The following is a 55,131-nucleotide window of genomic DNA, read 5'->3' as shown; positions in this document are numbered from 1 at the left end:
GGAATCGTAACGCCCCGGGGGGACTGGAATGGCCGCAGGCAAAGGCAGCAACCAGTGGCGCACGCTCGATAAAGACCTCGGGCGGATCGGCCAGCTTGAGCTTGCAACCCAATATGTCGCGCGGCCGATGGTCGGGATGGGGATTGCGCTCGCCTTCATCGTGATCGCGGCTTTTGTCGCGTCGCTGTTCTTCGGCCAGTCTCCCACCAATTACGTCGTCGTCGCCGCCGCGGCCTTTGGCGCTTACATGGCGCTCAATATCGGCGCCAACGATGTGGCCAACAATATGGGTCCGGCGGTGGGGGCCAATGCGCTGACCATGGGCGGCGCCATCGTCATTGCCGCCCTGTTCGAGAGTTTCGGCGCGCTCTTCGCGGGCGGCGACGTGGTTTCGACCATCTCCAAAGGGATTATCGACCCGCATTCGGTCGAAGACGGCAACGTGTTCATCTGGGCGATGATGGCCGCGCTGATCTCGTCGGCGCTGTGGGTCAACCTTGCCACCTGGATCGGTGCGCCGGTCTCCACCACGCATTCGGTCGTGGGCGGCGTGATGGGGGCGGGTGTGGCCGCCGCCGGGATGAGCGCGGTGAACTGGTCGTCGATGGGGGCGATTGCGGCCAGCTGGGTGATCTCGCCGGTGCTGGGCGGGGTGATCGCCGCCGGCTTTCTGGCCTTCATCAAGCGCCATATCATCTATGTCGACGACAAGATCGCCGCCGCCCGCCGCTGGGTGCCGGTGCTGATCGCGATCATGGCGGGGGCCTTCGCCGCCTATCTGTCGGTCAAGGGCTTCAAGCATATCGTCACCATCGACCTGCCGACCGCGCTGCTCATCGGCGTTGGCGTCGGCGCGGTCACCTATGTGATTTCGGCGCCGCTGATCCGCCGCCAGTCGGAAGGGATGGAGAACCGCAACAAGTCGCTCAAATCGCTCTTCGCGGTGCCGCTGGTGATCTCGGCGGCGCTGCTGTCCTTCGCCCATGGCGCGAATGATGTGGCCAACGCGGTCGGCCCGCTCGCCGCCATCGTCCATGCCGAGAGCCTTGGCGAGTTTGCCGGCCAGGTCTCGATCCCGATCTGGGTGATGATCATCGGCGCTTTCGGCATCTCCTTCGGGCTGATGCTGTTCGGGCCGAAGCTCATCCGCATGGTCGGCAGCCAGATCACCAAGCTCAACCCGATGCGCGCCTATTGCGTGGCGCTCTCCGCCGCCATCACCGTGATCGTGGCGAGCTGGCTGGGCCTGCCGGTTTCGTCCACGCATATCGCCGTGGGCGGCGTCTTCGGCGTGGGGTTCTACCGCGAATGGCACACCACCCGCCGCCGCCGCCTTGCCAATAATTCGCGCCCCGATGGCAAGCGGCTGCCGGCGGAGGAACTGCGCCGCCGCAAGCTGGTGCGCCGCTCGCATTTCATGACCGTGGTTGCCGCCTGGGTGATCACCGTGCCGGCGGCGGCGCTGATGTCGGGGCTGATCTACTGGCTGCTCAGCGCGACCATGATGTGATCAGGCCGCGCCGATGGCGTGGCGCGCATCGGCGCAATCGTCAGCCGGGGTTTCGGTGTCGAGCGTCACATGGCTGATATCGAAGCGCTCCGCCAGCATCGCACGCAGCGCCGCCTTCACCCCGCGCAGCCCGGCGAGATCGTCGGCATCGGTCACCACATGCGCCTCCAGCGAGGTGACATGCTCCGAGATTTGCCACAAATGCAGGTGGTGCACGCCGGTCACCCCGTCGACCGTCTCCATTGCCGCCAGCACCGCCTTCGGGTCGATCTCCGGCGGGCTGCCCAGCATCAGGATACGGATCACCGCGCGGATCTCGGTCAGGGCCATCCACAGGATGTAAAGCGCGATGCCCAGCGTCACCACCGGATCGGCGAACCGCCAGCCGAACAGGAGCACGACGAGGCCCACCGCGATCACCGCGACCGAGCCGAGCGCGTCGGCGAGATTGTGCAGGAAGGCGGCGCGGATGTTGAGGCTTTCCTTCGAGAGCCGCCAGGTGAGCAGCGCCGTCACCAGATCGACCGCCAGCGCCAGCACCGCCACGGCGATCACCAGCCCGCCCACGATCTCGGCGGGGTGCAGGAAGCGGTCGACCGCCTCCCAGATGAGCCATAGCCCGATCACGATCAGCGTGGTGTAGTTGATCAGCGCCGCCACCAGTTCGGCGCGCTTGTAGCCGAAGGTCATGGTGGCGTCGGTCGGGCGGCGGGCGATCTTGCGCGCGGCCCAGGCGATGGCGAGCGAGGCGGCGTCGGACAGGTTGTGTATCCCGTCCGCGATCAGCGCGACGGAACCCGACAGGAGCCCGCCGACGATCTCTGCCACGGTCAGCGCGAGGTTAACCCCCACCGCCGCGCCCACCGCCCGGTCGCCCGCCTCGGGCGACACGTGATGGTGGTGATGGCCGTGGCCGTGATCGTGGTGGTGGTCGTGGGGCATCGCGTATCCTCCGGCCCGATGCTGCGCCGCGCCCGGCCTGGGCGCAACCCCGGCGGTGTCATCGCGGCGAAAATACCCGCGCCGCGCCGGTCAGTCCTGCCGCAGCCGCAGATGCGCCTTGATCTGACCGTGATCGGAGGCAAGCTTGTTATAGGGCGCTTCCGGGTGCGAGCCGTCGGTGATGTGGTCGTTCAGCACCGAGAAATATTCCATATCGGCGATCCTACCCCCGAAATCCGGGTCGAAATGGCGCGAGAGCAGGATCTGGTCGATGCTTTCGTAAACCCCGCCGAAGGCCGAGGTGTAGACCATGTCGCGCAACGATTTGCGCACGAACAGGCTCTCGGCCGAATGCAGGCGCATCCGCTCGACCTTTTCGGTGATGAGAATGTGCTCTTCCTCGCTGTAGCGGTCGGAATAACTCTGGGCATCGTGGCGCAGCATCCAGCCGTAATTGCGGAAGGGAAGCTCGCCCGAAATGATCTCGGACGAGACCGCGTGTTCGCCATCGTTGAAATCGCCGAGCGCCACCACCGGGTGGCCGCGTTCGAGCTCGGCGACGATCTCGCGCCGCAGTACCCAGGCTTCCGCCATCCGCCGCACCGCCGCGCGCAGGCTGCCGAGCGCGCGGCCGACGGGATCGTAGCGCGTCAGATCCTCCTCGGGGGCGTAGTCCGCACCTTCGGGCGTGATGAATTCACCGAGCTTGGATTTCATGTGGCAGTTGAACAGCGTGACCACATGGTCGCCCACCGGGATGCGCACCTTGAGGATCGGGCGCGAGAGCCGGCGCAGGGTGAACTGGCCCGCGTCCAGCGCGCCATCCATCCCGCGCAGCGGCTGGAACGGAATGGTCAGCGGCGCGGGCAGGTCCTGGATGATCTCCGGCTCACCGGCGAAGCCCAGACGCGAGAGCACGGCCACGCCGGGCCGGCGTTCGCCCGGCACGCCGGCATCGGCGGCATTCGGGGCGAAGGCCAGCGCCGCCCCGTCCCAGGGCGCCACGCCGAGCTTGTCGAAGATCACCTTGCGCCGGTAGGCCTTGCCCCGGTCGGGGATCACCGCATCGTTGAGCGCCCGCGCGCGGCGGCTCGCCAGCGCCACCACGTCGGCCAGCGCCTCCTCCTCGAAGATCTCCTGAAACCCGATCACATCGGCATCGAGATCGACGAGCTGGTCGGCCGTCCAGTCGCGTTTCCAGGCGTATTCCTCGGGCGTGTAGGACTGGAACCGGTAATATTCCTTGTCCGGCCCGATCAGGTTCTTCACGTTGAAACTGGCGATCGAAAACTGCATGGCGTGCTCCCTTGTCGCCCCTGTCTACGGCAGACGGGGGCGGGGGAACAGGGCAGGCTTACCGCGCCCGCCCCGTGCTTGCGGGCGTCTCATTGGCATCTGCGCGCGCGGCGTCGAGCCAGCGGTTGATCGCCTCGGCGGCACGGTGGTGGCCGGCGCCGCTGGAATAGGCCTCCGTCACCGGGTGGCGGCCCAGGCTCTGCCCCGCCTCGATCACCAGCACCACCCGGTAGGTGCTGGCGCTGTCGGAGGACCGGCTTTCCTCGATCTCGGCACGGTCGATCTCGTCAAGCGCATGGCGCACCGTCGTGCCGCCGAAGATCGTGCGCCGGCGCAGTTCGACCCAGGCGCCGGGCTTGTGAAACACCGCCTGCACCCGCTGCACGAAGGCCCAGAAGGCAAAAAGCCCCAGCCCGCCGCCGACAATGGCGAAGATCAGCCCGAGCGGCTCGCCCGACAGGGTAACCGACAGCCCGACGCCGACGAAGACAAGGATGAACAGGCTGAGCATGATCCCGATCAGCAGGGGCCGGTCTTCGACGATCAGCAGATCGGGCGTATCGGTGGTGACCTTCATGGCGCGAGCATAGCGCCGCGCCGCAGGGCGGGGAAGGGTGCGCGGGCCGTTCGGGCTATCGCTGCCCCCCTTGTGCCGGGGCACACGATCTGATCCTTTAGCCCCGCATATGTTCACCAGCGCACCGGGGGCGGCGATGGACCATTGGGACGAATTACGCACCGCCTACGCGGTTGCGCAGCACGGCACCGTGTCGGGCGCGGCGGCGGCGCTGGGCGTGCACCATGCGACGGTGATCCGCCATGTCGATGCGCTCGAAGCGCGGCTCGGGGTGAAGCTGTTTCAGCGCCATGCGCGCGGCTACACCCCCACCGAGGCGGGCGAGGAGCTGGCCCGGGTGGCCAGCGCGACCGACGATCAGTTCGCCCAGCTCGCGGCGCGGCTGACGGGGCAGGGCGCCGAGGTGCAGGGAGAACTGGTGGTGACGACGCTGGCAAGCCTTGGCCCGCGCATCGTGCCGGTGCTCGCCAGCTTTCAGGCCATGCACCCCAAGGTACGGCTGCGCCTGCGCACCGGGCGGCGGCTGTTCCGGCTCGAATATGGCGAGGCCCATGTGGCGATCCGGGCGGGTCGGCCGCCGGAGGAGCCCGACAATGTGGTTCAGCCGATCGCCGAGATCCAACACGCGCTCTATGCCGCACCCGATTATATCGCCCGGCGCGGCCATCCGGAGGGCGACTTTGCCGGCCACGATTTCGTTGGCCCCGATGACGACACATCCGCCTCGCCGCTGATGCGCTGGACGCTGGCCAATGTCGCCCGGGAGCGGATCGTGTTCCGTGCCGACGAAGACGGTGCGCTGGAGGATGCGGTACGCGCCGGAATGGCGCTGGGCTTCCTGGCGGTCGACGAGGCGGCGGGGCTTGTGCAGATTGCGCCGCCGCGTCCGGAATGGGCCGCCAGGTTCTGGCTCGTCACCCATGTGGATTTGCACCGCTCGGCCAAGGTGCAGGCCCTGACCCGGCACATCAAGGAGGCCTTTGCATGAGCCGATACGGCGGCGCGGATGCTGTCAGGGGGCACCTCGCCATGCTGGCCTTCTCGGCGCTGGTGGCCGGGTCGTTCAGCTTTGGCGGGCTGATGGCGAACGAAATCTCGTCGGTGGTGTTGCAGGCGATGCGCTTTGCCCTGGCGGCGATGATCGTCGGCGTGGTCGCCATCGCCACCGGCAAGCTGCGCGGCGCCGATCTGCGCGCGCCCTGGCGCTATGTCGTGCTCGGCACCACCTTTGCCTTTTACTTCGTGATGATGTTCGAGGGGCTGAAAACCGCCCCGCCGGTCTCGGCCTCGGCGGTGATGACGCTGATGCCGATCATGACGGCGGGCTTTTCCTTCATCCTGCTTGCCCAGCGGACCACGCTGCGGATCGCCGGCGCGCTCGGTATCGGTGCGGCCGGGGCGCTCTGGGTGATTTTCCGCGGCGATCTCGGCGCGCTTCTCGCCTTCGATGTCGGGCGTGGCGAGTGGCTCTATTTCCTCGGCTGCATCGCCCATGCACTCTACGTGCCGCTGGCGCGCAAGGTGAACCGGGGCGAAGCGGCGGTGACCTCGTCCTTCCTGGTGCTCTCGGCGGGCGCGCTGGCGCTGACGATCTACGGCTGGAACGATATCCGGGCGACCGATTTTGCCGCCTTGCCGCCGATCGTCTGGATTGCGCTCGCCTATCTCTCGCTCGGCGCGATGTCGATCACCTTCGTGCTCCTGAACTTCGCCTCGATGCGCCTCGCGGGGGCCAAGGTGATGGCCTATACCTACCTCACGCCGGGCTGGGTGATCCTGTGGGAGCTGGCCTTTGGCCATGGTCTGCCGGGAGCGACGGTGCTGCTGGGCGTCGGCCTGACGCTGGCGGCGGTGGTGCTGCTGCTGAAGCATGAAGGCTAGGGCTGGCTACGCTTGGTTATCAGGGTTTTGACGTGGGTGTCGGGTGCTGCGGGATTTCCTTATGTGTAAGGGATTAGCGGGGCTTCCGATCTCCACTTATCCGGATAAGTGGAGATGGCCGCCGACCCTGGGGCGCTTGGTTAACAGGTTGTTGCTGCGGGCAGGGGCACTGACGAATTGTGTTTTGCCACAAGGGTTTACCCGCCGCTCAATCTCCACTTATCCGGATAAGTGAAGACCGGGATACCGGCCAGCTTCCCTTAACGGTCCGGTGACGCGGGCACCAGACGCCGGGGATTCCTATTTATCGTCAGGGTGTTATCCGTCTGCGGCATCTCCACTTATCCGGATTTCCAGATTTCCGGTGCCGCGGCGAACAAGACGATAACCCCGTCCCGCCGTGCCACGCGCCGATCCGTTTGCCGGAGCGGCCGGCAAAATAGAAAAGGCCCGGAGGACATGCCCCCGGGCCTTTCGCATCACTGTCCCGAAACGTCAGTGCAGTTTCGCTTCGACATCCTTGATCGCGTCTTCGATGAGCTTGTTGCCATCGGCAGCCGTCATCTGCTTGGCGATAAGGTCGCGCGCTGCGCCCACGGCCACGGTGACGGCGGTGTCGCGCACCTCCTTCACGGCGGCGGCTTCGGCCGATTTGATCTGGTCCTCGGCGGCAGCCAGGCGGCGGGCGATGGTGGCCTTGAGGTCCGCCTTTGCCACTTCCGCGGCTTCCACCGCGTCGCGCTTGGCGTGCTCGACGATCAGGTCGGCCTGGGCGGCCACGTCTTTCTGCTTGCGCTCGTAGGAGGCCAGGATGGTCTGCGCCTCTTCGCGCAATGCGCGAGCCTCTTCCAGCTCGGCCTTGATCTCTTCGGCACGGCGGTCGAGCATCCCGCCGACCATGCCGGGCACCTTGAAGTAGATCAGCACGCCGATAAAGACGATGAAGGCGAGCAACACGATGAAGTTCGTGTTGTGAAGCGAGAAGAACGGCCCCGAGGCGGCCAGCGCCGGGCTGGCGGCGAGGATGAGGGCGAAGGTCAGAAGTTGCTTCATGATCTTACCCTTTCATCCGCGCGGTGACGGCCGCGGTGATCGACTTGGCGTCGGCCTTGGTGCCGAAGGCGCCGAGAATGTCCTTGGTGGCATCCTTGGCGACGGCTTTCACGCTCTCGACAGCGCCGGCGCGGATATCGGCAATCGCCTTTTCCGACTCGGCGGCCTTGGCCGAAATCTCGGCTTCGGCCACCGCGGTGGCCTTGTCGAGTTCGGCCTGAATTTCGGCCTTGGCTTCGGCGGCGATCTTCTGCGCCTCGGCACGGGCTTCGGCGAGCGCCTGATTGTAGGCGTCTTCGGCCTCGACGGCCTTTTGCTTCAGCTCTTCGGCTGCCGCGATATCGTTGGTGATCGTGCCCTGGCGCTCGGCCAGCACGCTGGCGATGCGCGGCAGAGCCACGCGGCTGAGCACGAAGAAGATCACGACGAGGGCGACGACGAGCCAGAAAATCTGGTTCGGGAAGGTCCCGAAATCCAGCTGCGGCATGCCGGCGCCGCCGGCTTCGTGGGCCATGTCGGCCGCACCATGCGCCGCATCGGTGGCGGTTTGTTCAGTTCCGCTTGCCATGGTGTCCTCCTGGAACCCGGATTACAGCGGGCGGGGCGGCATCCGCCCCGGCCCGGTCGTAAGGATAGGGCTCGCGAGGATCAGACGGCGAACATCAGCAGAAGCGCGATCAGGAACGAGAAGATCCCGAGGGCTTCCGCGAAGGCGATGCCGATGAAGAGGGTCGCGGTCTGGCCGCCGGCGGCCGAGGGGTTGCGCAGGGCGCCCGCGAGGAAGTTGCCGGCCACATGGCCCACGCCGATGGCGGCAGCGCCCGAGCCGATGCCCGCGAGGCCGGCACCGATGAATTGACCGAGTTGTGCGATATCGCCTTCCATGATTTCTCTCCTTACGATGGAATTGCGTTGATCTTGAGTAACCGTCCTCAGTGCGCCGGGTGCAGCGCGTCTTTCAGATAGACGACGGTCAGGATGGTGAACACGTAGGCCTGGACACCGGCCACGAGCATTTCCAGCCCGTAGATGGCGGTGATCGACAGAACCGCGATCGGGCTGACGGCGGCGATCGCCGCGAAGCCCGCAAACACTTTCATCACCGCGTGGCCCGCCATGATGTTGCCGCCAAGACGAATGCTGTGGCTGACCGGGCGCACGAAGTAGGAAATGAGCTCGATGATCGCCAGGATCGGGCGCAGCACCAGTGGCGCCGACGAGACCCAGAACAGGCTGAGGAACCCGACGCCGTTCTTGACGAAACCGACGATGGTGACGGTGAGGAACACCGCCAGCGCCAGCACCGCCGTCACGGCGATATGCGAGGTGGTGGCAAACGACATCGGCAGCAGGCCGAGATAGTTCGACACCAGGATGAACATGAACAGCGTGAAGATATAGGGGAAGAACTTCACCGCATCCTTGCCGGCCACGTCTTCCACCATCTTGTAGGTGAAGCCGTAGAGCACTTCCGCCACCGATTGCGAGCGCGAGGGCACCACGGCGCGGCCGCGGGTGCCGAAGATGAAGAGCGCGATGATCGCCAGCACGGCGAGCGCGAGCCAGAGCGTCACGTTGGTGATCGTGTACCAGTGAATCGGGCCTTCGCCGCCAAAGAGGGGCTTCACGATGAACTGGTCAAGCGGGTGGAACACCAGGCCGCCGGTTTCTTCGCCATGCGCTTCAGTCGCCACGTCTTTCTTCCTCGTCCAAGGCCGCTTTCGCCGCCTGTTGCTTCTCGATCTCCTTGGCCGACGCCAGCATGGTTTTCACACCCGCCGCGAGGCCGAGGAAAATGAAGATCACCAGGAACAGGGGCATCGTCCCGAAGACGTAATCCAGCCCGTATCCAATGCCGAAGCCGATCCCGAGACCGGCCACAAGCTCGATGACCATCCGCCAGGCGAGGTTCGCCTGGGCATAATCCTTCTTCATGTGGGAGATCTCTTCCCCGGCATCCTTCGCCTTTGCCAGCCTCTCCTCAAGCGCCCGCAAGCGGTGCTGGGGAAGGTCGTTCAGCGGGTCAGCCACGGCAAAATTGCCCCCTCATGAGCCTGGCTCGTTGCTATGCGGCGGCGGCCCATGAGTCAACGGGGTTTAGCGCCAACATGACCGTCCCCAAGCCATTGAAACTACGTTATTTTCCAAGATTCGAGAGTCCGCTGCAGCCGGGCCGCGGGTGGCTTCCGCCCCTACGCCCATATTCAACCGATCGGTTGACGATTGCCGCGCGTCTGCCTATCGCTCGGGCATGGACACACGTCTCGACCTCGTCTTCGCCGCCCTCGCCGACCCGACCCGGCGCGCGATCCTGACCATGCTTCTGGAGGATGACATGGCCGTCACCGACGTGGCCGAACCGTTCGAGATGTCGCTCGCGGCGGTGTCGAAACACCTCGCCATCCTCACCCGCGCCGGGCTGATCAGCCAGGAAAAGCGCGGCCGGGTGAAATGGTGCAAGCTGGAGCCGGATGCGCTCAAGGATGCGAGCGTCTGGATGCAGGCCTTCGGCCAGTTCGAAGAGCTCGACCTCGACGCCTTCGAGCGCTTCCTCGATGCGGAACTCGGACAGGAACCCGCCCGATGACGCTTGCCGGCCTCCTCGCCCCGTTCTCCGCGGCCGATGGCGGCGCCGTCGCCCTGTTGCTGATCGGCTGGGGCTGGATTGGCTGGCGCATCGAGCACCCCACCGCCGCGCGGCCGTCAGTGAGCCGGATCGTGGCGCAATACCGGCGCGACTGGATGGTACAGATGGTCACCCGCCAGCCGCGCATCTTCGACAGTTCGGTGCTGGCGACGCTGCGCGAGGGCACCAGCTTTTTCGCCTCCGCCACGATGATCGCCATCGGCGGCGGGCTGGCGCTGATGGGCGACCCGACGCGGCTTGCCGGGCTCGCCCGCGATCTCGGCCAGAGCGCCGCGCCGGATTACGTGTGGGAGGTGAAGCTGGTGCTGTCCATGCTCCTCCTCGTCAGCGCGTTTCTCAAATTCGTCTGGTCGCACCGTCTGTTCGGCTATTGCGCCGTGGTCATGGCCTCGGTGCCGAACGAGCCGGAAGATCCGGCGGCGCTGCCCCGCGCGGCCAAGGCCGCCGAGATCAACATCACCGCCGCGCGCAGCTTCAACCGGGGGCTGCGCTCGGTTTATTTCGCGATGGCGGCGCTGGCCTGGCTCGCCGGGCCGCTGGCGCTGGCCGGGGCGACTGCCGTCACGCTGGTGGTGCTCTGGCGGCGCGAATTCGCCTCGCAATCCCGCGCCGCGCTGCTGATGCCCGACGACGGGTAGCGGCCCGGCCTGCGCCGCCTTACGCCCGCCGCCGCCGTCCTTCCACCAGCCAGCCCAGCACCGCCAGCCCGGCGGCGATGAGCAGCATAAGCCAGGCCGGCGCCAGCGGGGTGATGCTCAGCGCCTCGACCACATAGGCATCGCGCGGGGTGTAGCCGATCCAGCCACGGCCCGATGCGGCCCGGCCTGGCCGCACCGCGCGCAGGCCCGGCACGCCATCCTCAAGCGCCAGCGCGCCGCCGCCCATGGGGGCGATCACGGGGTCGAGCACGGAGGCGGAGGCAATGGTGTTCTCGAATTCCTTCGGGCTGGCGGGGCCGACGCCCACCACCGCCTCTGCATCGCCCTCGCTGAGCCGGTAAAGCCCCATCGCGGGCGCGTCCATCTCGGCGCGATACAGGCCCGGCGCGTCTTCGCGAAGGGGCACGATGGTCTCGCTGCCATCGGGGCCGGTGACCAGCACGTCGCGTGCGCCGGTGCCGAGAGTGCGCCGCGTGATCGCGATGGTCGCGCCCTGCGCGGTGGCGGTCAGCGCTTCTTCCTCCAGCTCCGGCTCGCGCATCATCCAGTGGGCGAGGCGGCGCAGCAGTTCGAGCTGAGGTCCGCCGCCCTCGAAGCCCCGGCTCCAGAGCCAGGCATGGTCAGAGGCGAGAAGGGCCACACGGCCCGCCTCGACCCGGTCGAGCATCAGAAGCGGCGCGTCGTCCGCGCCCGACATCACCACCATGCCGTTGCCCTGCGGCACGTCCACCTCCACCTGCCGCATCCAGCGGCCCCAGCCGCCTTCGGGGGCAAACGCCTCCAGCCCGCGCGTCACCGGGTGGCGCGCACCCAGCTCGGTGACGGCGGGGGAATAGGGTGCGTCGATCAGGCGCGAGGTGGGCAGACCGGGCAGCACCTCGCCCAAGGGCGAGCGCGCAAGGCTCTCGACCGAGGCGTAATCCGGCCCCGCCGCCACCAGCACCGCGCCGCCCCGGCGCACATAGTCGCGCACCGAGCCGAGATAGGAGGCGGGCAGGATGCCGCGCAGCATATAGCGGTCGAAGATGATCAGATCGAACTCGTCGATCTTTTCCATGAACAATTCCTGCGTCGGGAAGGCGATGAGCGACAGCTCGGTCACCGGCACGCCGTCCTGCTTGTCGGGCGGGCGCAGGATGGTGAAATGCACGAGATCCACCGCACTGTCGGATTTCAGCAGGTTGCGCCAGGTCCGGGTGCCGGGATGGGGCAGGCCGGTGACGAGCAGCACCGACAGCCTGTCGCGCACGCCATTGACCGAGACGACAACGGTGTTGTTGCGGTCGGTCAGCTCGCCCTCGGCCATCGGGGTGGTGACCTGCACCACGTTCGGGCCGCCATGGCTGAGCGTGATCGGCAGGCCCAGGTCGCGCCCCACCGGCACCTCGTGCACCGAGGGCGTATCGCCATCGACCGAGATTTCCATCCGCACCGTCGTTGCGTCCGGGGCGGCGCCAAGGTCTTCCACCCGAAGCTGGATGATCTGCTCTTCGCCGATAATGGCAAAGGCGGGGGCGGTGGTCAGCGCGATGCGCCGGTCCCAGTCGGCCTCGCGCCCGGTTTGCAGCAGGTGGAGCGGGGCGGGCAGATCGGGGGCGGCTTCAAGGTCATGAACCTGCCCGTCGGAGATCAGCACCATCCCCGCCACCCGGTCGCGCGGCACATCCGCCAGCGCCTCGGACAGCGCCGTCATCGCCAGCGTGCCACGGTCGTCTTCGCCGTCGCCAAGCCGGGTGACGCGCAGATCGAGCCCCTTGCCGGCGGCCTCGCGTTCCAGTGCCGCCAGCGCGGCCTCGGTCTGCGCGGCCCGGTCCGAAAGCCCCTGCGAGGCGCTTTCGTCCACCACCGCCAGCAGGATATCGCCCAGCGGCGCGCGCTCCTCGGTTTGCAGCGACGGCCCTGCCAGCGCCACCAGCAACGCCAGCGCCCCGAGCGCGCGCAGCGGCCAGCCTTTCAGCCCGCGCCAGGCCCCGAGCGCGATCAGGAACGCGATCACCCCCGCCGCGGCCCAGAGCACCGGCCAGGGAAAGAGCGGTGCGAAGATGAGGGAGGCCGCGCTCATTGCCCCAGCCTTTCGAGCAGGGCGGGCACATGGACCTGGTCGGATTTGTAATTGCCGGTGAGCACATGCATCACCAGGTTCATCCCGAAACGGTAAGACAGTTCGCGCTGGCGCTCGCCCGCCAGCCCGCGCCCGACCGGGAACATCGGCAGGCCGCTGTCATTCACCGCCCAGCCCGCGGCCCAGTCATTGCCGCCGATCACCACCGGCGTGACCCCGTCATTGAGATTGCGAAACGGCATCCCCTCGGCGCGCTCGGCATCGGGCGGCGCCGCCTCGACCCAGACTTCGGGGCCGGTATGGCGGCCCGGAAACTCGTTCAGCAAATAGAAGGTGCGGGTGAGCACATGGTCTTCCGGCACCGGCTCCAGCGCCGGAATGTCGAGCGGGCGGGCCAGCGCGCGCAGGCGGGCCGCCTCGGCGGTGGCGCCGGAGCCGAAGCCCGCCACATCGGCATCGCGGGTGTCGAACAGGATCATCCCGCCCGCCCGCAGATAGGCGTTGAGCCGGGCATAGGCCGCATCGGACGGTGTGGCCTGCGTCTCGGTCACCGGCCAGTAGATCAGCGGATAGACGGACAGCTCATCGCGTTCGAGATCCACGCCCACCGGCGGCGAGGGTTCGACCGAGGAGCGCAGGCGGATCTGGGTCGACAGGCCCTGAAGCCCGGCGCGCGAGACGGAATCGAGCCCGGCATCGCCGGTGGCCACATAGGCAAGGGTGACGTTGAGCGCGGCGGCCAGCGTGGCGGTATCCGGCTCGTCCTGCGCGCGCAGATCGCCCGGGGCGAGGGTGAAGAGGCCAAGCGCGATGGCCGCCGCGCCGCCCGCCTTCAGCCCGCGCGCGAGCCGGCCCGAGAGCGCCAGCGCGGCGAGCACGTCGAGCGCGATGAGGATGAGGGCGGCCAGCAGAACCGGGCCGGTGAGGTCTTGTTCGCCCGCCTCGCCCTGCCAGGTGGGGGCAATGCCGATGGGCCAGCTGGCCGGGGTCAGCTCCGCTTCCGGGCCAAGCACGTTCACCGCGACCAGCCGGGCCTCGGCGCGGTAGAGCCCCGGCGGCAGGTCGGGGCCGGGTGCCCCGGTCAGCCGCTCGCCGGGCGTGCCGGGCCGGTCGCCCGCCTCGCCGAGCTGGCCAAAGCCGTCGAGCAGCGCATCGGCCTGCCAGACGGTGCCCGCCAATTCGCCCCGGTCGGGCGTGCCGGCGCGGGTGGACACGGCGAGGCGTTCGAGCATCTGCACGAAGAGGCCCGAGAGCGGCAGGGTGGACCATTCGGCATTGGCCGAGGTGTGGACGAGCACGATCTGCCCGTCGCCCAGCGGTTTGCGGGTGACGAGCGGCGTGCCGTCGGCCAGCGCGGCGATGGTACGCCCGGCAAGGTCCGGCCCCGGCTCGGCGAGCACCTGGCTCGTCACGGTCACATCCGCCGGGATGGCGAGGCCGTAGAAGGGCGAGCTTTCGGAGAAGGGGGCGAGGCTTTGCGGCGCGCCCCAGCTCATCGCGCCCCCCACCGTGCGCCCGCCGACCCGCAGCCGCACCGGCAAGAGCGGATCGTCTTCGCCGCGCCCGGTATCGGCGGCGGCAAGGCGCGGACCGGCAAAGCGCAGGAGCAGCCCGCCCTCGGCCACCCAGGTTTCCAGCGCTTGCGCATCGGGCGGCGCGAGGGTGGCGACATCGGCCAGCACCACCGCATCGGGCGACGCGGCGATCAGGTCGGTGAGCGGGCCTTCCATCACCTCCGCCGTGGGGGCGAGGGCTTCGCGCAGGTAGTGCAGCGGCGAGAGCAGTTCCAGCCCCTCACGGCCCGCGCTTGCCTCGATCAGCGCGATCTTGCGCCGGCGCAGCGAATCGTCGGCCAGCGTCACCGCCCCCGCCGCGCGGTGGCCGGCGATGGTGAACCGCGCGATCCGGTTGCGCAGTTCGGGCGGCAGCGACAGCTCCTGGCGGATCTCGGTGGCCCCGGCCTCGAAGCCGAGCGTGGCGCGCACCAGTTCGCGCTCGACGCCGGACGGGTCGGGGCCGATGCCGGTGATGGTGATTTCCTGCGCCGGGCCTGCGATCGAGCGCAGCGCCGTCACCTCGACCAGTCCGCCCTCGATCCGGGCCGGGCGCAGGCCGAGGCGTGGCAGCGGCGGTTCCAGCACGGTGAGCGGGCCGAGACCGGCGAGGGTGCGCGCAAGCGCTTCGCGCGCCGGTGTGGCGAGCCCGTCGGAGAGCCAGACGGTTTCCGCTCCCGGTTCCAGCGTGGCGGCCCAGTCGCGCGCCGCCTCGTGGCTGAGCGCCCAGGGCCGGGGCTCCAGCCCGGCCAGCCCGGCGGCCACGTCGCCCGCCGCGCGCAGGCCAAGGGGGCCGGGTTGCGGCGGTTCGGAGGCGCGGATGAGCGCGGCGGTGCGCCCGGCGGCTTCGGCGGCACGCAGGCTGCGCGCGGCGGCCTCCATCCGCGCGCGCCAGTCGGGCGCGGCGGCCCAGCCATCGTCGATCAGCACCACGAGCGGCCCGGTGCCCGGACTGCGCGGCTCGGGGTTCAGCACCGGCCCGGCAAAGCCGAGGATCATCGCGGCCACTGCGAGCAGGCGCAGGAGAAGCAGCCACCACGGCGTGCGCTCGGCCTCCTGATCCTTGTCGTCGAGGCCGAGAAGCAGAGTTATGCCGGGAAAGGCCCGGCGCACCGGCGCGGGCGGCACGGCGCGCAGGAGCCACCACAGCACCGGCAGCGCGGCGAGGGCGAGCAGCAGCCATGGGGCGGTGAAGCCGAGGGGGCCGAGGGTGAACATCAGATCCGCCCCTCCAGCGCCCGGTAGAGCCACAGAAGCGCCGAGGTGGGCGCGTCGCCGGTATGGTGCAGGTGATATTGCCAGCCGGTGCGGTGGGCGAGTTCGGCCAGCCGCGCCTTGCGCTCCGCCAGCCTGTCGAGATAGCGCGCCTTCAGATCGCCCGCCTGCCGGGTCTCGTATTCGAGGCTGCCGCCGACCGAGTGAAACAGCGTGCGCCCGTCATAGGGAAAGGCCTCTTCCGCCGGGTCGAGCACCTGCAGGAGCGCGCCGGTCACCCCCCGGTCGGCGGCGGTCGCGAGGGCGGCCTCGACCGGCTCCAGCGGCCCCAGAAAATCCGACAGGAACACCGCGCGCGAATGGCGCGGCAGCGTGGCGGTTTCCGGCGCACCGTAATCCTGCATCGCCGGATCGGCCAGCGCAGCGGCGACCCGTTCGAGTTGCAAGGCCCCGCGCGCGGGCGGCGCCGGGCTTTCGGTCAGCCCGATCCGCTCGCCGCCCTGAACCAGCAATACCGAGGTGGAGAGCGCGATCAGCGCGGCGCGCCCGGCCTTGGTCTCGCCGTTCTTCGCCGAGGCGAAGCGCATCGAGGCGGCCCGGTCGACCCAGAACACCACCGCCTGCGCCGCCTGCCATTCCTTCTCCTGCACGAAATGCTGGTCGGACCGCGCCGAACGGCGCCAGTCGATCGCGCGGGCCGGATCGCCGGGGCGGGCGGGGCGGAACTGCCAGAACGCATCGCCCAGGCCCGGGCGGCGGCGGCCATGCTCGCCCAGCACCACGCCGGCGGCGAGGTGGCGGGCGCGGGCGAGAAGCGGCGGAAGCGGCTCGGCCAGCGCCTCGGCGCGGGGGCGAAGGGCGGTCATATCGGCCAGGCTGGGGGACGCTGTCCCCCAGACCCCCTGGGATATTTCGGGCAAGATGAAAGGGGCGCGCGGGGCATGACGGTCAGGCGGCGGCCTCCCTGGCGGGGGCGAGGCCGCCAACCACCCGGTCGATCAGCCCGGCGAGACTGTCGCCCCGGGCGCGGGCGGCGTAGCCGAGCGCCATGCGGTGGATCAGCACCGGGCGGGCCAGCGCGCGCACATCGCCGGGGCCGGGGGCGAGGCGGCCATCGAGCAGGGCGCGGGCGCGCACCAGCAGCATCAGCGCCTGCGCCGCGCGCGGGCCGGGGCCCCAGGCGACGGCGTCGCGCACGAAATCGCGGGCGGTCTCGTCATCCGGGCGGCAGGCGCGCACGAGGTCGAGGATCATCTCGACCACCGCTTCGCCCACCGGCATCCGGCGCAGGAGCGCCTGCGCGGCGATCAATTCGGGTCCGGTGAAGACCGGCTCGGCCTGCGCTTCGTCGGCGCCGGTGGTGGCCATCAGGATATCGCGCTCGGCGGCGCGGTCGGGATAGTTCACGTCGATCTGCAGCAGGAACCGGTCGAGCTGGGCCTCGGGCAGCGGATAGGTGCCCTCCTGCTCCAGCGGGTTCTGGGTGGCGAGCACGTGGAAGGGGGCATCGAGGCGGTGCGCCTCGCCCGCCACCGTCACCTCATGCTCCTGCATCGCCTGCAAGAGTGCCGACTGGGTGCGGGGGCTGGCGCGGTTGATCTCGTCGGCGAGCAGAAGCTGGCAGAAGATCGGGCCGGGCAGGAAGCGGAAGGCGCGGCTGCCATCCTTGCCCTCTTCCAGCACTTCCGAGCCGATGATGTCGGCGGGCATCAGATCGGGGGTGAACTGGATGCGGCCCGCGTCGAGCCCCATCACCGTGCCGAGCGTATCGACCAGCCGGGTCTTGCCGAGGCCGGGCAGGCCGATCAGCAGCGCATGGCCGCCCGCCAGCAGCGCCGAGAGCGTGAGTTCCACCACATCGTCCTGGCCGATGATCCGGCGTGCCACCATCTCGCGGGCGCGGGCGAGTGTCTCGCCAAGCGCCTCGATCTCGGCAACGAGGGTCTCAGGCTTGTTCATCGGCAGGCTCCCTTTCATACTCGGGGCCATTAAAGGACGGATGAGCGCGAGGCACAAATGACAAAACCGACAAGCGGCGGAAATCCCGCGCCGAGCGCCGACAGCCTGGCCAGCGCCGCCCGCCGGGCAGTGAACAAGGGGCCGGCGCCGGTGCATCTGTGGAACCCGCCTTATTGCGGCGCGCTCGATATCCGCATCGCCCGCGACGGCACCTGGTTCTATCTCGGCACCCCGATCGGGCGGGCGGAACTGGTGAAGCTCTTCGCCTCGATCCTGAAACGTGAGGGCGACGATTACTTTCTGGTCACGCCGGTCGAGAAGGTGGGCATTACCGTGGACGATGCGCCCTTCGTGGCGGTTGACGTGGAGGCGACGGGCGCGGGCGCGGCGCAGGCGCTTGCCTTCACCACCAATGTCGGCGAGACGGTGACGGCCGGGCCGGACCACCCGATCCGGGTGGTGCGCGACGGCGAAACCGGGGAGCCATCGCCCTATGTGATGGTGCGCGCGGGGCTGGAAGCGCTGATCGACCGCAAGAGCTTTTTCCGGCTGGTGGAGCTGGGGGCGCGTGAGGTGCGGGACGGTGTGGAGTGGTTCGGCCTCTGGTCGCACGGCGTGTTTTTCCCGGTGATCCCTGCCGATGAGCTGCCCGGCTGACGCCGCTTGCTCTGCGCGCCGCTTTCTGACACCCCTGCCGTCATGCCCAAATTCGCCGCCAATCTTACCTTCCTGTTTCGCGAATTGCCCTTTCTCGACCGGTTCGAAGCCGCCGCAGAGGCGGGGTTTGCCGGTGTTGAGGTGCTGTTTCCCTATGACGATGCGGCGGGCGAGATCACCCGGCGGCTGCGGGCCAACGGGCTCGCCATGGTGCTGATCAACGCGCCGCCGCCGAACTGGGCGGGCGGCGAGCGGGGCTTTGCCGCCATGCCCGGCGGCACAGAGCGGTTTCGCCACGATTTCCGCCGGGCGCTGCGCTTTGCCGAGGCGCTCGGGGCGGGGCATCTGCACATCATGGCGGGCAAGGCGCAGGGGCTGGTGGCGCGGCGCAGCTATATCGACAACCTCGCCTGGGCGGCGGCGTAGGCGCCGGGCATGAGCCTGACCATCGAGCCGATCAACCCGGTGGATATGCCAGGCTATTTCCTCAACGATTTCGATCTTGCGGCGGAGGTGCTCGACGAGGTGGGCGCGGCCAATCTCGGGCTGCAATTCGACATGTATCACGCCCAGATGATCACCGGCGACGGCATGGCCGCTTGGGAGGCTCATGGCCACCGCGCCCGGCATATCCAGGTGGGCGGGCTGCCGGGGCGGCATGAGCCGGGGCCGGGTGAGGTGGACTATCCCGCCTTCTTCGCGCGGCTCGATGCCGGGGGCTATGCCGGCTGGGTTTCGGGCGAATACAACCCGGCGGGCCGCACCGAGGACGGGCTTGGCTGGATCGGCGTGCCAGGCGTCTGACGGGACCGGGGCGTTGAAGGCGCCGGTTCGACCTGGTGGAAACCCGCGCCGCCGGCGGCGGTGTAATGCACCGCTGGGCGCAGCGTGGGCAGGCGCGGCGGCGCGGTATGTGGGTGTAAAAAGTCATTGATAAACAATGGGCTGTGAGGCGCCGTTCACCGGAAAACCGGAAAACCGGAAAACCGGAAAACCGGAAAACCGGAAGCCTTATCATCACCTTGAATTACAACGATGATTTCCCACCGAGATCCTCGGCGGCAAGCATCTGTTTATATCTGCGGCCACCCGCCGTGCCGCGCCGCGACGATCACGTTTGCGTTTCATCACACATTCCAATTGCAGCGCGCCTCAATCCGCGTTCTAGCTTCATGTCGCGCCGCCGCCCGGCGCCGGGCTTGCCCGCTGGATCAACGCCGGGCAGGGCGGACCGGATAGCAAGGATCTCCGCACATGATGATGGTGCGCTGCTATCTCGCCCCGTCGGCCATCGAGGGCCTTGGGGTTTTCACCCATGTCGATATCCGTCAGGGCAGTCTGGTCTGGCTTTACGATTCGCGGTTCGACACCAGTTATTTCCGCGATGACCTCGCGACCGTCCCGGCCCATTTCCGCGAATTCCTCGAACGCTACACCTATGATCACCCGACCGACCCCGACATGGTCGTGCTCGATTGCGACGAGGGGCGGTTCATGAACCATGCGGCGCTGCCCAATGTCGATCTGACCGATCCGCTGCGCGGCGTGGCGGCGCGGCAGATCCGGGCGGGCGAGGAACTGACGTGCGATTACGCCACCTTCACCACCGGTGCGATCGCCTTCCAGCCGCCGCGCCACCGGGTCGCGCCGCTGGCGGAGCCGATCTAGATCTTCAGGCCGAAGGCACGAAACCGCGCTTTCAGGTCGGCTTCGACGCGCGCGCCGAGATGCGAGATAACCTCGCTTGCCGCGATATTACCCATCATGCCGCAGGTCTCAAGGTCATGGCCTTCGACATAGCCCCAGAGAAAGGCTCCGGCGAACAGATCGCCGGCGCCTGTAGCGTCGACCACCCTGGTGGGCACGGCGGGGCAGTGGATGCGGGTGCCGCCCGAGACGATATGAACGCCATGCTCGCTCTCGGTGCAGACCACCGTGTCCACCTGTTGCGCGGCAGCGGTGAGGGCTTTGTCGAAATCGGTGTCATACATCGCCATGATCTCGGCGCGGTTGGCGAAGAGCATGTCCACATCGTCGCGGATCATCCGGGCGAAGGCCTGATGGTGGCGGTCGATGCAGAACGGGTCCGAGAGGGTGAGCGCCACCTTGCCGCCTGCGCCCTTGGCTGCCGCGATCGCCTTGGCGAAGGCTTCGTGGCTTTCCGGCCCGTCGAATCGGTAGCCTTCGAGAAAGATCCACTCGGCATCGGCCATCGTCGCCTCGTCGATATCCGAAGGCGCGAGGTGCTCGGTGACGCCGAGATAGGTGTTCATGCTGCGCTCGCCATCGGGGGTGACGAGGATGATGCAGCGTCCGGTCTCGTGCTCATGGCGCCGGTCGGCCAGCGGCACCTCGTAGGTGACGCCCTGCGCGCGCAGATCGTGGGCGAAGATCCGGCCAAGCTGATCGTCCTTCACCTTGCCGACATAGGCCGCCTTACCGCCGAGATGGGCGAAGCCCGCGATGGTGTTGGCCGCCGAGCCGCCCGACATCTCCGTCGCCGGGCCGATCCGGTCGTAAAGCTCTACGCCGCGCGCCATGTCGGTGAGCTGCATGATGCCTTTCTCGATACCGTTCGCTGTAAGAAAAGCGTCGTCGCAATGGCTCAGCACATCGACCATCGCATTGCCGATGCCGACCAGCCGGAAGCGTTTGGTCACAGGGTCTTCTCCTCGAATTGGCACAGATCGCGGATCAGGCAGGCGCCGCATTTGGGTTTGCGCGCCACGCAGATGTAGCGCCCGTGCAGGATCAGCCAGTGATGGGCGTGCAGCGCGTAATCCACCGGCACATTGTCTTCGATGGCGCGCTCGACGGCGTTCACGTCCTTGCCGACGGCAATGCCGGTGCGGTTGCCGACGCGGAAGATATGGGTGTCCACCGCCTGCGCCGGATAGCGCCACCACATGTTGAGCACCACATTGGCGGTCTTGCGGCCGACGCCGGGCAGGCCCTGAAGCGCGGCGCGCGAATTGGGCACCTCGCCGCCATATTCGTCGACGAGAATCTGGCTCAGCCTGATGACGTTCTTCGCCTTTTGGCGAAACAGCCCGATGGTCTTGATATGCTCGGTCAGCCCGTCGAGGCCGAGGGCGAGCATCTTTTCGGGGCTGTCGGCGATCTCGAACAGCTTTGCCGTGGCCTTGTTCACACCCGCATCCGTGGCCTGCGCCGAAAGCGCGACGGCCACGACGAGCGTATAGGCGTTCACGTGGTTGAGCTCGCCTTTCGGCTCCGGCTCGGCCTCGTGAAAGCGGCGGAAGATCTCGCGGATCGTTTTGTAGTCCATTTGCTTGGCCATGAGGGGGGTTGTGCGAATTTTCTTAGGCCGAGGCAAGCGCGAAGGGCAGGCCAGGGCGGTGCAGATTGCCGCGTGGCGGCGGGAAATGCGCAGGAATCGGGTCGCCACCCCGCTCCACGCGGCCTAATTTCGCCTGCAAAGGAGATCGAGATGAATGCTGCCGACATGTCCACGCCCGAGGGCCGCTACCATTATCAGGTGATTCGCCGCGCCATCGAGGCGATCGACGCCGCCGGTTCCGGCCTGTCGCTCGATGCGCTGGCGGCCGAGGTGGGGATGAGTCCGGCGCATTTTCAGCGGTTGTTTTCGTCCTGGGTCGGGGTCAGTCCGAAGCGTTATCAGCAATATCTCACGCTCGACCATGCCAAGGCCCTGCTCGCGCAGCATTTCACCACGCTGGAAACGGCGGATGCGGTGGGCCTGTCCGGCTCGGGGCGGCTGCACGATCTGTTCCTGCGCTGGGAGGCGATGAGCCCCGGCGAGTTCGCCCGGCGCGGCGAAGGGCTGACCATCCGCTGGGGCTGGTTCGACAGCCCCTTCGGCCTCGCGCTGGTGATGGCGACCGACCGGGGCATCTGCGGCCTTGCCTTCGCCGAGGAAACCGGGCCCGAGGCCGCGATGGAAGACATGCTCTCGCGCTGGCCCAACGCCACCTTCGTGGAAGACCCGATGTCGATGCGGGGCGAGGTGATGGCGGCCTTCGATCAGAAGGGCGAGGCGCGGCTGCACATGATCGGCGCACCGTTCCAGATCAAGGTCTGGGAGGCGCTGATCACCATCCCCTCCGGCCATGTCACCACCTATTCCGAGATCGCCGGCGCCGTAGGCCGGCCCAGGGCGGTGCGCGCTGTGGGTACGGCGGTGGGGCGCAACCCGGTTTCGTGGCTCATTCCCTGCCATCGGGCCTTGCGCAAATCGGGGGGGCTGGGCGGCTATCACTGGGGGCTGCCGGTCAAGCGTGCGCTGCTGGCCTGGGAGGCGGCGCGCGCCGATGGCGCGGCCTGATCGCACCGGCGGTTTGTCGCTGAATACCGCGATCTGGCCCAACCACCCCCTTTCGGCGCCCCCGGCATGGGATACACTGGGGCAAACCTGCGCCTGAACTTGGAAAGGTCATCGACATGGTCCGGATCAAACCCGTTTTCGTTCTGCCGCTCGTAGCGGCGGTCACGCTCACCGCCTGTACGGAGATGGGGCCGCGGCAGACAACCGGGGCCGCCACCGGCGCCGTGGCCGGGGGGCTGCTTGGCGGCGTGCTCGGCGGCAATGTCGGCACTGCAGCGGTGGGGGCCGTGGCCGGTGGCATCGTCGGCGGCGTAATCGGCCAGGAGCTCGACAAGCAGGCCGGCGAGCTGCGCACCTCGTTCGGCGACAGCCGGATCGGCGTGGTCAATACCGGCTCGTCGCTGGTGGTGACGATGCCGCAGGACATTCTCTTCGCCACCGACAGCGCCACGCTGTCGGGCCCGTTGCGCTCCGATCTCGCGGTGCTCGCGCGCCATCTGAACAAGTACCCCGACAGCAATGTCCAGGTGGTCGGCCATACCGACAATGTCGGCTCGGCCGCCTATAACCTGAACCTGTCACGCCAGCGCGCCAGTGCGGTGGCGGCGGAACTGATCTCGGGCGGCGTAAGCTCCGGGCGGGTCACCTCGATCGGCCGGGGCGAAGACCAGCCGGTCGCCTCGAACCTCACCGCCGAGGGCCGGGCGCAGAACCGCCGTGTCGAGATCGTGATCATCCCCAACCGCTGATCCCGGCCACGCCCCTTGCCATGCTTCCGGTGGGCATGGTCATATCTCCTGACCGTCTTGGTGAGGGAGAGGGTGTATGCCATTTCAGAAGGTTCAGTCGGAAAAGCTCGCATCCGCGGTGGTGCGCCAGATCGAGCAACTGATTCTGCGTGGCATCCTGCGCCCGGGTGAGCGGCTGCCGGCCGAACGCGAGCTGTCGGAGCGGATGGGCGTTTCGCGCCCTTCGCTGCGCGAGGCGCTGAGCGAATTGCAGGAGGCGGGGCTGCTCGTGGCCCGCGCCGGGGCCGGGGTCTATGTCGCCGAGGTGCTGGGTTCGGCCTTCTCGCCGGCTCTGGTGCGCCTCTTCGCCACCCATGACGATGCGGTCTACGACGCGCTCGATTTCCGCCGCGATGTGGAGGGCCTCGCCGCCGACCGCGCCGCGCGCCATGGGTCGGAGACGGATCTGGCCGTGATCGACGCGGCGATGAACAAGCTCGAAGCCGCCCCGCCCGCCGAGGCAGTCGCGCTGGACGCCGAGTTTCACATGGCGATCATCGAAGCGAGCAACAACGTGGTGCTCCTGCACATGATGCGCTCGATGTACGATCTGCTGGAGGGCGGGGTTTTCTACAACCGGCAGGTGGTCTTCGCCCGCTGCGGCGAGCGCGACCTGCTGCTTGATCAGCACCGCGCCATCAATGCCGCGCTCCAGGCGCGCGACGGGGCGGCGGCGCGGGCGGCGATCGAGGCCCATCTCGACTATATCGCCGCGGCCTATCGCGATCAGAAACGGGCCGAAGCGAACGAGGAGATATCTCAAAGACGCCTGCGCCACGATATCGCGCGATGAGCAGGGCGCTTGCCTGTTGGCAACAATTGGTTATGTTTTCTTACCAGTCAAAAGGAGTGAGCCATGCAGATGCCTGAGCCGAATGCCGGGATCCTCGCCCGCAAGCCGCGGATCGTCGCCCGGCTGCGCGAGGCGCTGGGCGAAGGCGGGGTGATCGACGACGGGATCGAACTCAGGGCCTATGAATGCGACGGGCTTTCGGCCTATCGCTGCCCGCCGCTCTGCGCCGTGCTCCCCGCCTCGACCGAGGAGGTGTCGGCCGTCATGCGGATCTGCCATGACGAGGGCGTGCCGGTGGTGCCGCGTGGTTCCGGCACCTCGCTTTCGGGCGGCGCGCTGCCCACGGCGGATGCGGTGCTGCTGGGCATCGCGCGGATGAACGAGGTGCTGGAAACCGACTATGCCAACCGCTTCATCCGGGTGCAGACCGGCCGCACCAACCTCAGCGTCACCGGCGCGGTGGAGGCCGACGGCTTTTTCTACGCGCCCGATCCGTCGAGCCAGCTCGCCTGCGCCATTGCCGGCAATATCGCGATGAATTCGGGCGGCGCGCATTGCCTCAAATACGGCGTGACCACCAATAACCTGATGGGCGTGACCATGGTCATGGCCGATGGCGAGGTGGTCGAGATCGGCGGCGCGCATCTCGACGCCGGCGGGCTCGATCTGCTCGGCCTTGTCTGCGGCTCGGAAGGCCAGCTTGGCGTGGTCACCGAGGCGACCCTGCGCATCCTCGCCAGGCCCGAAGGCGCCCGCCCGGTGCTGATCGGCTATGACAGTGCCGAGGTGGCCGGGCAATGCGTGAGCGACATCATCAAGGCGGGCATCCTGCCGGTGGCGATCGAATATATGGACCGGCTGGTGATCCAGGCGGCGGAGGCGCATGTTCATGCCGATTATCCCGATTGCGAGGCGCTGCTGATCATCGAGGTCGAGGGCAGCGAGGCCGAGATCGCCGACCAGCTCGGGCGGATCATCGCCATCGCCAACGCCCACAACCCGGTGGAGCTGCGCGAAAGCGGTTCGGCGGCGGAGAGCGAGAAGATCTGGCAGGGCCGCAAGACCGCCTTCGGCGCGATGGGCCAGATCAACGATTACATGTGCCTCGACGGCACGATCCCGGTGAGCCAGTTGCCGCAGGTGCTGCGGCGGATCGGCGAGATGGGCGACGAATACGGGCTGCAGGTGGGCAATGTCTTCCATGCCGGCGACGGCAACATGCACCCGCTCATTCTTTACGACGCCAACCGGCCGGGCGATCTGGAGAAGGCCGAAGATCTCGGTGCCGATATTCTCAGGCTCTGCGTCGAGGTGGGCGGCTGCCTGACCGGCGAGCACGGCGTGGGCGTGGAGAAGCGCGAGATCATGCCGGCGCAATATTCCGGCGACGATCTGGAGATCCAGATGCAGGTGAAAGACGTGTTCGACCCGAAATGGGTGTTGAACCCGGCCAAGGTTTTCCCGCTCGATCTGAGCGCGGGGCGGCGGATGTAACCGGGCCGGGGGTTTTGCACCCCCGGACCCCCGCAGGATATTTGGGGCAAGATGAAAGTGATATCCGAACAGGAGCTGTCCGAGGCTCTGGCGGCGGCGAGCGGGCCGGTCAGGGTGCGCGGCGGCGGCACGCGCGATATCGGCGCCCCGGTGGCGGGGGAGGTGCTGGAGGTGGGCCTGTCCGGTATCGAGCTTTACGAGCCGGGCGCGCTCACGCTGGTGGTGCGCGCCGGCACGCCGCTGGCCGAGGTCGAGGCGCTGCTGGCGGGCGAGGGGCAGCGGCTGGCCTTCGAGCCGATGGACCACCGCCCGATGCTCGGCACAAGCGGCACGCCCACGATCGGCGGTGTGGTGGCGGCCAACGTGTCGGGGCCGCGGCGCATTCAGGCGGGAGCCGCGCGCGATTTCACGCTCGGCGCGCGCTTCGTCGACGGCGCGGGGCGGGTCATCAGGAACGGGGGGCGGGTGATGAAGAACGTCACCGGTTACGATCTCGTCAAGCTGATGGCCGGAAGCTGGGGCACGCTCGGCGTGCTGAGCGAGGTGAGCTTCAAGGTGCAGGCAGTGCCGGAGACCGAGGCCACGCTGGTGGGGCGCGGCCTGTCGCTCGCCGAGGGCGTGGCGGCGCTGGCGCGTGCGCTCGGCTCGCCCTATGACGTGACCGGCGCGGCGCATGTGGATTTCGACGGCGGCCAGACGCTGGTGCGCGTCGAGGGGCTGGAGGGGATGGTGGCCTATCGCGCGGCGGCGCTGGCCGGCGGCGCGCTGGCGGGATGGGAGATCGTCCGGGGCGAGGCGAGCGCCGCGCTCTGGGCGGAGATGCGCGATGTGCGGCCTTTCGCCGGGGGCAACGCGCCGGTCTGGCGGGTTTCGCTGAAGCCCTCCGACGCGCCTTTGCTGTCGCAAACCCTTGCGGCTGCCGGGCTCAACCATCGCGGGATCTACGATTGGGGCGGCGGGCTGGCCTGGCTGGAGCTGTCCGGCCCCGCCGAGGATGCCGGCGCCGGGGTGCTGCGCCGCGCGCTCGCCCCGCTCGGCGGCCATGCGACGCTGGTGCGTGCCACGCCCGAACACCGTGCCCGGATTGACGTTTTCCAACCTCAGCCCGCGCCGCTCGCCGCGATTTCGCGCGGGATCAAGCAGAAATTCGATCCACGGGGCATTCTCAACCCCGGCCTTATGGGGGTGTGAGATGCAAACCTTCTTCACTCCCGAACAGCTTGAAGACCCGGGCATCGCCGAGGCCAACAAGATCCTGCGCGCCTGCGTCCATTGCGGCATGTGCACCGCCACCTGCCCGACCTATCAGGTGCTGGGTGACGAGCTCGACAGCCCGCGTGGCCGCATCTACCTCATCAAGGACATGCTGGAGAGCGGGCGGCCCGCCGACGCGCGCACCGTGACCCATATCGACCGCTGCCTGTCCTGCCTCGCCTGCATGACCACCTGCCCGTCGGGGGTGGATTACATGCACCTCGTCGATCATGCCCGCGTGCATATCGAAAAGACGTACAAGCGCCCCGTCATGGACAGGTTTCTGCGCGCGGTTCTGGCGCAGATCATCCCCTATCCGAAGCGGTTCCGCGCTGCGCTGGGGCTGGCGAAGCTGGGCCGCCCGGTGCGCGCGCTGATGCCCGACCGGCGGCTGCGCGCGATGCTCGACATGGCGCCGGACCGGCTGCCGAAGCCCTCTCCGAACGACAAGCCGCAGACCTTCGCCGTGCCCGACCGCCGCAAGCGCGTGGCGCTGATGACCGGTTGCGCCCAGCAGGCGCTGGACACCGATATCAACGACGCCACCATCCGGCTGCTCACCCGGCTCGGGGTGGAGGTGGTCGTGCCCGAAGGCATGGGCTGCTGCGGTGCGCTGACACATCACATGGGGCGCGAGGCGCAGGCCCATGCGAGTGCCGGGGCCAATATCCGGGCCTTCATGAAGGAGATGCTGGGCCGGGGGTTGGACGCGATCGTCATCAATGCTTCGGGCTGCGGCACCACGGTTAAGGATTACGGCCACATGTTCCGCGATGATCCGCTGGCGGCGGATGCGGCGGCGGTTTCGGCGCTGGCGAAGGACGTGACCGAGTTCCTGAGCGAGATCGACATGCCCGAGGCGGATGGGGGGCTGCGTGTGGCCTATCACGCCGCCTGTTCGCTGCAACACGGACAAAAGATCAGGGAGGCGCCCAAGGCTCTGTTGCGCCGGGCCGGGTTCGAGGTGGTGGAGCCGGAAAACAGCCATCTGTGCTGCGGCTCGGCGGGCACCTACAACCTGATGCAGCCGGAGATTTCGGCCGAGCTGAAGGCGCGCAAGGTGGCCACGCTGGAGGCGCGCGCGCCGCAGGTGATCGCGGCGGGCAATATCGGATGTATGGTGCAGATCGGTTCGGGCAGCGATGTGCCGGTGGTGCATACGGTGGAGCTGCTCGACTGGGCTCTGGGCGGGCCGAAACCGGCCAAGATGGGGGGCTGATCCGGTCCGGGGAATACCCGGTCCGCGCCATATTCTCGCCCTATCGGCTTGCTAGCTGCGAAGGGCATTTTGCGGGAACGGACATGAAACGGATATTCGCACTGGCGGCATTTCTTCTCTTCGGCGCAGGTCCGGCCCTGGCCGGCGGCTCCGGGCTGGAAGCGATGGTCACCAGCGACGATGGCCGTGGCTGGGAGGGCGTCGGCCGGCTCAATATCGGCGGGCGCAGCTTCTGCACCGGCGCGCTGATCAGCGAGAGCCTCGTGCTGACCGCCGCCCATTGCCTCTATGATCGCGACACCGGCAAACCCTACGACGCCTCCGAGATCGAGTTTCTCGCCGGCTGGATCGACGGGCGCGCGGCGGCCTATCGCGGCGCGCGCCGGGCTGTGTCTCATCCGTCCTACAGCGAAGACGGCCAGGACCGCTCGATGGATGTGGCGCTGGTCGAGCTGGACCGCCCGGTGCGCAACTCGGGCATCACCCCGTTCGCCACTGGCAACCTGCCCGCGCTCACCCGCGATGTCGGCGTGGTCTCCTACGCCCATGACCGGGCCGAACATCCCTCGATCCAGAACCGCTGCCTCGTTCTCGGCAGGGCCGGTGGCACGCTGGTGCTGGATTGCAACGTGGATTTCGGCGCGTCCGGTGCGCCGATCTTCGATATGTCGGGCGACACGCCGCGGATCGTTTCGGTGGTGTCGGCCAAGGCGATGTCGGGCGGGGCCCAGGTGTCGCTCGGTACCAGCCTGGAAGACCCGCTGGCCGATCTGCGCGCGATCCTGGCCGAGAGCGATGGCGTGTTCAGCCGTGCGCGGCCTGCCGTCACCGTGATGGGGCGCGACGAGGCGGTGTCGTCGACCGGGGCGAAGTTCATCCGGCCATGATCCGTGTGCTTGCCCTGGCCCTCGCTGCTGCCCTTGCCACGCCGGCCCATGCCGACAATGCCGGGCTGACCCGGCTCACCCTGCGTGGCGATCTGCTCGGCTGGGAAGCCGTCGGGCGGCTCGACCTTGGCGGCGCGGGCTTCTGCACCGGCGTGCTGCTGGCGCCCGATCTGGTGCTGACGGCGGCGCATTGCCTGGCGGATGCGCAGGCGCAGGGCTCGGTAGAGGGTTTGCGGTTCCGGGCCGGGCTTGCCGATGGGGTGGCCATTGCCGAAGCCAAAGCGGCGCGCGCGGTGCTGCACCCGGCCTATTTGCCAGGGCGGATCACCGCCGAGACCATCCAGCATGACGTGGGGCTGGTGCAATTGGCCGAGCCGATCCCGGCGGCCGTGGCTGCGCCCTACGGCCTGCGCGATTTGCCCCGTGCCGGTGCGCCGGTGGCGGTGGTCTCCTATGCGCGGGGGCGGGAAGACGCACCTTCGCGGCAGGCGGAATGCACCGTGGTCGGCCGGGCGCAGGAGCTTCTGGCTTTCGATTGCGACGTTACCTTCGGCTCTTCCGGCGCGCCGATCTTCGATGTGACCGGCGGGCGCCCGCGGATCGTGTCGCTCGTGTCGTCGGGCGGGCGCGACGGGCGGCGGGTGACGGCCTTCGGCATGGAGCTTCCGGCCCGCGTGGCCGAACTCAAGCGTGCCTTCGCCACCGGCGAGGGGGTGTTTCCGCAACAGGGCTTCACCGCGCGGCGGATCATCGTGGGTGGCGACAGGGGCGGCACCGGCGCACGCTTCGTGCGGCCCTGAGCCACCGGGCGCGGGGCTTGAACGGGCCGAATTCCTTCCTAATTCGATAGCATGGACGCCGGATGCCGGGTCCGTTCACCGCCCGTCCGATGAGGAGGGCAAACCTTTGGTATCGCTCAATGGAGGATTCCCATGCGCAACTTTGACCTGTCGCCGCTCTACCGCGCCACCGTCGGCTTCGACCAGCTTGCCGAAATGATGGACCGGGTGTTTGAAAAAGACGTGAGCCGCGAAACCTACCCGCCCTACAATATCGAGAAAACCGGCGATGACGCCTGGCGCATCACCGTGGCCGTCGCGGGCTTCACCGATGAAGAACTGAACGTCGAGGTGAAGGAAAACGCGCTTCTGATCACGGCCCGCAAGGCGCCGGACGGCAAAGAGCGCAGCTATCTGCACCGCGGCATCGCCACCCGCGCCTTCGAGCGCCGCTTCGCGCTGGCCGAACATGTGCGCGTGACCGGCGCCGTGCATGAAAACGGCCTTCTGCATATCGACCTGGTGCGCGAAGTGCCCGAGGCGCTGAAGCCGCGCCGGATCGAGATCGCCTCGGCGAACGACATCGAGGCGAAGGCCATCGAGGCCTGATCTCTCCGGCATGACGAGACGGGGCGCGCGGGCATTGGTTCGCGCGCCTTTGTCATACGGGTGGCGGCTAGTACCAGAAGATCGGCCAGGGCCGGTGCGCGCTGAGATTGTTGACGACAAGCGCCACCCCGATCAGCACCAGCGCGCCCGCGCCCACCGGAAAGAGCGGGTAGAGAAAGCCCAGATCATGCACGCCGGACGAGCCGGCCACGGCGATCAGCGCCGAAGCCCCGCCCGGCGGGTGCAGGCTGCGGCTCATCTGCATCGCGGCGATGGCGAGCGATACGGCCAGTGCCGCCGCGAACCAGCCAGCGCCGAAAAGCTGAAACACCGCCACGCCGATCAGTGCCGAGGTGACATGGCCGACGATCACGTTCCATGGCTGGGCGAAGGGGCTGCCGGGTGCGCCGAAGACGAGCACCGCCGTCGCGCCGAAGGCACCGATGACGAAGGTCAGGTCGTTATCCTGCAGCACGAACTGGTCGATCAGCCCGATCGCGGCGATGCCGAGAAAGCCCCCGACAAGGCTCAGCGCTGCCGTCTGGATCGACGGCCGGGCGGAATGATGATGGCGCTGCGCGGTGCTCATTTGTTGTGCATATCATGTCTTTGCCGCTTTTCTATGCAAAAATTCGCATAACCAAATAAGTCAGGGAGAGGCGTGACCCTCTCCCCCTTTTCCGGCCGGCTGTGCCGATGGTCAGGCGCCGCGCAGCGCGGTGCGGCGCAGGGGCCGGGCCTCCCGGTGGAACAGAAAGAAGGTCGCCGCGAGGATGATCGCCGTGCCCAGCCACATCGAGCCGGTGGGGGCGAAGCCAAAGATCAGCGCCCCGAGGCCCACATTGAGCGGCAGCTTGAGGTGATCGAACGGTTGCAGGAAGGCGGCATCGGCCAGCGAATAGGCCCGCACCAGCGCGTGCTGGGCGAGTGCCGTCAGCAGGCCCGCCGCGGCCACCATCCATATTGCTGCGGCGGGCAGGGCCAGCCCCGGCCCGACCCCGAAGGCCAGCCCGAGATTGATCGGCGTCAGCAGCAGGAGCAGGTAGATCGTCACCGTTTCCGGCGCATCGTCATCGGTGAGCCGCTTGGTCACCACCGAAGATGCGGCCCAGAAGGCGGCCGCCGCCACCGGCAGCAGGGCCCAGAGCTGGAACCGGTCCGACCAGGGCTCAAGGATCACCGCGCCGCCGACGATCCCCACCAGCACCGCGCCCCAACGGGTGGGTGTAACCTTCTCGCCCAGCGCGAGCGCCGCACCGATGGTGACGAAGAAGGGCGAGAGCAGGATGAGCGCGATGGCCTGCCAGATCGGCACATGGGCCAGCCCCGCTACCCAGAGCTGCACCCCCACCGCGCCGAGCGCCACGCGCAGGATATGCGCGCCGGGATGGGCGGTGCTGAAAAGGGCTGTGCGGTTGCGCCATATCCACGGCAGGTAGATCGCGGCGGCGATGAGATATTGCCAGAAGGTCACGCTGGGCGAGGCGGCCCCGGCGATCATCGTGGCGCCCTGCAACGCGATATTGATGAGGGCGAAGGCGGCCCCGGCGGCGATCATCAGCATCGCGGCGCGGGTGAGGTCTTGATTGGGTCGAGTCATGGCGCATCTGTCCTTTCTCCTGACGCACGTGACTCAAGGCAGACAGGACAGCACGCACGGGGCCCGGAGGCCCGCGCACCTGCTCCCATTCTCTTCCATCCGGACTGTTACCGTCGGCCCCGGAATTCCGCCGGGTCTGCTGTCCCTTCCCGGGGGAAGGCGCTCGCGGGCTGTCACCGCCGGTGGGGAATTGCGCCCCGCCCTGAGAATGTGCCGCCCGGTGCCGGACGGCGTGCCAGAGGTAGGCCGGGGCAGGCCGGCTGTCAATTCAACACGGCGTGCCCCTCTTCATCTTGCTGCAAATATCCCGGGGGGTGCAGGGGGGCAGAGCCCCCCGCATCGGTCGGATTGCGCAGCAATCCGAACCCGGTCAGATCGCCATGCAGATATATTTCATCTCCAGAAAATCCTCGATCCCGTGGCGCGAGCCTTCGCGGCCCAGCCCCGATTGCTTCACGCCGCCGAAGGGCGCCACCTCGGTCGAGATGATCCCGGTATTGACCCCGACGATGCCGTATTCCAGCGCCTCGGCCACTTTGTAGACCCGGCTGAGATTGGTCGCATAGAAATAGCTCGCAAGGCCGAAGATCGTATCGTTGGCCTGGGCGATCACGTCGTCCTCGTCGCTGAACCTGAACAAAGGCGCGAGGGGGCCGAAGGTTTCTTCCTCGGCGACTTCCATTTCGCGGGTCGCGCCGGTCACGACGGTCGGCTTGAAGAACAGCCCGCCCTTTTCATGCGCCGCGCCGCCGGTGAGCACCTGCCCCCCCTTGGCGAGCGCATCGGCGATGTGCTCTTCCACCTTCTTCACTGCCGCCTCGCTGACAAGCGGGCCGAGCGCCACGCCTTCGTCCAGCCCGTCGCCCACTTCGAGGTTGTCCACCGCCTGCGCGAGCTTCTCGGCGAAGGCGTCATAAACGCCGTCCTGCACGTAGATCCGGTTGGCGCAAACGCAGGTCTGGCCGTTATTGCGGAATTTCGAGGCGAGCGCGCCTTCCACGGCGGCATCCAGATCGGCGTCGTCGAAGACGATGAAGGGCGCATTGCCACCCAGCTCCATCGAACATTTCTTCACCTGATCGGCGGCCTGGCGCAGCAGGATGCGGCCGACGAAGGTGGAGCCGGTGAAGGTGATCTTGCGCACGGCATGGTTTTCGGAAAACTCCAGCCCGATATCGGCGCTCTTCGACGAGGTGACCACGTTGAACAGGCCCTTGGGCAGCCCGGCGCGCTCGGCCAGCACCGCCAGCGCCAGCGCCGAGAGCGGCGTTTCGCCCGCAGGTTTGGCGACCACGCCGCAGCCCGCCGCCAGCGCCGGGCCGACCTTGCGGGTGATCATCGCATTGGGAAAGTTCCACGGCGTGATCGAGGCGACCACGCCCACTGGCTGTCTGATCACCTGAAGGCGCATATTGGGCAGGTGCGGCGGGATCGTCTCGCCATAGATCCGCTTGCCCTCTTCGGCGAACCACTCGATGAAACTGGCGCCATAGGCGATCTCGCCCATCGCCTCGTTGATCGGCTTGCCCATTTCGGCGGTGAGGATCAGCGCCAGATCCTGCTGGTTGTCCATCATCAGGTTGAACCAGGCGCGCAGGATATTGGCGCGCTCCTTGGCGGTGCGCTTCTGCCAGCCCTTCATCGCCGCATCGGCAGCGGCGATGGCGCGGGCGGTCTCGGCCCGGCCCAGATCGGCGATCTCGGCCAGCACATCGCCGCGCGCCGGGTTGGTCACGGCGAAGGTCTTGCCGTTATCGGCGTCGATCCAGTCACCGGCCACATAGGCTTTGCTGGCGAGGAGCGAAGGGTCTTTCAGAAGAGAGGCGAGATCGGTTGCGTCGCGCGGCATTTTGGTCTCCGATTGGGATTGGGGCAGCGCCCCGGAAGGAGCCCGCCCATGGATTACGATCTGGCCTATGCTAACGCGGATTTCATCCCGAATGCCACGGCCTATCCGCCGCGCTGGGCCCGCGAAGCGGAAGAATTTCGCGCCGCGCGCAAGGATCATACGCGCCTCGGTCTGAGCTACGGCGACACGCCGCGCGAGGCATTCGATCTGTTCCTGCCCGATGGCGATCCGCGGGGCCTCGTCGTCTTCGTTCACGGCGGCTATTGGCTGGCATTCGGGCGCGAAGACTGGTCAGGCTTCGCCGCCGGTCCGGTGGCGCGGGGCTGGGCGGTGGCGATGCCATCCTACCCTCTCGCCCCCAAGGCCCGCCTCCGCGACATCACCCGCGCCGTGGCCCGCGCGGTGGCCCGCGCCGCGCGCGAGGTGGAGGGGCCGGTGGTGCTGGCCGGGCATTCGGCGGGCGGCCATCTGGTCGCGCGGATGAATTGCAGTGATGCGCTTCTGCCCGAGGTTGCGGCGCGGCGGCTGCGCCGGATCGTGGCGATCTCGCCTTTGGCAGATCTGCGCCCGCTCACGCATACCAGGATGAACGCCGATCTGCGGCTCGATGCCGCCGAGGCCCAGGCCGAAAGCCCGGTGCTCGGCACGCCCCGCCATGAGATTGCAACGCTGGTCTGGGTCGGCGCCGAGGAGCGCCCGGCCTTTCTCGATCAGGCGATCTGGCTTACCGAAGCCTGGGACGAGGCGCGCCTGCATATCGCGCCGGGCCGCCATCATTTCGACGTGCTCGATCCGCTGAAATACGCAGAGAGCCCGATGGTCGACGCCCTGCTCGCCGATTGACATGCCTGCTCTCGCGGCTCAAATGAACCCGGTCCGCCCGGAGGTTACCATGCGCCGTTTCGCACCCGTTCTTGCCCTGTCTCTCGCCCTCGCGCCCGCCCTGCTCCATGCCGAGGACCGCATGTGCGAATACCGCCATCCCGGCCATCCGGGCTGGGATTTCTTCGCCGCCTGCAGCGTTGCCGTGACCGAAGAGGGCGCAGCGACGATCCGTGAGGTGACGGTGGCGAATGGCTCTCGCCTTACCACCCGCGACGAAGGTGGGCGTCACAGCGTGAACGGCCTCGCCGCCGAGAAGCTGGCCAACGAGGCGGCGGAGTGCTGGCGTACCACCGGCGAGAACGAGCTGATCTGCATCCACCCCGCCTCGGCCAGCGCGCCGGTCGACGCCGCGCCCATGCCCGCCCCGGCGGCGCTGGCCGATGCCGGTTTCGGCGGCGGGCAGCGGGGCTATTGCCTGCTGAGCCAGGCGGATACGGTGATCGACCATGGCGCCTGCGTGCGGCGCGAGAATTGCGTGGTTCTGGCCGATGGCGCGGGCCAGAGCTGCCTGGCCGAATACGACTGGGCCAGTGGCCGGCTCTCGGAAGTGGCGACAACGCAAACCTGGCAGACCCTCGATGGCGGCGCGGTGGTGGCCGGCGATCCCGGCTGCCTGGTCGATGCCGGCGCGGGCCTCACCTTCTGCTATTCCACGGCCGAGATGAATGCGGCGACGCATCCCGTGCTGGCCGCGCCCGCCCCGCAGGGCGACGAGCAGCCACAGCCCCCCGCCGCGCAGTAGCGCCGGGCGTCAGCCGCCGAAATCCTCAAGCCCGGCAAAGTCGATGGTTTCGAGCACGGGGATCATCACCTCGACCTCCGCCCCCTTCGCCTGGATGAGAATCCGGTTGTCGATCAGCCCGGTCAGCTCGCCATCGTTGAAGATGAATTTCTCGCGCCCGATCCGGTGCATCTTCATCCCCAGCATCCCGGCATTCGACAACATGCCGCCGAACATCGAGATCATCGGACTGTCGGCCATGATGGTGATGGTGAAGCTGTCGGTGCCGTCGGTGTAATCCGCCTCCGCCCCGATGCCGCCGCCCATGATCGCGAGGCCGGCATTCATGTCGTCCCCGGAGATCTCGCGCGTCCAGCCGGCCGGCGCCTCCGGCAGAAAGCCGGTGAGCTGCTGCGAGGTCATTTCCTGCAGGAGTTGCTTGGCGTAGTCGAGCTCTTCGATGGCATATTCGATATCGCCGTCCTCATAGGCCTGAAGCGCCGAGGAGAGCGTATCGCTCACCTCGTCGGCGAGGCCCGGATTGGCGATGGCAACAAGAACAAGAGCATAGAAAGTGGCGCGAAACATCGTGTCTCTCCCGATGGTCAATAGCCTAAAGAATAATTGCGATGATGGACCGCGGCTTTGATCGGCGTCAAGGCATGCCAAAGCGCGCGGCCCAGGTGGGGAAGGGGTCGTTCACCGCGGGGGTGGCCGCGTAGACGCCGCGCGCAATGGCCCGTGCGAGGCAGGTGGCGGCGGCATGGCCCAGCAGCATCGGGTCGGCGACGGGATCGGAGAGTGCGCGCGCACCGGTGGCGGCGGCGAAGACCAGATCGCCGTCATGCGGCGTATGGCTGGGATGGATCGCGCGCGCCATGCCGTCATGCGCCGCCACCGCCATCCGCGTGGCCTGCGCCTGCGTCAGCGCGGCGTCGGTGGCGACGATGGCGATGGTGGTGGCGCCGCGCGGGGTGAGCTTGGTCACCGGCGCCGCGCCCGGGTCGAACCCGGTCACCGGCCCGCGCCCGCCAAATTCGCCGCCGAACTCCCATGGGCTCGCCCAGAACTGGCCCTCCGGCCCGGTCGCGCTGCCCACCGCGTTGACCACGACCAGCGCGCCCACGGTCACGCCGTTCTCCAGCACCAGCGAGGCCGAGCCGAGCCCGCCCTTGAGATCGGCGGTGGTCGCACCCGTGCCCGCGCCTGCGGTGCCAAGGGCGAACACCTCACCGGCATCCGCCAGCGCCTCGCGCCCGAGCCGCTTGTAGGGATTGTCGGCCCAATCCTTGTCGCCGCCATTGATCAGGTCGAAGACGATGGCTCCGGGCACGATCGGCACCTTCTGCCCGCCCACATCGAAGCCGCGCCCCTGCGCCCGCAGCGCGTCGACCACGCCCGAGGCGGCGTCGAGCCCGAAGGCCGAGCCGCCGGACAGCACCAGCGCATCCACCTCCTGCACCGTCTTGTCAGGGGCGAGCAGATCGGTCTCGCGCGTGCCCGGCGCGCCGCCCATCACATGCACGGCAGCCACGAAGGGAACCTCGCCCAGCAGCACCGTCGCGCCGGTCTTGACCCGCGCGTCGGCGGCATTGCCCACACGCAGCCCGGCGACATCGGTGATCAGATTACGCTTGCCCGGCCTCATCCTCCGCCCTTTCATCTTGCCTCAAATATCCCGGGGGTCCGGGGGCTGGCCCCCGGCCCGGCCTCAGATACAGCGCCCGCCATCCACTTCCAGCGCCACGCCGGTGATCATGCTGGCCTCGTCCGAGCACAGAAAGGCAGCGGCATTGCCCATATCTTCCGGCGTCGAGAACCGGCCCAGCGGGATGCTGGAGAGAAACTTCGCGCGGATCTCCGGCGTGTCCTGCCCCATGAAGCTCGGCAAAAGCGGCGTCTCCCCCGCCACCGGCAGGATCGCGTTCACCCGCACGCCGGCAGGCGCAAGCTCCACCGCCATGCCCTTGGTGGCGGTCAGCATCCAGCCCTTCGAGGCGTTGTACCAGGTGAGGTTGGGCCGGGGCGAGATCGCCGCGGTGGAGGCGACGTTGAGGATCGCCCCCATGCCTGCCGCCTTCATCAGCGGCACGATTTCGCGCGCGGTGAGGTAAACCGATTTGGCGTTCACCGCCAGCACCCTGTCGAACTCGTCTTCCTCGATCGTCTCCATCGGTGCGGGCAGATGGGTGATGCCGGCATTGTTGACGAGGATGTCGATCTTGCCGAGAGCCTCCAGCGCGCCGTGGGCGAGCGAACGCACCGAGGCGGATTGCGACACGTCCACCGGCATTTCGATCCCGCCGATCTCCTGCGCCACGGCCCGTGCGGCCTCTTCGTTCAGGTCCGCCACGCAGACCCGCGCGCCTTCGGCGGCGAATTTGCGCGCGATCCCGGCGCCGAAGCCCGAGCCCGCGCCGGTGACGATGGCGGTCTTGCCGTCGAGTCTCATCCTGTCCCCTCCGTTTTGGCGCAGCCTGCCCCGGCTCAGGGGCGGGGGCAAGCCCAGACCACCTGCGCAAGCCCGGCGAAGCGGCGGAAGCGGTCGAGCTCGGCATCGACCCGCGCGTCGCGGGCCTTCGACGGGCGCAGGCCCGCCTCCGGCCAGAAGCCGGTGACGGTGAGCGCATCGCCGCCCCGGTCGGCCTTCAGTTCGATCCGCCCGATGAAGCGCGCGCCTTCCAGCAGCGGATAGACGTAATAGCCATAGACCCGCTGCGCCTTCGGCACGAACATCTCGTTGCGGTAGGCGAAGCCGAACAGCCGCTCGATCCGGTCGCGGTCGCGCACCATCGGGTCGAACGGGTTGATCAGCCGCACCCGGCTGCCCGGCTCCGGCGCGGCGGCCAGGCGGGCCTCGATATCGGGCGCGGCGAGGGCCTTGTAGCGCCCGCCCGTCGCGGTCGCGATCTCCACCGGCACCAGCCCGGCCTGCGCGGTCCAGCCCTTCACCTCGGCGGGCGTGGTCGCGGCCCAGAACCTGTAGATCTCCGACGGCGTGGCGACCCCGAGCGCGTCGATGGCGCGGGCGTGCAGCCAGCCGATCTGGTCGGCCTCCGATGTGCCGTGGTCGATCCCGCCGGCAAACACCCGCTCGCCCAGATCGTAGAACTTCACGAAACCCTCGCGATGCGCAGTGGCGAGGCGGCCCGCATACCACATCTGGTCGAGCGCCTTCTTGTGCGGCGGGCGCGCCCACATCTCCTTCGGCCCCTCGTGCCTGGTGTCGAAGGCATGGGTCGAAAGCGGGCCCTCGGCGGCGATCCGGTCATGGATCGCCTGTATCTCGGCCCGGCCCAGCCCGGAATGAAACCACGACGAGCGCGCGGTGCGCGCGCCGAGCACGGAGAAGCGCCGGGTCCAGTAGGGCAGCACCTCGGCGGGGATCAGCGAGGCGTCATGGGTGAAATGCTCGAACAGTGCGCGCGATTTCAGCAACCGCCAAACCCGCTCTTCGTGGTAGGTGGGGATGCGCGTCCACAGGATGTGGTCCTGCGCGCGGGCGACGTTGCGGATCGTGTCGATCTGCAAAAACCCGAGCTGGCGGATGATCTCCGCCGGATCGCGCAGGTGTGTGCCGATCAGGTTCTGGGCCAGCCAGAGCCGGCGGGCATCGCGGTTGGAGATGGTGAGCGCGGTCATGAGGGCGAGACTTGCACGCGCCGCGCGCGGCGTCCATCCGTGCGGGAGGTTTGACAGGATGGCGCTCCGTCGTCGACACTGGACGGTATTTCAGGAGCGCGACATGACAGAGATTGATTTCTGGTTTTCGATCGGCAGCACCTACAGCTATCTCACGGTGATGCGGCTCGACGAGGTGGCGGCGCGCGAGGGCATCACCTTCAACTGGCGGCCATTCAACGTGCGCGAGATGATGATCGCGCAGGACAACATCCCCTTTGCGAAGAAGCCCGCCAAGGCGGCCTATATGTGGCGCGACATCGGGCGGCGGCTTGGCAAATATGGGCTGACGGCCCAATTGCCCGCGCCCTATCCGCTGGAAGACCTGGCGCTCGCCAACCAGGTGGCGCTGGTGGGCATGGCCGAGGGCTGGGGCAAGGCCTATGTGATTGAGGCTTACAGGCGGTGGTTCCAGCAGGGTCAGATGGCGGGCAGCGAGCCGAACCTGTCGCAGTCCATCGCCGCAGTCGGGCAGGATCCGGCGCGGGTGCTGGCCCGCGCCGAGGCCGATGACACAGTGGAAGCGCTGGCCGAGGCGACGCAGGACGCCGCCGCCGCGGGGCTGTTCGGCGTGCCGAGCTTCGTGGTGGCGGGCGAGCTGTTCTGGGGCGACGACCGGTTGGATGACGCCATCGCCTGGGCGCGCGCGGGGCGCCTCGCCTGAGGCAGAGCGCCGGGGGTTTCACACCCCCGGACCCTGGACGAAAGGGCAATTTGCGCTTTCGGTCACCCGACAGGCGATTTCGCAGTTCGAAATCACCGAGAGGGGCCCGTGAGGTATTTCCCGAACAGAGAACGGGTGGGCGCCTTTGCCGTCGCCCGGTCAGCCATGCCTGGCGGCGACCGTCTTGAGCGTGGAGAAACCGTAGAGCGCCTCGAACCCCTTTTCGCGGCCATGACCGGACAGGCCGACGCCGCCGAAGGGCAGCTCCACCCCGCCGCCCGCGCCGTAATTGTTGATGAAGACCTGGCCCGCCCTCAGCCGTTTCGCCATGCGCATCTGTCGCGCGCCGTTCTCGGTCCAGATGCTCGCTACCAGCCCGAAGCCCGTGCCATTGGCGATGGCGATCGCCTCGTCCTCGGTATCGAACGGGATCGCCACCTGCACGGGGCCAAAGATTTCCTCCATCGCCAGCGGGTGATCGGGGGGGACGTCGGCAAAGAGTGTGGCGGGCACGTAATGGCCCTCCGCCGGCACATCGTCCAGCACCGTGCCTTGCCCGGCGATGCGCAGATCGGCGCCCCTGGCGAGATAGCTCTCGACAATCGCTTTCTGCCTGGCCGAGATCAGCGGGCCGAGATTGGCATCGCGCATTGCTTCGGCGCTCATCATGCCGTTGTAGCTGTCGGCCATGCGGGCGACGAGCTGGTCATAGATTCCGCGCTGGATCAGCACCCGGCTGGCGGCCGAGCAGGTCTGCCCGGCATTCTGGATGCAGGCGCCGACGAGGAACGGCAACGCGGCGTCGAGATCGGCATCGTCGAACACGATCTGGGGCGATTTGCCGCCCAGTTCCAGCGTCACCGGCACCACGTTGTCGGCGGCGGCCTTCTGCACGAGCTTGCCCACGCCGACCGAGCCGGTGAAGGAGATGTGGTCGATGCCCGGATGCGCGGTGAGCGCGGCGCCCGCCTCTTCGCCCAGCCCCGGCACCACGTTGAGCGCGCCCTTGGGCAGCCCGGCCTCCTCGGCCAGCGCGGCGAAGGCGAGTGCGGTCAGGCAGGCTTCTTCGGCGGGCTTCAGCACGCAGGCATTGCCCATCGCCAGCGCCCCGCCAACCGAACGGCCGATGATCTGCATCGGGTAGTTCCACGGGATGATATGCCCGGTCACCCCGTGCGGCTCACGCAGGGTGTAGACGGTGTAGCCGTCGAGATAGGGGATCGTCTCGCCCATCACCTTGTCAGCGGCGCCGGCGTAGAATTCCATGTAGCGCGCCAGCGCGATGGCATCGTTGCGGGCCTGTGTCAGCGGCTTGCCTACGTCATGCGCCTCGATCACCGCGAGGTCTTCGATCCGGGTTTTCACCAGTTCGCCGATCCGTGCGAGGATGCGGCCGCGCTCCAGCGCCGTCATCCGGCCCCAGTCGCCCTCCAGCGCGCCCCGGGCGGCGGTGACGGCGGCGTCGATATCTTCTTCCTTGCCACGGGCGATGGTGCCGATCTGCCAGCCGGTCGAGGGATCTTCGAGCGGCAATTGCCCGCCGCGCGCGGGCCAGATCCATTCGCCATTCACATACATCTTTGTCTGGTCGTACCACAGGGCTTCAATCATGGGTCACTCCTTGCCACTCGGCTGGGATTTTCGGCGTCGCCGCAATCAGCGTCCGCGTATAGGGATGGGCGGGGCTGGCAAAGACCTGCGCCGTCGCGCCCCGTTCGACGATCTCGCCGGCCTGCATCACCAGCACCCGGTCGGTGATCGCCTGCACCACCGACAGATCGTGGCTGATGAACATATAGCTCAGCCCGTGCTCGGCGCGCAGCCGGGCCAGCAGATCGAGGATCTGCGCGCGGATCGACACGTCGAGCGCGCTCACCGCTTCGTCGAGGATGATCAGGTCGGGATTGGTGATGAGGGCGCGGGCGATGGCGATACGCTGACGCTGACCGCCGGAAAACTCGTGGATGTAGCGCCCCATCGCCTCCGGCTCCAGCCCGACATCGGCCAGCGCCGCCGCCACCCGGTCGCGGATATTGCCGGGGCTGTCCATCAGATGGAAGGGTTCGGCCACCAGCCGCTCGACCTTCCAGCGCGGGTTGAAGCTGCCATAGGGGTCCTGAAAGACCACCTGCATCCGGCGGCGGATCGACGGGTCCAGATGCGGGCCGGCATGGATTTCCTGCCCGTCGAGCGCGATCCGCCCGCCTTGCAGCGCGTCGAGCCCGAGGATGGCGCGGGTGAGGGTGGATTTGCCGCAGCCGCTTTCGCCGACCAGCCCGAGGCTTTCGCCACGTTCGAGGGTGAAGCTCACCCCCTTCACCGCGCGGAAGGTGCCGGCGCGACCAAGCAGCCCCTGGCGTGCCGTCGGATAGTCGCGCACCGCGTTCTCGACGGTGAGAAGCGGCGTGCCCTCGGCGCGCGCGCCCCGGTCGGGCTGGTGCGATGAGGCGGCGAAGAGCTTGCGGGTATAGGGATGCGCCATGGTGCGAAAGAGCGCCTCGGTCGGCCCTTGCTCGACGATCCGCCCCGCCTGCATCACCGCCACATGGTCGGCCATGCCGGCGACCACGGCGAGATCGTGGGTGATGAGAAGCAGGCTCATGCCTTCCTCCTCCACCAGCCCCTTCAGCAGATCGAGTATCTGCGCCTGCGTCGTCACGTCGAGCGCGGTGGTTGGCTCGTCGGCAATCAGCAGCTCGGGGTTCAGCGCCACCGCCATGGCGATGCAGACCCGCTGGCGCTGGCCGCCCGACAGCTCATGCGGGTAGCGCGAGAGCGGAAAGCGCTCTTCCGGCAGGCCGACGCGGGCGAGGCGTTCGCGGGCGACGTCGCGCGCCTCGCGTTTTGTTGCCTTGCCATGGATCACCAGCGTTTCCGCCACCTGATCGCCGATGGTCTTGACCGGGTTCAGTGCCGTCATCGGCTCCTGAAAGATCATGCCCACCCTGTTGCCGCGCAGGGCGCACATTTCGCGCTCGGATTTGGCCAGCACGTCGCCCTCGTCCAGCCAGGCATGGCCCGAGATGCGGCTGCCATGCGGCAAGAGGCCCATCACGGCGAGTGCGGTCATGGATTTGCCCGAGCCGCTCTCGCCCACCAGCCCGGTCACCTTGCCCGGCGCGATGGTGAGCGAGACGTCGTCGAGGATCGGGTAATCGTGGATCGCGAGCGAAAGGTTTTGCAGCCGGATCATGCCCGCGCCCTCCGCACCCGGGGATCGAGCAGATCGCGCAAACCGTCGCCCATAAGGTTCAGCCCCAGCACCATGGCGACGATGGCAAGGCCGGGCAGGATGGCAAGGGCTGGGTTGGTGTAGATCATCGTCTGCGCCTCGGCGAGCATCCGGCCCCAGCTTGGCAGCGGCGGCTGCGCGCCGAGGCCGACATAGCTCAGCGCCGCTTCGGCGAGGATGCCGAGCGAAAACTGGATCGTACCCTGCACGATCAGCAGGTTCACGATATTGGGCAGGATATGCTCAAGGCTGATGCGCAGCCGCCCTTTGCCGGCCACCCGGGCGGCGAGAATCCAGTCAAGCGTCCACAGGCTGAGCGCGCCGCCGCGGCTGACTCGGGCGAAGACGGGGATGTTGAAGATGCCGATCGCGAGGATCGCGTTCAGCGCCGAAGGGCCGAAAACGGCGGTGATCAGGATGGCGATCACCAGCGAGGGGAAGGCGAAGATCAGGTCGTTGCCGCGCATCACCACCTCGTCGATCAGGCTGCCGCGGGTGGCCGCGGCGAGCAGCCCCAGCGGCACCCCGAGGCCAAGCCCGATCCCCACCGCCACCAGCGCCACCGCGATCGAGGTGCGCGCGCCGACCATCAGCATCGAGAGCAGATCGCGCCCGAAATGGTCGGTGCCGAGCAGGTAGGTGGAAGAGGCGGGCCTGAGCTTGTCGGCGATGTTGAGCGCGGTCACGTCATGCGGGGTCCAGACGAAGCTGAGCACCGCACCGGCGAGAAACACAGCCGTCAGCGCTGCGCCGATCCAGAGCTGGGCGTTGAGCCTCATGCGCGCCTCCGGAGCCGCGGGTCGACGGCGGCGTAGGCGAGATCGACGAGGAAGGTCACGAGGATCACGGCGAAAACGAGCAGCATCACCAGGCTTTCGACCACGATCAGGTCGCGCTGGGTGATGCCCTGGAAGATCAGGCGGCCAAGGCCGGGCAGGTAGAACACGTTCTCGATGATGATCGCGCCGGCGAGCAGGAAGCTGAATTGCAGCCCGATGATGGTGAGCACCGGGATCATCGCGTTGCGCAGCGCGTGGCGGGTGGTGGCCTGACGGCGCGAGAGCCCCTTGGCGCGGGCGGTGCGGATGTAATCCTGTCCCAGCGTTTCGATCAGTGCTGAGCGCATGACGCGCGCGAGGATCGAGGCTTGCGGCAGCGCCAGCGCCACGGCGGGCAGGGTGAGCGCCTTGATCGCCGCGCCCGGATCGGACCAGCCGGGAAAGCCACCCGCCGAGAACCAGCGAAGGTTGACCGCGAAGACCAGCACCAGCAGCATGGCGAACCAGAAATTCGGCACGGCGATGCCCAGCTGCGTCGCCCCCATGATGCCGTAATCGGTGACCGTGCCGCGCCGCGCCGCCGCGATCAGGCCGACCGGGAAGGCGATGAGCGTGGACAGCGCCAGCGCGTAGAGCGCCAGCGGCAGCGAAACCCAGAGCCGTTGCGCCACCAGATCGGCCACCGGCACCTTGTAGGTGTATGACAGCCCGAAATCGCCGGTCAGCATCCCGCCCGCCCAGCTCAGATAGCGGCTCACCAGCGAGCCGTTCAGCCCAAGCTGGTCGCGCAGCGCGTCCACCGCTTCGGGCGTCGCGTTCAGCCCCAGCATGTAGCTTGCCGGATCGCCGGGGATCACCTCGATCACTGCGAAAATGACCACCGAAGCCACGATCAGGCTGACCGCAAGCGACAGGGCGCGGGAGAAGGCGTAACGCAGCATGGGGCGGAGGTTAGGCCGACTGGCGCGTGGGAGAAAGACGCAATTGCTGCTTCATCTTGCCAAAAATATCCCGGGGGTGTGGGGGCAGAGCCCCCACCTCGCAAGAGCGTTGCGGCGTGAGCCGCTCCGCTGAAAAAAAGGCGCCGGGTTTCGCCGGCGCCCCCTTTGCATCATGTTGCGCGGCTCACTCGGTCCAGCGCACGCCGGTCAGGTCGTTGGCCTGGGTCGGGGCGTTTTCCCACAGCCCTTCGATCTTGGCATTGGCCACGCCGGTCTTGGCAAGCTGGAACAGATAGGCGTTGACGTAATCCTGCGCGATCATTTCCTGCGCCTGCTTGTTGAGCTCCGAGCGTCTCGCCGGGTCGGAGGTGACGCCAAGCTCGGCGATCAGCGCCTGGAACTCGGCGTTGTCATACTGGAAGTAGTAATCCGGGCGGGCATAGATGTTGATGTCGGCGGGTTCGGTGTGGCTGATGATGGTCAGGTCGAAATCCTTGCCGCCAAACACCTGTTCGAGCCATTGCGCCCATTCGAGGTTGGTGATTTCGGTCTCGATCCCCACCTCGCGCAATTGCGCGGCGATGATCTCGCCGCCACGCCGCGCATAGCTCGGCGGCGGCAGCATCAGCCGCAGCGCCGGGATCTCGCCAACCTCGGCCATCAGCGCTTTCGATTTCTCCGGGTCATAGGCCGACAGCGCCGTCAGGTCGACATAATCGGGGTTGTGCGGGGCAAAATGCGTGCCGATCGGCGTACCGAAGCCAAACATCGCGCCGTCGACGATGTCTTGCCGGTTGATTGCGTGGGCAATCGCCTCGCGCACGCGGATATCGTCCAGCGGCGCCAGCTTGTTGTTCATGGCGAGGATCGTCTCGCCCTCGGTCGAGCCGACGATGACCTTGAAGCGCGGATCGCTTTCGAACTGGCTCAGGGTTTCCGGTGCGGGGAAGTTCGGGAAGGCGTCGACGTCGCCCGCCATCATCGCGGCGAAGGCGGCGTTGGGATCGGAGATGAACTTGAACGTTGCCGAGGCCAGCGCCGGGGCGGCGCCCCAATAGGCGTCGTTGCGGGTGATGGTCACGTGATCGCCCTGCACCCATTCGGTGAAGGTGAAGGGGCCGGTGCCCACCGGCGCTGTGGCGGCCGTGTCGATGCTCTCGGGCGCGACGATCACCGCATCGCCCCAGGCCATGTTGAAGGGCAGGTTGCCGTTCGGCTCGGCCAGGGTGATCTGCACGGTCAGCGGGTCCACCGCCGCGACGCCGGTGATCCCGGTAAACAGCGCCTTCTGGGCGTTGGTCGAGTCTTCGGCCCGGGCGCGGTCGAGGGTAAACACCACGTCTTCGGCGGTCATGTCGGTGCCGTCATGGAATTTGACGCCATCGTGCAGGTGGAAGGTGTAGACCGTGCCATCCTCGCTCACCTCCCAGCTCTCGGCCAGCGCCGGCAGCACCGCGCCATCGGGGCCGAAACGGGTGAGACCTTCGAAGATATTGGCATAAACCACCTCGTCGATCGCGGCGGCGGCGCCGCCCGTCGGGTCGAGGTTCGGCGGCTCCAGAACCATGCCGAGGGTAATCGTATCCTGCTGCGCCTGGGCCATGCCGGCGGTGAGCGCGAGCATGGCGGCGGCGAGGGTGAGGTGTTTCATCGGGCGTTCCTTCCTTTGGTCCGGGTTTCCCCTGGGTAACCCATTGAAGCAAACCTGATGCTGCGTGTGCAAGATGTTTCGCAGCTGCGGCGTTATCTGCCCGTCCAGCTCCGCCACCAGCGGCTCAGGCGGCCGCGCTTTTCATCGAGCCCCGCATCGACCTTTTCCCAGGCGTCGCGGGTGTCTTCCAGCGCCGGGTCGATGGTGCGTTCGCGAAACTGCATCCACATCGCCCGGAGGAACAGGATCAGCGCGATGATAATGATGAAGAAGATGATGTTGAACCACGGGATGATCGTCATGTCCGGCGAGGCGATGGGTTTGATTGCCACCGCGTTGGGGAAGGCCGAGAACAGCTCGAGCCGCCAGCCGTAATGGGTCAACACCGCCCATTTCGGAGCCTCCGGCGTCGAGCGCAGATCGTCGGCCTCGGTTTGCAGGCTGGCAGTATCGAACTTGAAATAGGGCGGCCAGGACCAGCCGGTATCTTCGTTGCGATAGACCATCACCTTCTCGGAGTCGCGCTGGAAGAAGCCGAGCAACCACGTCTTCTTCTTCACCGTCTGGATGAACTGCACATCGCGGTTGATCAGCGTGCCCGACTGGTCGTCGGGATTGGCCCAGAAGATCCGCGTCCAGTCGCCGAGATCCTGGCGTTCCTGGTAGGTGTTGACCACGCGCACCACGTCATGCTGCGGCAGGGTGTAATGCAGGAAGGTGCCCGCCACGAGGAGGACGATGGTCAGAAGGGTGTTGCGAAAGATGCGCATGGGTCCGGGCCTCACGTGACGTTGACGATGATGGAAATCGCCACGATGGCGATCAGCGGGATGACATAGACGAGCAGGATCAGCTTGCGGCGCAGCGAGCTGTTATACTCCGCCATGCCGGTCTCGATATAGATTTCGCGCTCGGGGCTGTCTTCATCGCCGGGATGGTCTTCCGCCCAGCGTTTTTCAAGTTTTTCCCGCCGCACCGAGCGCGAATAGACCGAAACCGCGATGTAGATCACCGACAGGGCGAGAAACCCGAATACGAACAAACGCGCAAATGCCATGGCGCCCTCCTTACCGTCTCACCGCGCCCCAGGGGCCCACGAGATCGAGGATATCATCTTTCGCCTCCCAGGGGCCAGACGGGGTGGGCGCGGGGTTGCGCCCGCCGAACAGCGCCTCGCGCGCGCCGGCCTTGTTGGCGGCATAGTCGGAGGCGAGGAACTCGGCCACATATTCCTTCTTCGCATCCGGCCAGTCGCGATAGGCGGCGTAGAAAGCGGGTTTGTGGGTGATGAAGAGCTGGCGGATGTCGAGCGGGGCCAGCTCGGAGAGGAGCTGGTTGACCAGATCCCGGTCGGGGTGATCGGGCCGGGCGCGCAGGGTGTAGAAATAGGCCGGGCTGTCAGACGCGATGCGTGGCCACTTGCCGCCGTTCAGCGCCCAGCGCACCAGCGCGTTGAGCTTGAGAAATTCCTCCGGCAGCGCCGACCCCATCCGCTGTGCCAGCCGGTGCAGGCTGCGCGGATCGAACCCGTCGATCGGCAGGCCCTGCGTCGTCGCCGCATCGACGAGGATGAAGTCCATCTTCTGGCGCAGGATCGCCGCCCCGTCGACGCCACGCGCCTTGATCACCGGCTCCACCAGATCGTTCATCTCCAGAAAGGTGGCGATGCCGTTGCGCATGGTGAGATCGAACGCCTCGATCGGCATCGGCCCGACATCGGCGCGCGGCCGCACGGTGATGGCGGCGGGCGTGGCCACGTCGCGGAAAATGTAGATGCCGCCGAAATGCGCCGTCCAGAAATTGCCCTGTTCGTAGGTGGCGTGGGCAAGGTCGATGGGCTGGCGGGTCACGTCGCCGGTGCGCTTGGCCAGCTCGATCATCTCGGCGATGAGCACGTCATCATACCAGCCGTCCGGCTCGGTCTGGAACCGCTCGATCCGGTCGGCCAGCTTGCGGGCATTGGCGACATGGCTTTGCGTTGTGTCGGCCACCACGGTGATCTTGCGGATGTCGAACAGCCGGGCAGGGGCGGTGACCTCGAACACCGAATTGTCAAGCTCGCCCGCCACTGCGTCCTGCGCGGTGAGGGCGAACAGCTTGGCCTCGTTCTCCTCGATGAACTGCTTGAGAATGCCGCGCGAGGTGGAGAACTGCGCGTTCAAGAGCGGCGCGCGCTTCTGTTCGGTGGTGAGGATGATGAAGAGCCGGTTCACCCCGTTGGGGTTGAGGTAGAGATGATCGCCCAGTTCCTCGCCGATCTCGTAGGAATAGCCCGAGATGTCGATATGGAATTCGCTGAGCGCGGTGCGCTTGCGGGTGAGCCGCTCCAGCGCCCGGTTATAGCGCTCGACAAGGGCGGGGCTGTCGATGCGGATCAGGTTGCCGAACATCAGGCCGCGTTGGATGAGGCGTTTCATTCTGCCCCCTCGATTAGATCGGTCTTGCGCGGGGCAGGTCCCGGCTTTCGCTGCGTGCAAATCCCATCGTCATGAAGTTCCCTTCACCCGTCTGAACGTCCCCAGGAACGTCAGCACATAAGCCGCGATCGGCACGAAACTCGCCGCAAAGGCCGCCACCCGGAATTGCCCGCCAATCGCCGTGGCGGCATCTACTCCGGCCCGCGCATAGAGCCAGTCCACCGCGACGGCCAGCCGCGAGGCGCCCAGCAGCACCACCGCCGAGATCACGATGGCGAGCAGGATTGCGGTGAATTCCGGTTCGCCTCCGGCCCGCGCCATCCGGGCCGCGATGTCGCGCGCCACCAGTGCCACCAGCACCGAGGCCAGCAAGGTTACGCCCAGAAAAATCGCCCAGTCCATCTCACCTGCTCCTTGCCATGTCTTCGCCGCGCCGCTTCTCCACGCCCTGTGCCCGCGCCAGCCAGGCCAGCGCCAGCAGCGGGCCCCAGGCCAGCGCCGACAGCACAGCCGCCCGCGTCACCGCCCCGAGGCGCGGCGCGTTGCCCGCGCCCGCGTGCAGCGCCGCGAACAGCCCCAGCGCGGCGGCGAAGGTCAGCCCCGCGCTCGCCGCCATGCCCAGCGCCAGCCGCCCCTGCGAGCGGGTGCCTTTTGGCACCGTCCAGACGGGCAGCAGCAGCGCCAGCGCCACCAGCCCGGCCAGCGGCAGGAAGGTGTTGGCCAGCCCGATATCGGCGTAATTCATCATCCCGCGCGCACCCGCTTTGCCTGGCGTCCGGCCCAGAACCCGCCCAGCCAGAGCGGGGCGCTGAATGCGGTGAGCGTGGCGCCGAGCATCAATCCGGTGACGACCGGCATATCGAGCCGATATGCCTCATCGACGGCGTTGGTGATGGCCAGGTAAAGCGCCGCCCCGAGCGCGGGCCAGACCGCGTTGACCAGCACCGGCCAGAGCGCAGGCACGCCGCGCCAGCCGAGCCACCCGGCGAGCAGGGCCGACGGGAGGCCGACGACCAGCACCGCTATCACCGCCCAGGCCGTCGTCATCAGCCCTTGCCCTCCAGGTATTGCCGCTTGGCTTCCTCGGTGAGCCGATATTCCCGCACCATCTGCGCAATCGCCGCCTCGTCCGACTTGTCGGCATAGCGAAACTCGCTGTCGGCGTAGCGGTTGATCTCCTGTATCACCATCTCCACCGTGATCGGCTGGCGCAGCTCCTCGATCATCCCCTTCTTCTCGTCGTATGACTTGAACAGGAACAGGTCCGGCTCTTCCATCCACTCGTCCGGCAGCTCGAAATCCATCGCCCGCACCTTGATCGCGTCGGTGATGTTCTTGATCGCCCGCCCGGTGAAGCGCGCGTCGGCCTCCTGAATGCCTTTCAGATAGGTGCCGAGCTTGGCAATCGTATCAAGCTGGCCGATATCCTTCGACACCCGCTCGAACACCTTTTCCAGCCCGTCCTCCTGTGGCCGGGAATGGCGCTCGAAGCTCTCGGCCACGGCGCGCTTGATCTCCTGCGCCTTGTATAATTCATGCTTTCCAAGCGGGATATCGTGGTTCTTCCCCATCAGAAGGTGCAGAATGTCGATATAGTCCTCCCGCGTCTGCGGCCCGTCGACGAGAAAGCGCGCGCCGGCCCGCTGGCGCAATGCGTCATCGACATTCTCGGGATAATTGGAAAACATCCCGAAGGTGCAATTGCCGCGCACCACCGTGTTGGCCCCGGCGAAGCTTTCCATCAGCACGGCGGTGATCTCCAGCTGCCCCGCCGAGGATTGCCGGTCGCCGCGCTTTCCGGCGAGCTGGTCGATATCGTCGATCGTGCCGAAGCCGATCACGTTCGGGTCGATCACGTTGTTGATGAAGGCTTTGGCATTCTGCGCCGATTTGCCCTGATAGCTGTCGATACTCTCGGTCGAGAGGTTCTGGTAGCGGAACGGATAGCCCGCCGCCTCGCAATAGCCCGAAATCAGCCCCGCCATCATCTGGATCAGCGTTGTCTTGCCGGTGCCCGGCTTGCCGTCGCCCATGAAGGTGAAGATGAAGCCGCCCAGTTCCGCAAACGGGTTCAGCCTGCGCTCGAAATCGTAGGCCATGAGCATCTTCGACAGCTTCATCGACTGGTATTTGGCGATGTGGTTGCCCACCACCTCATGCGGCTTCTTGAAGCTCATGGTCAGCTTGGTGCCGCGCGCCTTGCGGGAGGGCGTGAAGCCCGAAATGGTGAACTCGTCGGCCTCCACCCGGTAGTCGTTGGCGGTGAACGGCGCGAGGCGCGGCGCGGTCTGGGCGCGCAGGCTCACCTTTTCCATCAGCTGCTCGGCATAGGCCATCACCGTGGCCACCAGCCGCGGCTCGTCCTCGGCGAAGGCGGCGATCTCCTGGTCCAGTTCCCACAGCGCCCCGTGCAGCGCCAGCCCGGCATTGTCGGTCAGCACTTCCTCGACATTGCCAACCTCCACGCTCACCTCGCTGGCATGGGGCGCGAGCAGGAAGGCGGTGGCATTGGCGAAGACCGACAGCGCGATCAGGCTCTCGGCGGCCAGCAATTCGGAAAACTCCGCCGCCTGCGCTTTCGGCAGCGCCGCTTCGAGGTTCTGCTTCTTCAAAGCGATCAGCCCGGTCTGCTCGCCGTAACTCTCCGCCATCGCCAGCGACATCGCCAGCGCCCGGCGCAACGAGTGCAGCACGGTGGCCTGAACCGGCGACAGGATCGGATCGCCGCCATCGGTGTCTTCGATCCGCTCGATCAGCCGCACCCCTTCGGGCCGCGCCGTCGAGCGCGTCACTAGCCCCGGCGTGGTCGAGCGAAACCGCCGCGTGCGCGCCACGCCCGGACTGCGCTCCACCGGTGCGGCGGCTACTTTCGGCCGGGCGATGCGCGGCGTATGGTCGAAGCCTGCGAGCATTCCCGCCGCCGCGTCGTAATGGGCGCGGATCTCGTCTTCCCGAAGCTCCATCTGGTCGGCCGGCACTGACATCGCTTACCTCTTCATCTTGCCTAAAATATCCCACGGGGGTCCGGGGGTGTGAAACCCCCGGCCTCACCGATACGACAAAACCCGCCCCCCGGGGCTGACGACAAACTTGCGCACTTCGCGAAACCCTGGCGGGGCCTTCTCCGCCAGCACCTGAAACGGCCGCTGCGGCAGGATGATGGCGCGGTCCATGCTGGTGCGTCCGGTTTCGGCGGCGCCCGAGAATGGATCGAGCGCAAAGACCTCGCGCTCCACCGAACCGAACCAGCCGGATTTTTCCTGTTCCACGCGCTCGCTTTCCAGCGTCTCGACGGTCCAGGCCAGCGCCCAGTCCTCGCCCTCCGGCGCATGGGCCTCCTCCAGCACCGTGCGCAGCGGGCCGGTCTGCCTGGTGAAGGCGTTGGAATACATCGGCCCGAGGTGGAAGCGCCGCAGGCGCTTCGGGTGCAGATCGTCGAAATCCTTGTCGAAGCCGGTGGCGATGGTGACGAGCTTGAGCCCCGCCACCGATTGCGCCATCAGATGCGCCTGCACGGCAGGCCAGCGCTTTTCGTCCTTGGGCAGTGCGGTGCGGCCGGTGTCTTCCAGCTCCATCAGGTAGATGGTGGGGATGTTGACCGTGCTGTCATAGACCGCCCAATGCACGAGGTAACGCCGGCGCGGATCGCGCCCCGCTTCGACATTGCCGAGCCAGAGCGCGTCGGGGTCGTTCTGCGCCCAGAACAGATCGCCGCGCACCAGCTCCTCGTAATAGAGCCGCTGGCTCATCGCGTATTGCAGCCGCGTGGGCACCGTGAGCCGGCCGACGATCTCGCTCACCATCTGGCGCCTGATCTCGTCCGGCCCGGGCAGGTTCTTCAGATGCTTGCCCGCCTGCGCCGCGTCCGAGGCCATCTGCAACAGCTCGGCATGGACGGGAAAGCCCGATTCCTCGCGGTCGAAGGTGAGGGCGCCGGGGCCCGGCCCCTCGGCGCGCCCGGCCATGTGATACTTGTTGGCGAGCGCGCGGAAGGTGAAGCCGAGGCTCACGATATAGCGCGCCAGCACCTCAACGTCATGGCGCGACAGCGCGCCCTCCGCCTCGAACTGCGCCGCCACGCGGGCGAGATGCCCGGTGATGGCGGCGAACTTGGCGAAGTAACGCCGGGTGACGCGCGCGTCTTCGAGCGAGACGTGGTCGCGGGTGAGGTCGGTGCTGGCCACTTATTCCCCGTAGAGGTTCTTGTCGTGCTTCTCGACGATCTCGGCGAAGCGGCGGGCAAAGCGCTCGTCGGCCTTGGCCTTGGCCTCCAGCACCTCGCGGGCGAAGACCATGTGCTCGTCATGCGCTTCCATCATGTCGGCCATCTTCTGGTTGGTCGCGGTGCCGATGGCGGCCATGGCGGCCTGGGCTTCCTTGTCGGTCTGCACGCCGATCTCGTTGATCCGGTGGGCCACGTCCTGCTGCTGCGCGGTCTTCAGCGATTTCGACAGCGCATCGTAGAGCACCACCCGCTGCTTGGTGTCGGTCTGCAGCTTGTTGATCAGCACCATCTGGGTCGCGGCCTGGTTTTGCAGCGAGTCGACCCAGGTCTTGCCCTTCTCGATGTAGCGCTCCAGCGTCTGGGAGCGGGCAAGCTTCACCTGCTCCTCCTGCACCAGCGCGTTATACCGGGTGTTGAGATCGGCAAGCTCGGTTTCCAGCTTGGTGCGCGCGGCGGCGTCCTGCTCCACGGCGATCTTGTTTTCGAGCTCGATGATCGCCGGGTCCATGCCCTGTATCTCGGCGCGCACCTGCTCCAGCTCGCCCACGGTCATTTCGCGGTCGTCCAGCGTTTCGGTCAGGTTCGTCTCCACCCGGGTCTTCTGCTCGTTCAGCATATCGAGCTGGCCCTGCAGCAGCGTGACGATCACGTCGGATTTCGAGATCAGGTCCTGCAGCTTGTCGTCGATGCTCGCCGTGCGCATCCGTTCCTGGCGCAAACTCTCCGATCTGTGCTTGGAAAAGATGCCGACGAAGCTCTCCCATCCGGTTTTCGAGCGCATCTCGTTGAAATCTTTCGAGAAGGCCGCCGTCACATCGTCGAGCCCCATGATCAGCTCGGCGATATTGGCGTTCATCACCTTGGTATGGGCATGCACATCGTCGAGCGTGGCGTTCTCGATGTCGATGGCAATGTCTTCGCCTGCCATCGCCTTCGCGCGCGCCGCCTCGATCCGGGTGGTCAGTTCGGCGATCTTCGCCTGCGCCTCGGCCACCTGCTGCTGGCTCTCCTTCACCTGGCTGTCGAGATTTGCCGCCATCATGATCCCCTTAAAGTTAATCTGTGTAACATTTAATCATCTGGGGAAGCCTAGCGCGATTTCAACGGCAAGGGGAGAAGCAAAACGGGGAAATGGCGCGGGAATTTCCCCCGCGCCGTTGTGCCGGGCGCCAAACGGGCCTAGCGTCGCGCCATGACAGATATCACCGACAGGATCCTCGCCGAAGTGGCGGCCCGGCGCGAGGCCCTCGTGGCGCTCACGCAAGACCTCGTGCGCATCCCCACGCTGAACCCGCCGGGGCGCAACTACCGCGACCTGGTGGAGTGGCTTGGGCACCGCATGGAGGCGCAGGGCTGGCAGGTGGAGCTGCTCCGCGCCGAGGGCGCCATCGGCGACAGCGACACCTGGCCGCGCTGGAACCTCGTGGCCCGCTACGAAGGCACGCGCCCGGGAGACTGCGTGCATTTCAACGGCCACCATGACGTGGTCGAAGTGGGCAACGGCTGGACGAAGGACCCATTCGGCGGCGAGGTGGAAGACGGCAAGATCTACGGGCGCGGCACCTGCGACATGAAAGGCGGGATCGCCACCGCGATCATCGCCGCCGAAGCCTTCATCGCCGCCAACCCTGACTTCGCCGGCGCCATCGAAGTCAGCGCCACGGCGGACGAGGAAAGCGGCGGCTATGGCGGCGTCGCCTGGCTCGCCGAACAGGGCTATTTCAGCCCCGAGCGCGTGCAGCACGTCATCATCCCCGAGCCGCTCAACAAAGACCGGATCTGTCTTGGCCATCGCGGCGTCTGGTGGGCCGAGATCGAAACCAAGGGGCGCATCGCCCATGGCTCGATGCCCTTCCTCGGCGATTCAGCGATCCGCCACATGGGCGCAGTGCTGGAAGAGATGGAGCGCACGCTCTACCCGCTGCTTGCCCGGAAGCGCACCGACATGCCGGTGGTGCCGGACGGCGCGAAGCAATCGACGCTGAACATCAACTCGATCCATGGCGGCGAGCCGGAGCCGGAGCCCGGCTTCACCGGCTTCCCCGCCCCCTGCGTCGCCGACCGCGCCCGCATCGTCATCGACCGGCGCTTCCTGCTGGAAGAAGACATTGGCGATGTGAAGGATGAGGTGAAAGCCCTGCTCGAACGGGTGAAGGACAGCCGCCCCGGCTTCGACTACGAAATCCGCGACATGCATGAGGTCATCCCGACGATGACCGACGAAAGCGCTCCCGTGGTGCGCTCGACCGCCGCCGCCATCGAGAAGGTGCTGGGCGCGCAGCCCGACTACGTGGTCAGCCCCGGCACCTATGACCAGAAGCATATCGACCGGATCGGGCGGCTGCA

Annotated in this window: 55 protein-coding genes, 1 pseudogene and 1 riboswitch (1 of these 57 running past the window's edge); of the genes and pseudogenes, 21 read left to right on the top strand and 35 right to left on the bottom strand. The window is 67.4% G+C overall.

Features of this window, described 5'->3' with window-relative positions; translation table 11 throughout:
• Positions 1 to 28: 28 nt before the first annotated feature.
• Positions 29 to 1,510, top strand: coding sequence for an inorganic phosphate transporter (locus QMG28_RS10740; protein ID WP_281842291.1), 1,482 nt, complete (start codon positions 29 to 31; stop codon positions 1,508 to 1,510).
• Here QMG28_RS10740 and QMG28_RS10735 read toward each other — a convergent pair whose 3' ends face one another.
• From QMG28_RS10735 to QMG28_RS10725, 3 genes are all read right to left on the bottom strand, one after another.
• A complete protein-coding gene (locus QMG28_RS10735; protein ID WP_281842290.1) occupies positions 1,511 to 2,452 on the bottom strand; it encodes a cation diffusion facilitator family transporter in 942 nt (313 codons plus the stop codon).
• 90 nt (positions 2,453 to 2,542) lie between these two features.
• Complete coding sequence (locus tag QMG28_RS10730) at positions 2,543 to 3,748, bottom strand: endonuclease/exonuclease/phosphatase family protein (RefSeq protein ID WP_281842289.1); 1,206 nt, start codon at positions 3,746 to 3,748, stop codon at positions 2,543 to 2,545.
• A gap of 58 nt (positions 3,749 to 3,806) precedes the next feature.
• The gene (locus QMG28_RS10725) at positions 3,807 to 4,325 is read right to left on the bottom strand and encodes a hypothetical protein (protein ID WP_281842288.1); all 519 of its coding nucleotides are present in this window, start codon (positions 4,323 to 4,325) and stop codon (positions 3,807 to 3,809) included.
• A 136-nt stretch (positions 4,326 to 4,461) separates the two neighbouring features.
• Here QMG28_RS10725 and QMG28_RS10720 point away from each other — a divergent pair, with 136 nt between their 5' ends.
• Both QMG28_RS10720 and QMG28_RS10715 read left to right on the top strand, forming a co-directional pair.
• Positions 4,462 to 5,313 carry a LysR family transcriptional regulator gene (locus QMG28_RS10720; RefSeq protein ID WP_281842315.1) on the top strand — a complete coding sequence of 284 codons (852 nt, stop codon included), beginning with the start codon at positions 4,462 to 4,464 and terminating at the stop codon, positions 5,311 to 5,313.
• Positions 5,310 to 6,206 carry a DMT family transporter gene (locus QMG28_RS10715; RefSeq protein ID WP_281842287.1) on the top strand — a complete coding sequence of 299 codons (897 nt, stop codon included), beginning with the start codon at positions 5,310 to 5,312 and terminating at the stop codon, positions 6,204 to 6,206. The genes QMG28_RS10720 and QMG28_RS10715 overlap by 4 nt, the downstream gene beginning before the upstream one ends.
• A gap of 495 nt (positions 6,207 to 6,701) precedes the next feature.
• Here the strand turns inward: QMG28_RS10715 and QMG28_RS10710 are convergent, their stop codons facing one another.
• From QMG28_RS10710 to QMG28_RS10690, 5 genes are all read right to left on the bottom strand, one after another.
• Positions 6,702 to 7,259: a F0F1 ATP synthase subunit B gene (locus QMG28_RS10710; protein WP_281842286.1), complete on the bottom strand. Its 558-nt coding sequence runs from the start codon at positions 7,257 to 7,259 to the stop codon at positions 6,702 to 6,704.
• A gap of 4 nt (positions 7,260 to 7,263) precedes the next feature.
• Entirely contained in the window at positions 7,264 to 7,827 is a 564-nt protein-coding gene (locus tag QMG28_RS10705; RefSeq protein WP_281842285.1) for a F0F1 ATP synthase subunit B', read from the bottom strand.
• Positions 7,828 to 7,907: 80 nt separating this feature from the next.
• Positions 7,908 to 8,144 carry a F0F1 ATP synthase subunit C gene (locus QMG28_RS10700; RefSeq protein WP_085526666.1) on the bottom strand — a complete coding sequence of 79 codons (237 nt, stop codon included), beginning with the start codon at positions 8,142 to 8,144 and terminating at the stop codon, positions 7,908 to 7,910.
• Positions 8,145 to 8,191: 47 nt separating this feature from the next.
• Positions 8,192 to 8,953, bottom strand: coding sequence for a F0F1 ATP synthase subunit A (locus tag QMG28_RS10695; protein WP_281842284.1), 762 nt, complete (start codon positions 8,951 to 8,953; stop codon positions 8,192 to 8,194).
• Positions 8,943 to 9,290, bottom strand: a complete 348-nt coding sequence (locus QMG28_RS10690; protein WP_281842283.1) for an AtpZ/AtpI family protein — start codon at positions 9,288 to 9,290, stop codon at positions 8,943 to 8,945. The genes QMG28_RS10695 and QMG28_RS10690 overlap by 11 nt, the downstream gene beginning before the upstream one ends.
• Positions 9,291 to 9,510: 220 nt before the next feature.
• Here QMG28_RS10690 and QMG28_RS10685 point away from each other — a divergent pair, with 220 nt between their 5' ends.
• Positions 9,511 to 9,846, top strand: coding sequence for an ArsR/SmtB family transcription factor (locus QMG28_RS10685; protein WP_281842282.1), 336 nt, complete (start codon positions 9,511 to 9,513; stop codon positions 9,844 to 9,846).
• A complete protein-coding gene (locus QMG28_RS10680; protein ID WP_281842281.1) occupies positions 9,843 to 10,544 on the top strand; it encodes a DUF599 domain-containing protein in 702 nt (233 codons plus the stop codon). Before QMG28_RS10685 ends, QMG28_RS10680 begins: the two co-directional genes overlap by 4 nt.
• 19 nt (positions 10,545 to 10,563) lie before the next feature.
• Here the strand turns inward: QMG28_RS10680 and QMG28_RS10675 are convergent, their stop codons facing one another.
• The 4 genes from QMG28_RS10675 to QMG28_RS10660 all read right to left on the bottom strand — a co-directional run bounded on the left by QMG28_RS10675 (position 10,564) and on the right by QMG28_RS10660 (position 17,354).
• Positions 10,564 to 12,627 carry a hypothetical protein gene (locus QMG28_RS10675; protein WP_281842280.1) on the bottom strand — a complete coding sequence of 688 codons (2,064 nt, stop codon included), beginning with the start codon at positions 12,625 to 12,627 and terminating at the stop codon, positions 10,564 to 10,566.
• The gene (locus QMG28_RS10670; protein WP_281842279.1) at positions 12,624 to 15,398 is read right to left on the bottom strand and encodes a DUF4159 domain-containing protein; all 2,775 of its coding nucleotides are present in this window, start codon (positions 15,396 to 15,398) and stop codon (positions 12,624 to 12,626) included. Before QMG28_RS10670 ends, QMG28_RS10675 begins: the two co-directional genes overlap by 4 nt.
• Positions 15,398 to 16,270: a DUF58 domain-containing protein gene (locus QMG28_RS10665; RefSeq protein WP_281842314.1), complete on the bottom strand. Its 873-nt coding sequence runs from the start codon at positions 16,268 to 16,270 to the stop codon at positions 15,398 to 15,400. The genes QMG28_RS10670 and QMG28_RS10665 overlap by 1 nt, the downstream gene beginning before the upstream one ends.
• A gap of 73 nt (positions 16,271 to 16,343) precedes the next feature.
• Complete coding sequence (locus tag QMG28_RS10660) at positions 16,344 to 17,354, bottom strand: AAA family ATPase (protein WP_281842278.1); 1,011 nt, start codon at positions 17,352 to 17,354, stop codon at positions 16,344 to 16,346.
• Positions 17,355 to 17,411: 57 nt separating this feature from the next.
• Between QMG28_RS10660 and QMG28_RS10655 the strand changes: the two genes are divergently transcribed.
• The 3 genes and pseudogenes from QMG28_RS10655 (at position 17,412) to QMG28_RS10645 (ending at position 19,679) form a co-directional block, all read left to right on the top strand.
• Positions 17,412 to 18,011 carry a DUF1285 domain-containing protein gene (locus QMG28_RS10655; protein ID WP_281842277.1) on the top strand — a complete coding sequence of 200 codons (600 nt, stop codon included), beginning with the start codon at positions 17,412 to 17,414 and terminating at the stop codon, positions 18,009 to 18,011.
• A 42-nt stretch (positions 18,012 to 18,053) separates the two neighbouring features.
• A pseudogene (locus tag QMG28_RS10650) lies at positions 18,054 to 18,815 on the top strand (hydroxypyruvate isomerase family protein).
• 450 nt (positions 18,816 to 19,265) lie between these two features.
• Complete coding sequence (locus QMG28_RS10645; RefSeq protein ID WP_281842276.1) at positions 19,266 to 19,679, top strand: SET domain-containing protein; 414 nt, start codon at positions 19,266 to 19,268, stop codon at positions 19,677 to 19,679.
• Here the strand turns inward: QMG28_RS10645 and QMG28_RS10640 are convergent.
• Entirely contained in the window at positions 19,676 to 20,632 is a 957-nt protein-coding gene (locus QMG28_RS10640; protein ID WP_281842313.1) for an adenosine kinase, read from the bottom strand. The genes QMG28_RS10645 and QMG28_RS10640 overlap by 4 nt on opposite strands.
• A gap of 35 nt (positions 20,633 to 20,667) precedes the next feature.
• Positions 20,668 to 21,312, bottom strand: a complete 645-nt coding sequence (nth, locus tag QMG28_RS10635; protein WP_281842275.1) for an endonuclease III — start codon at positions 21,310 to 21,312, stop codon at positions 20,668 to 20,670.
• Between the two features lie 150 nt (positions 21,313 to 21,462).
• On the opposite strand from nth, the gene QMG28_RS10630 reads away from it, so the two are divergent.
• From QMG28_RS10630 to QMG28_RS10590, 9 genes are all read left to right on the top strand, one after another.
• Positions 21,463 to 22,317, top strand: a complete 855-nt coding sequence (locus tag QMG28_RS10630; RefSeq protein ID WP_281842274.1) for a methylated-DNA--[protein]-cysteine S-methyltransferase — start codon at positions 21,463 to 21,465, stop codon at positions 22,315 to 22,317.
• A 116-nt stretch (positions 22,318 to 22,433) separates the two neighbouring features.
• Positions 22,434 to 23,066, top strand: a complete 633-nt coding sequence (locus tag QMG28_RS10625; protein WP_434784438.1) for a YiaD family glycine zipper/OmpA-like lipoprotein — start codon at positions 22,434 to 22,436, stop codon at positions 23,064 to 23,066.
• Between the two features lie 76 nt (positions 23,067 to 23,142).
• Positions 23,143 to 23,898, top strand: a complete 756-nt coding sequence (locus QMG28_RS10620; protein WP_281842273.1) for a FadR/GntR family transcriptional regulator — start codon at positions 23,143 to 23,145, stop codon at positions 23,896 to 23,898.
• Between the two features lie 63 nt (positions 23,899 to 23,961).
• Entirely contained in the window at positions 23,962 to 25,392 is a 1,431-nt protein-coding gene (locus QMG28_RS10615) for an FAD-linked oxidase C-terminal domain-containing protein (RefSeq protein ID WP_281842272.1), read from the top strand.
• Between the two features lie 51 nt (positions 25,393 to 25,443).
• Complete coding sequence (locus tag QMG28_RS10610; protein WP_281842271.1) at positions 25,444 to 26,583, top strand: FAD-binding protein; 1,140 nt, start codon at positions 25,444 to 25,446, stop codon at positions 26,581 to 26,583.
• Position 26,584: 1 nt separating this feature from the next.
• The gene (gene glcF, locus QMG28_RS10605; RefSeq protein ID WP_281842270.1) at positions 26,585 to 27,865 is read left to right on the top strand and encodes a glycolate oxidase subunit GlcF; all 1,281 of its coding nucleotides are present in this window, start codon (positions 26,585 to 26,587) and stop codon (positions 27,863 to 27,865) included.
• Positions 27,866 to 27,948: 83 nt separating this feature from the next.
• Entirely contained in the window at positions 27,949 to 28,752 is an 804-nt protein-coding gene (locus QMG28_RS10600; RefSeq protein ID WP_281842269.1) for a trypsin-like serine peptidase, read from the top strand.
• Entirely contained in the window at positions 28,749 to 29,552 is an 804-nt protein-coding gene (locus QMG28_RS10595; protein WP_281842268.1) for a trypsin-like serine peptidase, read from the top strand. The genes QMG28_RS10600 and QMG28_RS10595 overlap by 4 nt, the downstream gene beginning before the upstream one ends.
• A gap of 132 nt (positions 29,553 to 29,684) precedes the next feature.
• On the top strand, positions 29,685 to 30,140 hold the full coding sequence (locus QMG28_RS10590; RefSeq protein WP_281842267.1) for an Hsp20 family protein: 456 nt from the start codon (positions 29,685 to 29,687) through the stop codon (positions 30,138 to 30,140).
• Between the two features lie 67 nt (positions 30,141 to 30,207).
• On the opposite strand, the gene QMG28_RS10585 is transcribed toward QMG28_RS10590, so the two are convergent.
• From QMG28_RS10585 to QMG28_RS10575, 3 genes are all read right to left on the bottom strand, one after another.
• Positions 30,208 to 30,729 (bottom strand): HPP family protein, encoded by a 522-nt coding sequence (locus QMG28_RS10585; RefSeq protein ID WP_281842266.1) that lies wholly within the window; start codon positions 30,727 to 30,729, stop codon positions 30,208 to 30,210.
• A 111-nt stretch (positions 30,730 to 30,840) separates the two neighbouring features.
• The gene (locus tag QMG28_RS10580; protein ID WP_281842265.1) at positions 30,841 to 31,740 is read right to left on the bottom strand and encodes a DMT family transporter; all 900 of its coding nucleotides are present in this window, start codon (positions 31,738 to 31,740) and stop codon (positions 30,841 to 30,843) included.
• An 83-nt stretch (positions 31,741 to 31,823) separates the two neighbouring features.
• Positions 31,824 to 31,954: riboswitch (FMN riboswitch) on the bottom strand.
• A gap of 156 nt (positions 31,955 to 32,110) precedes the next feature.
• Complete coding sequence (locus QMG28_RS10575; protein WP_281842264.1) at positions 32,111 to 33,589, bottom strand: NAD-dependent succinate-semialdehyde dehydrogenase; 1,479 nt, start codon at positions 33,587 to 33,589, stop codon at positions 32,111 to 32,113.
• Positions 33,590 to 33,637: 48 nt separating this feature from the next.
• Here QMG28_RS10575 and QMG28_RS10570 point away from each other — a divergent pair, with 48 nt between their 5' ends.
• Complete coding sequence (locus QMG28_RS10570; RefSeq protein WP_281842263.1) at positions 33,638 to 34,432, top strand: hormone-sensitive lipase; 795 nt, start codon at positions 33,638 to 33,640, stop codon at positions 34,430 to 34,432.
• Between the two features lie 49 nt (positions 34,433 to 34,481).
• Complete coding sequence (locus QMG28_RS10565; RefSeq protein ID WP_281842262.1) at positions 34,482 to 35,216, top strand: hypothetical protein; 735 nt, start codon at positions 34,482 to 34,484, stop codon at positions 35,214 to 35,216.
• Positions 35,217 to 35,225: 9 nt separating this feature from the next.
• Here QMG28_RS10565 and QMG28_RS10560 read toward each other — a convergent pair whose 3' ends face one another.
• The 4 genes from QMG28_RS10560 to QMG28_RS10545 form a co-directional block, all read right to left on the bottom strand.
• A complete protein-coding gene (locus QMG28_RS10560; protein ID WP_281842261.1) occupies positions 35,226 to 35,783 on the bottom strand; it encodes a hypothetical protein in 558 nt (185 codons plus the stop codon).
• A gap of 67 nt (positions 35,784 to 35,850) precedes the next feature.
• Complete coding sequence (locus tag QMG28_RS10555) at positions 35,851 to 36,843, bottom strand: P1 family peptidase (RefSeq protein WP_281842260.1); 993 nt, start codon at positions 36,841 to 36,843, stop codon at positions 35,851 to 35,853.
• Between the two features lie 63 nt (positions 36,844 to 36,906).
• Entirely contained in the window at positions 36,907 to 37,647 is a 741-nt protein-coding gene (locus QMG28_RS10550; protein ID WP_281842259.1) for a glucose 1-dehydrogenase, read from the bottom strand.
• 35 nt (positions 37,648 to 37,682) lie between these two features.
• Positions 37,683 to 38,837: a winged helix-turn-helix domain-containing protein gene (locus QMG28_RS10545; RefSeq protein ID WP_281842258.1), complete on the bottom strand. Its 1,155-nt coding sequence runs from the start codon at positions 38,835 to 38,837 to the stop codon at positions 37,683 to 37,685.
• Between the two features lie 103 nt (positions 38,838 to 38,940).
• Between QMG28_RS10545 and QMG28_RS10540 the strand changes: the two genes are divergently transcribed.
• The gene (locus QMG28_RS10540; RefSeq protein WP_281842257.1) at positions 38,941 to 39,540 is read left to right on the top strand and encodes a 2-hydroxychromene-2-carboxylate isomerase; all 600 of its coding nucleotides are present in this window, start codon (positions 38,941 to 38,943) and stop codon (positions 39,538 to 39,540) included.
• A gap of 159 nt (positions 39,541 to 39,699) precedes the next feature.
• Here QMG28_RS10540 and QMG28_RS10535 read toward each other — a convergent pair whose 3' ends face one another.
• The 14 genes from QMG28_RS10535 to QMG28_RS10470 all read right to left on the bottom strand — a co-directional run bounded on the left by QMG28_RS10535 (position 39,700) and on the right by QMG28_RS10470 (position 53,824).
• Entirely contained in the window at positions 39,700 to 41,151 is a 1,452-nt protein-coding gene (locus QMG28_RS10535) for an aldehyde dehydrogenase family protein (RefSeq protein WP_281842256.1), read from the bottom strand.
• Positions 41,144 to 42,733 (bottom strand): ABC transporter ATP-binding protein, encoded by a 1,590-nt coding sequence (locus QMG28_RS10530; protein ID WP_281842255.1) that lies wholly within the window; start codon positions 42,731 to 42,733, stop codon positions 41,144 to 41,146. Before QMG28_RS10530 ends, QMG28_RS10535 begins: the two co-directional genes overlap by 8 nt.
• A complete protein-coding gene (locus QMG28_RS10525) occupies positions 42,730 to 43,551 on the bottom strand; it encodes an ABC transporter permease (protein WP_281842254.1) in 822 nt (273 codons plus the stop codon). The genes QMG28_RS10530 and QMG28_RS10525 overlap by 4 nt, the downstream gene beginning before the upstream one ends.
• Positions 43,548 to 44,492: an ABC transporter permease gene (locus QMG28_RS10520; protein WP_281842253.1), complete on the bottom strand. Its 945-nt coding sequence runs from the start codon at positions 44,490 to 44,492 to the stop codon at positions 43,548 to 43,550. Before QMG28_RS10520 ends, QMG28_RS10525 begins: the two co-directional genes overlap by 4 nt.
• A gap of 184 nt (positions 44,493 to 44,676) precedes the next feature.
• Complete coding sequence (locus tag QMG28_RS10515; RefSeq protein ID WP_281842252.1) at positions 44,677 to 46,143, bottom strand: ABC transporter substrate-binding protein; 1,467 nt, start codon at positions 46,141 to 46,143, stop codon at positions 44,677 to 44,679.
• A gap of 92 nt (positions 46,144 to 46,235) precedes the next feature.
• Positions 46,236 to 46,913 (bottom strand): DUF1523 family protein, encoded by a 678-nt coding sequence (locus QMG28_RS10510; protein WP_281842251.1) that lies wholly within the window; start codon positions 46,911 to 46,913, stop codon positions 46,236 to 46,238.
• 11 nt (positions 46,914 to 46,924) lie between these two features.
• The gene (locus QMG28_RS10505) at positions 46,925 to 47,200 is read right to left on the bottom strand and encodes a hypothetical protein (RefSeq protein WP_281842250.1); all 276 of its coding nucleotides are present in this window, start codon (positions 47,198 to 47,200) and stop codon (positions 46,925 to 46,927) included.
• A 10-nt stretch (positions 47,201 to 47,210) separates the two neighbouring features.
• Complete coding sequence (locus QMG28_RS10500) at positions 47,211 to 48,560, bottom strand: DUF6638 family protein (RefSeq protein WP_281842249.1); 1,350 nt, start codon at positions 48,558 to 48,560, stop codon at positions 47,211 to 47,213.
• A 69-nt stretch (positions 48,561 to 48,629) separates the two neighbouring features.
• Positions 48,630 to 48,962, bottom strand: a complete 333-nt coding sequence (locus tag QMG28_RS10495; RefSeq protein WP_281842248.1) for a hypothetical protein — start codon at positions 48,960 to 48,962, stop codon at positions 48,630 to 48,632.
• 1 nt (position 48,963) lies between these two features.
• Entirely contained in the window at positions 48,964 to 49,308 is a 345-nt protein-coding gene (locus QMG28_RS10490; RefSeq protein WP_281842247.1) for a hypothetical protein, read from the bottom strand.
• Complete coding sequence (locus QMG28_RS10485; RefSeq protein ID WP_281842246.1) at positions 49,305 to 49,607, bottom strand: hypothetical protein; 303 nt, start codon at positions 49,605 to 49,607, stop codon at positions 49,305 to 49,307. The genes QMG28_RS10490 and QMG28_RS10485 overlap by 4 nt, the downstream gene beginning before the upstream one ends.
• On the bottom strand, positions 49,607 to 51,544 hold the full coding sequence (locus QMG28_RS10480; RefSeq protein WP_281842245.1) for an ATP-binding protein: 1,938 nt from the start codon (positions 51,542 to 51,544) through the stop codon (positions 49,607 to 49,609). Before QMG28_RS10480 ends, QMG28_RS10485 begins: the two co-directional genes overlap by 1 nt.
• Positions 51,545 to 51,607: 63 nt before the next feature.
• A complete protein-coding gene (locus tag QMG28_RS10475) occupies positions 51,608 to 52,744 on the bottom strand; it encodes a hypothetical protein (RefSeq protein ID WP_281842244.1) in 1,137 nt (378 codons plus the stop codon).
• Positions 52,745 to 53,824: a GumC domain-containing protein gene (locus tag QMG28_RS10470; protein WP_281842243.1), complete on the bottom strand. Its 1,080-nt coding sequence runs from the start codon at positions 53,822 to 53,824 to the stop codon at positions 52,745 to 52,747.
• 153 nt (positions 53,825 to 53,977) lie between these two features.
• Between QMG28_RS10470 and QMG28_RS10465 the strand changes: the two genes are divergently transcribed.
• Positions 53,978 to 55,131, top strand: the 5' portion of a protein-coding gene (locus QMG28_RS10465) for an acetylornithine deacetylase/succinyl-diaminopimelate desuccinylase family protein (protein WP_281842242.1). Its footprint extends 124 nt past the window's final position; only the first 1,154 of its 1,278 coding nucleotides appear in the window; the start codon lies at positions 53,978 to 53,980; the stop codon falls past the right edge of the window.

Source organism: Sinisalibacter aestuarii (genome assembly GCF_027923545.1).
Classification (GTDB): domain Bacteria; phylum Pseudomonadota; class Alphaproteobacteria; order Rhodobacterales; family Rhodobacteraceae; genus Sinisalibacter; species Sinisalibacter aestuarii.
Note: the sequence above shows the minus strand (reverse complement) of the source record. Positions and strands in the feature narration are given on the sequence as shown.

Coding starts and splice junctions, on each gene's coding strand:
- QMG28_RS10740 (WP_281842291.1), top strand. CDS start 29: ATGGCCGCAGGCAAAGGCAGCAACCAGTGGCGCACGCTCGATAAAGAC.
- QMG28_RS10735 (WP_281842290.1), bottom strand. CDS start 2,452: ATGCCCCACGACCACCACCACGATCACGGCCACGGCCATCACCACCAT.
- QMG28_RS10730 (WP_281842289.1), bottom strand. CDS start 3,748: ATGCAGTTTTCGATCGCCAGTTTCAACGTGAAGAACCTGATCGGGCCG.
- QMG28_RS10725 (WP_281842288.1), bottom strand. CDS start 4,325: ATGAAGGTCACCACCGATACGCCCGATCTGCTGATCGTCGAAGACCGG.
- QMG28_RS10720 (WP_281842315.1), top strand. CDS start 4,462: ATGGACCATTGGGACGAATTACGCACCGCCTACGCGGTTGCGCAGCAC.
- QMG28_RS10715 (WP_281842287.1), top strand. CDS start 5,310: ATGAGCCGATACGGCGGCGCGGATGCTGTCAGGGGGCACCTCGCCATG.
- QMG28_RS10710 (WP_281842286.1), bottom strand. CDS start 7,259: ATGAAGCAACTTCTGACCTTCGCCCTCATCCTCGCCGCCAGCCCGGCG.
- QMG28_RS10705 (WP_281842285.1), bottom strand. CDS start 7,827: ATGGCAAGCGGAACTGAACAAACCGCCACCGATGCGGCGCATGGTGCG.
- QMG28_RS10700 (WP_085526666.1), bottom strand. CDS start 8,144: ATGGAAGGCGATATCGCACAACTCGGTCAATTCATCGGTGCCGGCCTC.
- QMG28_RS10685 (WP_281842282.1), top strand. CDS start 9,511: ATGGACACACGTCTCGACCTCGTCTTCGCCGCCCTCGCCGACCCGACC.
- QMG28_RS10680 (WP_281842281.1), top strand. CDS start 9,843: ATGACGCTTGCCGGCCTCCTCGCCCCGTTCTCCGCGGCCGATGGCGGC.
- QMG28_RS10675 (WP_281842280.1), bottom strand. CDS start 12,627: ATGAGCGCGGCCTCCCTCATCTTCGCACCGCTCTTTCCCTGGCCGGTG.
- QMG28_RS10670 (WP_281842279.1), bottom strand. CDS start 15,398: ATGTTCACCCTCGGCCCCCTCGGCTTCACCGCCCCATGGCTGCTGCTC.
- QMG28_RS10660 (WP_281842278.1), bottom strand. CDS start 17,354: ATGAACAAGCCTGAGACCCTCGTTGCCGAGATCGAGGCGCTTGGCGAG.
- QMG28_RS10655 (WP_281842277.1), top strand. CDS start 17,412: ATGACAAAACCGACAAGCGGCGGAAATCCCGCGCCGAGCGCCGACAGC.
- QMG28_RS10645 (WP_281842276.1), top strand. CDS start 19,266: ATGATGATGGTGCGCTGCTATCTCGCCCCGTCGGCCATCGAGGGCCTT.
- QMG28_RS10640 (WP_281842313.1), bottom strand. CDS start 20,632: ATGGTCGATGTGCTGAGCCATTGCGACGACGCTTTTCTTACAGCGAAC.
- nth (WP_281842275.1), bottom strand. CDS start 21,312: ATGGCCAAGCAAATGGACTACAAAACGATCCGCGAGATCTTCCGCCGC.
- QMG28_RS10630 (WP_281842274.1), top strand. CDS start 21,463: ATGAATGCTGCCGACATGTCCACGCCCGAGGGCCGCTACCATTATCAG.
- QMG28_RS10625 (WP_434784438.1), top strand. CDS start 22,434: ATGGTCCGGATCAAACCCGTTTTCGTTCTGCCGCTCGTAGCGGCGGTC.
- QMG28_RS10620 (WP_281842273.1), top strand. CDS start 23,143: ATGCCATTTCAGAAGGTTCAGTCGGAAAAGCTCGCATCCGCGGTGGTG.
- QMG28_RS10615 (WP_281842272.1), top strand. CDS start 23,962: ATGCAGATGCCTGAGCCGAATGCCGGGATCCTCGCCCGCAAGCCGCGG.
- QMG28_RS10610 (WP_281842271.1), top strand. CDS start 25,444: ATGAAAGTGATATCCGAACAGGAGCTGTCCGAGGCTCTGGCGGCGGCG.
- glcF (WP_281842270.1), top strand. CDS start 26,585: ATGCAAACCTTCTTCACTCCCGAACAGCTTGAAGACCCGGGCATCGCC.
- QMG28_RS10600 (WP_281842269.1), top strand. CDS start 27,949: ATGAAACGGATATTCGCACTGGCGGCATTTCTTCTCTTCGGCGCAGGT.
- QMG28_RS10595 (WP_281842268.1), top strand. CDS start 28,749: ATGATCCGTGTGCTTGCCCTGGCCCTCGCTGCTGCCCTTGCCACGCCG.
- QMG28_RS10590 (WP_281842267.1), top strand. CDS start 29,685: ATGCGCAACTTTGACCTGTCGCCGCTCTACCGCGCCACCGTCGGCTTC.
- QMG28_RS10585 (WP_281842266.1), bottom strand. CDS start 30,729: ATGAGCACCGCGCAGCGCCATCATCATTCCGCCCGGCCGTCGATCCAG.
- QMG28_RS10580 (WP_281842265.1), bottom strand. CDS start 31,740: ATGACTCGACCCAATCAAGACCTCACCCGCGCCGCGATGCTGATGATC.
- QMG28_RS10575 (WP_281842264.1), bottom strand. CDS start 33,589: ATGCCGCGCGACGCAACCGATCTCGCCTCTCTTCTGAAAGACCCTTCG.
- QMG28_RS10570 (WP_281842263.1), top strand. CDS start 33,638: ATGGATTACGATCTGGCCTATGCTAACGCGGATTTCATCCCGAATGCC.
- QMG28_RS10565 (WP_281842262.1), top strand. CDS start 34,482: ATGCGCCGTTTCGCACCCGTTCTTGCCCTGTCTCTCGCCCTCGCGCCC.
- QMG28_RS10560 (WP_281842261.1), bottom strand. CDS start 35,783: ATGTTTCGCGCCACTTTCTATGCTCTTGTTCTTGTTGCCATCGCCAAT.
- QMG28_RS10555 (WP_281842260.1), bottom strand. CDS start 36,843: ATGAGGCCGGGCAAGCGTAATCTGATCACCGATGTCGCCGGGCTGCGT.
- QMG28_RS10550 (WP_281842259.1), bottom strand. CDS start 37,647: ATGAGACTCGACGGCAAGACCGCCATCGTCACCGGCGCGGGCTCGGGC.
- QMG28_RS10545 (WP_281842258.1), bottom strand. CDS start 38,837: ATGACCGCGCTCACCATCTCCAACCGCGATGCCCGCCGGCTCTGGCTG.
- QMG28_RS10540 (WP_281842257.1), top strand. CDS start 38,941: ATGACAGAGATTGATTTCTGGTTTTCGATCGGCAGCACCTACAGCTAT.
- QMG28_RS10535 (WP_281842256.1), bottom strand. CDS start 41,151: ATGATTGAAGCCCTGTGGTACGACCAGACAAAGATGTATGTGAATGGC.
- QMG28_RS10530 (WP_281842255.1), bottom strand. CDS start 42,733: ATGATCCGGCTGCAAAACCTTTCGCTCGCGATCCACGATTACCCGATC.
- QMG28_RS10525 (WP_281842254.1), bottom strand. CDS start 43,551: ATGAGGCTCAACGCCCAGCTCTGGATCGGCGCAGCGCTGACGGCTGTG.
- QMG28_RS10520 (WP_281842253.1), bottom strand. CDS start 44,492: ATGCTGCGTTACGCCTTCTCCCGCGCCCTGTCGCTTGCGGTCAGCCTG.
- QMG28_RS10515 (WP_281842252.1), bottom strand. CDS start 46,143: ATGAAACACCTCACCCTCGCCGCCGCCATGCTCGCGCTCACCGCCGGC.
- QMG28_RS10510 (WP_281842251.1), bottom strand. CDS start 46,913: ATGCGCATCTTTCGCAACACCCTTCTGACCATCGTCCTCCTCGTGGCG.
- QMG28_RS10505 (WP_281842250.1), bottom strand. CDS start 47,200: ATGGCATTTGCGCGTTTGTTCGTATTCGGGTTTCTCGCCCTGTCGGTG.
- QMG28_RS10500 (WP_281842249.1), bottom strand. CDS start 48,560: ATGAAACGCCTCATCCAACGCGGCCTGATGTTCGGCAACCTGATCCGC.
- QMG28_RS10495 (WP_281842248.1), bottom strand. CDS start 48,962: ATGGACTGGGCGATTTTTCTGGGCGTAACCTTGCTGGCCTCGGTGCTG.
- QMG28_RS10490 (WP_281842247.1), bottom strand. CDS start 49,308: ATGATGAATTACGCCGATATCGGGCTGGCCAACACCTTCCTGCCGCTG.
- QMG28_RS10485 (WP_281842246.1), bottom strand. CDS start 49,607: ATGACGACGGCCTGGGCGGTGATAGCGGTGCTGGTCGTCGGCCTCCCG.
- QMG28_RS10480 (WP_281842245.1), bottom strand. CDS start 51,544: ATGTCAGTGCCGGCCGACCAGATGGAGCTTCGGGAAGACGAGATCCGC.
- QMG28_RS10470 (WP_281842243.1), bottom strand. CDS start 53,824: ATGGCGGCAAATCTCGACAGCCAGGTGAAGGAGAGCCAGCAGCAGGTG.